The 44,283-nt window shown below is 65.6% G+C and carries 42 protein-coding genes and 1 tRNA gene (1 of these 43 only partly in view); 30 read left to right on the top strand and 13 right to left on the bottom strand.

Annotated features, from left to right (window positions below):
• Positions 1-281: hypothetical protein (locus tag LAN61_10260; protein MBZ5540890.1), on the top strand; the 281-nt coding region annotated here is incomplete at its 5' end.
• Here the strand turns inward: LAN61_10260 and LAN61_10255 are convergent.
• From LAN61_10255 to aroC, 6 genes are all read right to left on the bottom strand, one after another.
• Positions 278-1,162 (bottom strand): PASTA domain-containing protein, encoded by an 885-nt coding sequence (locus LAN61_10255; GenBank protein MBZ5540889.1) that lies wholly within the window; start codon positions 1,160-1,162, stop codon positions 278-280. The two genes, LAN61_10260 and LAN61_10255, sit on opposite strands and share 4 nt — an antisense overlap.
• Positions 1,159-2,868 (bottom strand): peptidase U62, encoded by a 1,710-nt coding sequence (locus LAN61_10250; GenBank protein ID MBZ5540888.1) that lies wholly within the window; start codon positions 2,866-2,868, stop codon positions 1,159-1,161. The genes LAN61_10255 and LAN61_10250 overlap by 4 nt, the downstream gene beginning before the upstream one ends.
• Positions 2,865-4,661: a peptidase U62 gene (locus tag LAN61_10245; protein ID MBZ5540887.1), complete on the bottom strand. Its 1,797-nt coding sequence runs from the start codon at positions 4,659-4,661 to the stop codon at positions 2,865-2,867. The genes LAN61_10250 and LAN61_10245 overlap by 4 nt, the downstream gene beginning before the upstream one ends.
• Before the next feature lie 121 nt (positions 4,662-4,782).
• Positions 4,783-5,721: a methionyl-tRNA formyltransferase gene (gene fmt / locus LAN61_10240; GenBank protein ID MBZ5540886.1), complete on the bottom strand. Its 939-nt coding sequence runs from the start codon at positions 5,719-5,721 to the stop codon at positions 4,783-4,785.
• Positions 5,722-5,747: 26 nt separating this feature from the next.
• Positions 5,748-6,311 (bottom strand): peptide deformylase, encoded by a 564-nt coding sequence (gene def, locus LAN61_10235; GenBank protein ID MBZ5540885.1) that lies wholly within the window; start codon positions 6,309-6,311, stop codon positions 5,748-5,750.
• Positions 6,286-7,455 carry a chorismate synthase gene (gene aroC, locus LAN61_10230; GenBank protein ID MBZ5540884.1) on the bottom strand — a complete coding sequence of 390 codons (1,170 nt, stop codon included), beginning with the start codon at positions 7,453-7,455 and terminating at the stop codon, positions 6,286-6,288. Before aroC ends, def begins: the two co-directional genes overlap by 26 nt.
• A gap of 360 nt (positions 7,456-7,815) precedes the next feature.
• Here aroC and LAN61_10225 point away from each other — a divergent pair, with 360 nt between their 5' ends.
• The 7 genes from LAN61_10225 (at position 7,816) to sixA (ending at position 14,571) form a co-directional block, all read left to right on the top strand.
• Positions 7,816-8,598, top strand: a complete 783-nt coding sequence (locus LAN61_10225; protein ID MBZ5540883.1) for an ABC transporter permease — start codon at positions 7,816-7,818, stop codon at positions 8,596-8,598.
• A 137-nt stretch (positions 8,599-8,735) separates the two neighbouring features.
• Positions 8,736-9,563, top strand: coding sequence for an ATP-binding cassette domain-containing protein (locus tag LAN61_10220; protein ID MBZ5540882.1), 828 nt, complete (start codon positions 8,736-8,738; stop codon positions 9,561-9,563).
• 42 nt (positions 9,564-9,605) lie between these two features.
• Positions 9,606-10,691: an MlaD family protein gene (locus tag LAN61_10215; protein MBZ5540881.1), complete on the top strand. Its 1,086-nt coding sequence runs from the start codon at positions 9,606-9,608 to the stop codon at positions 10,689-10,691.
• A gap of 195 nt (positions 10,692-10,886) precedes the next feature.
• The gene (gene tmk / locus LAN61_10210; protein MBZ5540880.1) at positions 10,887-11,651 is read left to right on the top strand and encodes a dTMP kinase; all 765 of its coding nucleotides are present in this window, start codon (positions 10,887-10,889) and stop codon (positions 11,649-11,651) included.
• Positions 11,648-12,493: a dTMP kinase gene (tmk, locus tag LAN61_10205; protein ID MBZ5540879.1), complete on the top strand. Its 846-nt coding sequence runs from the start codon at positions 11,648-11,650 to the stop codon at positions 12,491-12,493. Before tmk (LAN61_10210) ends, tmk (LAN61_10205) begins: the two co-directional genes overlap by 4 nt.
• Positions 12,494-12,500: 7 nt before the next feature.
• Complete coding sequence (locus tag LAN61_10200) at positions 12,501-14,051, top strand: Ppx/GppA family phosphatase (protein ID MBZ5540878.1); 1,551 nt, start codon at positions 12,501-12,503, stop codon at positions 14,049-14,051.
• 19 nt (positions 14,052-14,070) lie between these two features.
• Entirely contained in the window at positions 14,071-14,571 is a 501-nt protein-coding gene (gene sixA / locus LAN61_10195) for a phosphohistidine phosphatase SixA (GenBank protein ID MBZ5540877.1), read from the top strand.
• Positions 14,572-14,586: 15 nt separating this feature from the next.
• Here the strand turns inward: sixA and LAN61_10190 are convergent, their stop codons facing one another.
• A complete protein-coding gene (locus LAN61_10190) occupies positions 14,587-16,119 on the bottom strand; it encodes a CHAD domain-containing protein (protein ID MBZ5540876.1) in 1,533 nt (510 codons plus the stop codon).
• A gap of 83 nt (positions 16,120-16,202) precedes the next feature.
• On the bottom strand, positions 16,203-17,435 hold the full coding sequence (locus LAN61_10185) for an MFS transporter (GenBank protein ID MBZ5540875.1): 1,233 nt from the start codon (positions 17,433-17,435) through the stop codon (positions 16,203-16,205).
• A gap of 470 nt (positions 17,436-17,905) precedes the next feature.
• Here LAN61_10185 and LAN61_10180 point away from each other — a divergent pair, with 470 nt between their 5' ends.
• The 5 genes from LAN61_10180 to LAN61_10160 all read left to right on the top strand — a co-directional run bounded on the left by LAN61_10180 (position 17,906) and on the right by LAN61_10160 (position 21,452).
• Complete coding sequence (locus tag LAN61_10180) at positions 17,906-18,361, top strand: GNAT family N-acetyltransferase (GenBank protein MBZ5540874.1); 456 nt, start codon at positions 17,906-17,908, stop codon at positions 18,359-18,361.
• Between the two features lie 574 nt (positions 18,362-18,935).
• Positions 18,936-19,021: transfer RNA gene (locus tag LAN61_10175), tRNA-Leu, on the top strand.
• Between the two features lie 65 nt (positions 19,022-19,086).
• Positions 19,087-19,968 (top strand): class A beta-lactamase-related serine hydrolase, encoded by an 882-nt coding sequence (locus tag LAN61_10170; protein ID MBZ5540873.1) that lies wholly within the window; start codon positions 19,087-19,089, stop codon positions 19,966-19,968.
• 120 nt (positions 19,969-20,088) lie between these two features.
• Complete coding sequence (locus LAN61_10165; GenBank protein MBZ5540872.1) at positions 20,089-20,907, top strand: hypothetical protein; 819 nt, start codon at positions 20,089-20,091, stop codon at positions 20,905-20,907.
• 128 nt (positions 20,908-21,035) lie between these two features.
• Entirely contained in the window at positions 21,036-21,452 is a 417-nt protein-coding gene (locus LAN61_10160; protein MBZ5540871.1) for a helix-turn-helix domain-containing protein, read from the top strand.
• Positions 21,453-21,551: 99 nt separating this feature from the next.
• Here LAN61_10160 and LAN61_10155 read toward each other — a convergent pair whose 3' ends face one another.
• Positions 21,552-22,742: an NAD(P)/FAD-dependent oxidoreductase gene (locus LAN61_10155; protein ID MBZ5540870.1), complete on the bottom strand. Its 1,191-nt coding sequence runs from the start codon at positions 22,740-22,742 to the stop codon at positions 21,552-21,554.
• A gap of 52 nt (positions 22,743-22,794) precedes the next feature.
• Positions 22,795-24,102 (bottom strand): alpha/beta fold hydrolase, encoded by a 1,308-nt coding sequence (locus LAN61_10150; protein ID MBZ5540869.1) that lies wholly within the window; start codon positions 24,100-24,102, stop codon positions 22,795-22,797.
• A gap of 62 nt (positions 24,103-24,164) precedes the next feature.
• Between LAN61_10150 and rfaE2 the strand changes: the two genes are divergently transcribed.
• The 6 genes from rfaE2 to LAN61_10120 all read left to right on the top strand — a co-directional run bounded on the left by rfaE2 (position 24,165) and on the right by LAN61_10120 (position 31,870).
• Entirely contained in the window at positions 24,165-24,905 is a 741-nt protein-coding gene (gene rfaE2, locus LAN61_10145; protein MBZ5540868.1) for a D-glycero-beta-D-manno-heptose 1-phosphate adenylyltransferase, read from the top strand.
• A gap of 13 nt (positions 24,906-24,918) precedes the next feature.
• The gene (mfd, locus tag LAN61_10140) at positions 24,919-28,338 is read left to right on the top strand and encodes a transcription-repair coupling factor (protein MBZ5540867.1); all 3,420 of its coding nucleotides are present in this window, start codon (positions 24,919-24,921) and stop codon (positions 28,336-28,338) included.
• 19 nt (positions 28,339-28,357) lie between these two features.
• Positions 28,358-29,461 (top strand): peptidylprolyl isomerase, encoded by a 1,104-nt coding sequence (locus tag LAN61_10135; GenBank protein MBZ5540866.1) that lies wholly within the window; start codon positions 28,358-28,360, stop codon positions 29,459-29,461.
• Complete coding sequence (locus LAN61_10130; GenBank protein ID MBZ5540865.1) at positions 29,458-30,486, top strand: HD domain-containing protein; 1,029 nt, start codon at positions 29,458-29,460, stop codon at positions 30,484-30,486. The genes LAN61_10135 and LAN61_10130 overlap by 4 nt, the downstream gene beginning before the upstream one ends.
• Before the next feature lie 96 nt (positions 30,487-30,582).
• Positions 30,583-31,560, top strand: a complete 978-nt coding sequence (gene dusB / locus LAN61_10125) for a tRNA dihydrouridine synthase DusB (protein ID MBZ5540864.1) — start codon at positions 30,583-30,585, stop codon at positions 31,558-31,560.
• 7 nt (positions 31,561-31,567) lie between these two features.
• Complete coding sequence (locus LAN61_10120; GenBank protein ID MBZ5540863.1) at positions 31,568-31,870, top strand: PilZ domain-containing protein; 303 nt, start codon at positions 31,568-31,570, stop codon at positions 31,868-31,870.
• 2 nt (positions 31,871-31,872) lie between these two features.
• Here the strand turns inward: LAN61_10120 and rsmI are convergent, their stop codons facing one another.
• Positions 31,873-32,769 carry a 16S rRNA (cytidine(1402)-2'-O)-methyltransferase gene (gene rsmI, locus LAN61_10115; protein ID MBZ5540862.1) on the bottom strand — a complete coding sequence of 299 codons (897 nt, stop codon included), beginning with the start codon at positions 32,767-32,769 and terminating at the stop codon, positions 31,873-31,875.
• Between the two features lie 96 nt (positions 32,770-32,865).
• Here rsmI and LAN61_10110 point away from each other — a divergent pair, with 96 nt between their 5' ends.
• Positions 32,866-33,195, top strand: a complete 330-nt coding sequence (locus LAN61_10110; GenBank protein ID MBZ5540861.1) for a zinc ribbon domain-containing protein — start codon at positions 32,866-32,868, stop codon at positions 33,193-33,195.
• A gap of 7 nt (positions 33,196-33,202) precedes the next feature.
• On the opposite strand, the gene galU is transcribed toward LAN61_10110, so the two are convergent.
• Positions 33,203-34,084, bottom strand: a complete 882-nt coding sequence (galU, locus tag LAN61_10105) for a UTP--glucose-1-phosphate uridylyltransferase GalU (protein MBZ5540860.1) — start codon at positions 34,082-34,084, stop codon at positions 33,203-33,205.
• Between the two features lie 233 nt (positions 34,085-34,317).
• Here galU and tsaD point away from each other — a divergent pair, with 233 nt between their 5' ends.
• From tsaD to LAN61_10090, 3 genes are read left to right on the top strand one after another with little or no spacing between them, the layout of a single operon-like run.
• The gene (gene tsaD, locus LAN61_10100; protein ID MBZ5540859.1) at positions 34,318-35,451 is read left to right on the top strand and encodes a tRNA (adenosine(37)-N6)-threonylcarbamoyltransferase complex transferase subunit TsaD; all 1,134 of its coding nucleotides are present in this window, start codon (positions 34,318-34,320) and stop codon (positions 35,449-35,451) included.
• 49 nt (positions 35,452-35,500) lie between these two features.
• Positions 35,501-37,531 (top strand): hydantoinase/oxoprolinase family protein, encoded by a 2,031-nt coding sequence (locus tag LAN61_10095; protein MBZ5540858.1) that lies wholly within the window; start codon positions 35,501-35,503, stop codon positions 37,529-37,531.
• Complete coding sequence (locus tag LAN61_10090) at positions 37,518-39,182, top strand: hydantoinase B/oxoprolinase family protein (protein ID MBZ5540857.1); 1,665 nt, start codon at positions 37,518-37,520, stop codon at positions 39,180-39,182. The genes LAN61_10095 and LAN61_10090 overlap by 14 nt, the downstream gene beginning before the upstream one ends.
• Here LAN61_10090 and LAN61_10085 read toward each other — a convergent pair.
• Complete coding sequence (locus tag LAN61_10085) at positions 39,179-39,727, bottom strand: CarD family transcriptional regulator (GenBank protein ID MBZ5540856.1); 549 nt, start codon at positions 39,725-39,727, stop codon at positions 39,179-39,181. The genes LAN61_10090 and LAN61_10085 overlap by 4 nt on opposite strands.
• Positions 39,728-39,973: 246 nt before the next feature.
• Between LAN61_10085 and tsaB the strand changes: the two genes are divergently transcribed.
• The 7 genes from tsaB to LAN61_10050 form a co-directional block, all read left to right on the top strand.
• Entirely contained in the window at positions 39,974-40,696 is a 723-nt protein-coding gene (tsaB, locus tag LAN61_10080) for a tRNA (adenosine(37)-N6)-threonylcarbamoyltransferase complex dimerization subunit type 1 TsaB (protein MBZ5540855.1), read from the top strand.
• Entirely contained in the window at positions 40,686-41,162 is a 477-nt protein-coding gene (rimI, locus tag LAN61_10075; protein MBZ5540854.1) for a ribosomal protein S18-alanine N-acetyltransferase, read from the top strand. Before tsaB ends, rimI begins: the two co-directional genes overlap by 11 nt.
• Before the next feature lie 94 nt (positions 41,163-41,256).
• Positions 41,257-41,487, top strand: coding sequence for a YdcH family protein (locus tag LAN61_10070; protein ID MBZ5540853.1), 231 nt, complete (start codon positions 41,257-41,259; stop codon positions 41,485-41,487).
• Between the two features lie 89 nt (positions 41,488-41,576).
• On the top strand, positions 41,577-42,218 hold the full coding sequence (locus LAN61_10065) for a phosphatidylserine decarboxylase family protein (GenBank protein ID MBZ5540852.1): 642 nt from the start codon (positions 41,577-41,579) through the stop codon (positions 42,216-42,218).
• A 61-nt stretch (positions 42,219-42,279) separates the two neighbouring features.
• A complete protein-coding gene (gene pssA, locus LAN61_10060; protein ID MBZ5540851.1) occupies positions 42,280-43,095 on the top strand; it encodes a CDP-diacylglycerol--serine O-phosphatidyltransferase in 816 nt (271 codons plus the stop codon).
• Between the two features lie 3 nt (positions 43,096-43,098).
• Entirely contained in the window at positions 43,099-44,100 is a 1,002-nt protein-coding gene (locus LAN61_10055; protein MBZ5540850.1) for a hypothetical protein, read from the top strand.
• Positions 44,097-44,283, top strand: partial view of a hypothetical protein gene (locus tag LAN61_10050; GenBank protein MBZ5540849.1) — the 5' end (the start) only. It continues 347 nt past the right edge of the window; 187 of the gene's 534 nt are visible here — the first part of the coding sequence; the start codon lies at positions 44,097-44,099; the stop codon falls past the right edge of the window. The genes LAN61_10055 and LAN61_10050 overlap by 4 nt, the downstream gene beginning before the upstream one ends.

Below are 44,283 nucleotides of genomic sequence, written 5' to 3'. Positions count from 1 at the left end.
TCGGCGCGGCGATCTTCGCTGGCTTGTCCATGAAACTCCTCGATCCTCAGAATGGGCCGCGCCGGCCGGCACCCGCCGCCCCGGCGCACAAATGGCCTAAGAAAACGCCAAACAAAAGTGTAATCATGCGCGAAGCGCAGACGATTTGCAAATTGGAAGGGAAGCGGGGCTTCGCGCAATCAGAGCTATTCCTGAATAGCACGGCGGCAGACAGAACACCGGCATTCCGGACGAATCGAGGAATCTCTCTTCGATCTTTGCAGGTAGGAGCGGACTTCTAATTGGCCACGGTCAGCTCGACCGTGGCGGAGACCGTGATGCGCGCCCCGGCGGAGGGGGTCTGCTCGATGACCGCGCCGTGCGGCCACTGCGGGGCGGCCACGTAGTTGGCTTGGTAGTGCAGGGGCGCCTGGCTGAGGAGCCGGGCGGCTTCCGCTTCGCTCAGTCCGGTAAGCGTGGGCATGACGTATGCGGACTCCCCCGAAGGCTGCGCGACCAGCACATTCACCCGCGGCGTGGCTGCTCCGTTCCCCGGCCGTGGATCTTGGATAAGCACGGTGTCCCCGGTGGCCTCTGGCAGCGAAATGCTGGAGACTTCTCCGATCTGCAAACCGCCGCGCAGCAGCTCGATGCGTGAGGCGCGGAGCGATTTGCCTTCCAGAGCCGGGATGGAGAGCTGGCGCTGGCCCAGGCTGAGGATCACGTGGGCCTGCTGGGAAACCTTCATTTGCATGCCCGGAGGCGGTGTCTGGCGCACGACGACGTTGATCGGCAGATCGCTGTAAATGCGATCGGCGACGCGGAGAAGCAGTCCGCTCGAACGCAGGAGATGGTCGGCCTCGGCCACGTTTTTCCCGACCAGATTGGGCATGGCCACTTCACGCCCGTGGATGGCGATGCGCATGGCGGTGATGGCGCTGAGGAATGCCGCGGATGCCAGGATAAAAACGAGCAGGGCCACGCGGGTCAGCCATTCCAGGCGCTGCCGCAGGGTCATGCCCTCGGGTTCGGCCCCGGAATCGGCCCCGGAATCGGGAGGCGCTGCGGGGGCCGCTGCGAACCACGGCTTCGGCAACTCCTCGGAGTCCGGCTCGGGCGAAGTTTCCAGCTCCGAACCGGGCGGCTCGTCGGGCGGCACTCGAGGATCGTCGGCGCTGCTCATTTTTTGCTGCTGGCCGCGGCGGACGCAAAGGGCGGCGGCGGATAATCCGGGAGTTTGTCTTTGCTGGTATCGGCACGCTTCACTTCCAACTCGTCGAAGAGCACGGACGGGCTGATGATCGCCGCGGGCAGCCCGCTGGCGCGGTTGCTCACCAGCGGATCATCGCCCGCGGCGACCAGGTTGTTGCGCAGCGTGCGGATGTCCAGTTCGCTGAAGACGGCGCCGCGCACGAGTTCTTCGTGCCCGTCCTTTTCGTAGATGCGGTAGAGCAGCCGCGGCGAGTTCCCGGGCCCCAGCGTCTCCACACGATAGCCGTAGGGCTTGCCCTCTGCCCGCACCATCTCTATCACCTGCTCCCGCAGCGCTGTGGCGCCCTGCGGCTGCGACGTGCGGATGAACAGATTGCCGATGCTCGGCTGGGGGATGCCGCCGGGCCCGGTGCGCCCGTGCCCGTTGGAAGCGGGGAAGTCGCGAATGGGCATGCGCCCGAGCAGATAGCTGACCAGGATTCCCTTGTCCACCGCGGTGACCGCCTGCGCTCGCACCCCCTCGCTGTCCACTGCGTAGCTGCCCACGAGGCTCTGGCCCTGGAATTGCTGCACTGTGGGATCGTCCACAACGGTGAGAAAGGCCGGCAGCACGCGCCCCTTGTAGCTGGTGTCGAACGCGCCGGTAGTGCGCTTGGGGCTGCCGGGCTGCGGTTTGCGCCCGAGAATATTGCCACCCACGAGCCCCGCGAACATGTCATCGGCGGCGTCCGCGGCGAACAGGACCGGACCGTGGTATTCCTCTTCGGCGATGGGCGCTTCGCGCAGGGCCACCAGAGTCTCCAGGGTTTTCTTCGTATCCGCGAGAAGCGCCTCGCGCGTCGGCAGCTCTTCCGGGCGGCCCACGGTCCAGTAGGGACTGCGCGAGAGGCGCATGCCGTCGGCAGCCTGCGTGGAACCGCCGATGGTCACGGTGTAGGTGCTGCGGCCGGAGCGCGTGACCGTCCCTTCAGAATTCACGAAATACTCGTTGATGGCTGCGAAGCGCGCCGAGCCGGAGAGCGACTGCACGGCGGGATATTGGCGGTAGAGGTTGGTGGCGTCCTCCAGGGTCTTGCGCCAGGTGGGAGCATCCGCCGCCAGCGCCGCCAGGGGGCCGAGCGCCGTCACCGGCGTCGCCCGCGCAAAGTCGTCCACTGGATTGGCGTCCGTAGCGAACTGCTTCATGTACGCCTGCTTCTCGGTGAGCGATTCCCCGGCGGCCTTGTAGGCTTCGTCGGTGGCCAGCCAGATCTGGTGGCGCAGCGCGATCGGGTCGTTGTCCAGAGGCAGAAATGTCGTCTCTCCGACACCCTGGCCGAAGAAGCTGTCCTGCTTGTAATCCCCGATCCGTACCACCACCCGCAGGACCCGCCCGCGCATGTTCTGTTCCTCGCGCTCTGCTCCGAAGGCCGCCTCCACGTAAAAGTCGTGCACGTCGTGGACGCGGTATTCGATGTAATAGGGGGCCTGCACCTGCTCCATCTTCAAGTGCGCTTTGGAGCGCTCCAGTTCCGTCAGCAGCGCTTCCAGCAGGGGATCGGCGGCGGCCGCGACTCGTGCTTCTGCGGCGGCGTCCGGCGTGCCCGCGGCCGGGGTGTTCGCGGCGCGCAGCGGCGCCGCCGCGGCCAGCAGGAGAGCGAACGTCATAAGAGCCAGAGTGCGTTGCGTGATCTTCACGGCTTTACCTCCGGCTTCGGCGTTGCGTCGTGGCCCGCGGCGGGCGTCTCAAACCCGGGGGGAGGCAAGATGGGCGGCCGCGTGTGCGAATGCGCGCGCTTCTGCACTTCCATCTCCGAGAAAAGCATGGCGGGAGCGGCCGCGGACACCGGCACGTTGCCGGACTCCGCCCCGCAAACCCCGTTGAACACCTGCGGCTTGTCGCCGGTGACCAGGATGCGCGTCAGCGCTGCCAGCGGCGTGCCCACGATGTCCACGCCGCGCACCAGTTCGTCCGGCCGCCCGTCCGCATACACGCGATAGACCATCACCGGGAGAACCTGGAAAGCCTGCGGCAGAGCGCGCGAGGTCAGCGTGAAGCCCCCCTGTACGTCGTCAAAGTACAGGCCGTAGGGCTTTCCCTGTTTCTTCACTTCCTCCAAGAAGCGCTTGCGCAGCTCGGAGTCCGGCAACGTCTGCGTGGACGTGACCAGCAGATTGCCTTGCCGTCCGGTGGGCATGAGCCCGGGCTGGTTGCGCCCGTGCCCATTCGATTTTTCGAAGCCCGTGATGGGCATGCGCGACATCAGAAAATTTTTCAGCACCCCGTTCTGGATGACCTCGACCCGCTGCGCCGCTACCCCTTCGTCGTCGAAATCGTAGCTGCCGGCCAGCTTCACCCCGTTGAGTTGCCGCGTCGTCGGGTCGTCGATGACGCTGAGAAACTTCGGCAGGATTTCCTGTCCCACCTTCTTGGTGAAGGTCTGGCCTTCGTCCTCGTCGCGCTGGCGGTGGCCTTCCAGCCGGTGCCCCAGCACTTCATGGAAGAAGACCGCGGCCGCGCGCCCGGAGAGCATGGCCGGCCCGGCGAAGGGCTCGGCGACAGGCGCCTTGCGCAGCGCCTGCAGGTCCACCGCCACGCGCTCGATCTTCCCGAGCAGTTCGCCCTCGGCCGGAAGCTCCGCCGGGGTCGGCGCCTGAAACGTTTCCACCCGCAGCAGTTCCATGCCGTCGTCGGCGCGCGTCTGCGCCTGGATGATCAGCCGTGCCGAAGCGCTCGGCGAAACGATCATGCTGCCTTCGCTCGATACCAGCCGCGACGTCGAGCCTTGTACCTGCAGCACCACCACCGCCGAGTACACCTCGGGGTATTTGCGGAACGCCGCGGACAGCCGCCGCACTTCACCTTCCCAGGCGGCGTGGTCGAATCCCGGCGCCACCCCCTCGACACCGGTGCGGTACTGCGGGATGTCTTTCGAAAAGTCCGGCGATTTGTCCTCTTCCTCGGCGCGCACTGCAATGTTGGTTTTGACGTTGAGGAACGCGGGCGCGGCGCGCTTGTATTCCCGGTCGGTGAGCTCCCACAGGACGCGCGCGATGGCGTCGGGGTTGTCGCCCAGAGGCAGGGTTCCGGAAGTCATCCCCGAGGGGCGGCTTTGCCCGTGCGTATTGTCCAGCGCGGGCGAACCCACGCGCATGGACACATCGGCCTGCCGCCGCTGCACGGCGGCATTGGTCAGCAAGCTGCCGAAGGCTCCCACGAGTACGACCAGGTTCTGGTCGTACACCGTATAGCTCAGGAAGTACGGCGCGGGATCGTTCTTGCCCAGTTCCTTGGTGGCGCGCGTCAGTTCGCCCTTCATGGTCTGCAGGAGGGCATCGGGGGGAGGCAACTGTGCGCGAGAATCGTTGGCCGCGCGGCCCAGCGGTGCGCCGCAAAGCTGGAGCGTCAGCACGCCGCAGAGAAACAAGCGGCCCGCAGCCTTCAGTCGCCCGCGGCCTGCGGGTGTCATGCCGTTCCGATGAAAAATCATTCGCGTCGCTCCAGATTTACCGAAATGGCACAGAAATGCGAGTATGCCCCAGTGCCGTGTTGCGTGCAATTTCCGTGCGCCGGCGCTGTTCCTTCTCCGCCGCGCACGACCTCCAGCGGCCTCAGGCATCCGCCTCAAAGCCCTCACCCTCGCCGAGTCGCGCACCGTTGGCGAACTCCTGCGCGGAGACACGCTTGCGTCCCTCTAATTTGACGCCATCCAGCCGCAGAAGTGTCCCGGAGCCGCAGGCTACCTCCACTTCGCTTCCGCTATGCAAGATGCGTCCGGGATGCGCCAGCGTTGTCCCGTCCACGGGTTGGCCCCAGATGTGGCAGCGCTGCCCGCGAAACGTGCTGAACGCCCCCGGCCACGGAGCCAGCCCGCGGATTCGATTGTAAATCTGCCCGGCGGTCAACTCCCATGGGATGCGCCCGTCGCTGCGTTTGAGAAGGGGCGCGACGCTGGCTGCGGCGTGGTCCTGCGCGCGCGGCGTGATCCGGGCGTCGCGCAGACCGCGCAGTGTCTCGGCCATGAGCGGTGCGCCGGCCTGGGCCATGCGCGCCGCCAGTTCCGGAGCGGTTTCTTCCGCTCCGATCTCCAGCGTCTGCTGCAGCAGGATCTCCCCGGTATCCATGCCTGCGTCGATGCGCATGGTGGTCAGCCCCGTGCGCGTCTCGCCGTTCACGATGGCCCAGTTGATGGGCGCTGCGCCGCGGTATTTCGGCAACAGCGACGCGTGCAGATTGATCCAGCCCAGACGCGGGATCGCCAGCAGCGCCGCGGGAATGATCTGCCCGTAGGCGATGATCACCACGGCGTCGGGCGCAAGCCGCTTGAGCAGAGCCAGCGCATCCTCGCTGCGGATTTTCGCCGGCTGGTGCACTGGAATCCCCGCGGCCAGCGCAGCCTGCTTGACCGCCGGCGCGGAGATCTCCTGCCCGCGCCCCCGCGGGCGGTCCGGCTGCGAGAGCACCGCTGCGATTTGGAACTCTTTGCTGGCTAGAAGATGCTGCAGGGTGGGAACGGCGAAGTCCGGCGTGCCGCAGAAGACGATGCGCATGGCGCCTCCTCCGAGCCGCCCGGAGCTCACCACTCGCCTTGTTTGCGGAGCTTCTTGATTTTGCGCTTGATCAGGTCGCGCTTGAGCATGCTGAGGTGCTTCAGAAACAGGATGCCGTGCAAGTGATCGATCTCATGGCAGAAGGCCCGCGCCAGCAGGTCCTCCCCGCGCAGCTCGAACGATTCGCCCTTGGTGTTCTGCGCGCGCACGGTGACGAATTGCGGCCGCATCACGTAGCCCCGGAAGCCGGGAATGGAAAGGCATCCTTCTTCCTCGCGCTTCTCGCCCTCCCCATGAATGATCTCCGGGTTGGCCAGCACGATGCGCGCTTCCGGATTCTTCCCGCTGGTCACGTCCACCACGGCCACGCGCAGGCTCCGCCCGATCTGGGGAGCGGCCAGACCTACGCCCTGCGCCGCATACATCGTAGCGAACATGTCCTCGCACAGTTCCGCGAACTGGGCGTCGAAGCTGGTCACCGGCGCCGTCGGCGTTTCCAGAATCGGGTCGCCGTATTTCACGATCGCATAGATCGTGCGCGGCTTTTCCCCGCCTGCGGTGCGTTCAGTAGTTGTCGAGTTGTCGGCCATAGCCCTCAAAATTACGCCGCGTCTCCGCCAGCGAATCTCCTCCAAATTTTTGCAGAAAAGCGCCCGCCAGCACAAGAGCGACCATGGCTTCCCCGGCCACTCCCGCCGCCGGCACCACGCAGATGTCGGAGCGCTCGTAGGCGGCTTTCACGGGCTCCTTGGTCACCAGATCGGCCGTCTCCAGCGGGCGCCGCAGCGTGGAGATCGGCTTGATGTACCCGCGCACCACCACGTCCTCGCCGTTGCTGATCCCGCCTTCCAGTCCCCCGGCGCGATTGCTCGGCCGGCGGAAGCGCCGCGCCCCTGCGTCGTAGCCGATCTCATCCTGCACCTCCGAGCCGTAGCTCCCGGCCGCGGTGATTCCCGCGCCGATCTCCACGCCCTTCACCGATTGCAGCGACATCATCGCCTGCGCCAGCAGCCCGTCGAGTTTTTCATCCCACTGCGCGTGGCTCCCCAGGCCGGGCACCACGTTGTGCGCGATCACTTCGAAGACCCCGCCCACCGTGTCGCCCTTGCGCAGCGACTGGTCCACTTCCGCCTTCATGCGCTCCTGCGTTTCTCCGTCCACGCAGCGCAGCGGGGAATCCAGATCCCCGCAAACGGCTTTCACTTCTTCCCACGTGGCCGGACGCTCCAGCCGCACATGCCCCACGGCGACGACGTGGCTGGCCAGCTCGATCCCGAATTCCCGCAGCAGCAGCTTGGCCAGCGCTCCCGCGGCCACCCGCGCCGCGGTTTCCCGAGCCGACGCGCGCTCCAGGATGTAGCGCGCATCGTGCAGGTCGAATTTCAACCCGCCGGCAAGGTCCGCGTGGCCGGGGCGCGGCGCGGTAAGCCGGCGTTCCGCCGCCGGATCTCCCGGCCCTTCCACGGGCAGCGCTTTTTCCCAGTTGGCCCAGTCGCGGTTTTCGATGCGCAGCGCGATGGGCGCCCCGATGGTGCGCCCGTGGTGCACCCCCGCAAAAATCTCCGCGCGGTCCTTCTCGATCTTCTGGCGCCCGCCGCGCCCGAAGCCCAGCTGCCGGCGGTGCAATTCGTGGTTCACGAAGGCCACATCCACGGGCAGGGAAGCGGGCAGCCCGGAGATCCAGGCTAGCAGCGCCTGGCCGTGCGATTCACCGGCGGTATAGAAACGCAGCATGAAGAGTCGTAACCTCGGCAAGCCGCTGCTTCGCGGCTAAAAAAGAACTGGCGCCTGTCTCACAAATCGCTGACCACCTGTCGAACGCCCTCATCCGGGGCGAAGCGCGGATGCTCACTTCGATTTGAGCATTTGTGAGATACCTTCTAGTGTAGCCGGGGTGGCGTGCAGCGTCCAGCGCGCTACGCCGGAGCGCAGGCCGTCCGCCGCACCGTTCTTGCGGCGGGCGCTTGACGCCGCTGCGCACGGAAGATAGGCTTCAGGGCCAGACGTGCCAGAGATTCTGGCCGGCGAACTATCGTGGCGGATACTCCACTCCAAGCGACCAGCCGTGATGCGAAGGAAGCCGAGGCGCCTTCGCTGCTCCATATTCTGGGCGGCGCGGCCCAGAGAGCCGTCGCCGGCGTGCAGGACTATTCCATCCTTTCTCTGCGTTCCCTCACCAATCTGGCGGCTGGGCCGCGCTACATGCTGGACGCCATGGAGCAGATGGACATCATCGGCGTGGGCTCGCTGCCCATCGTGCTCCTCACCGGTTTTTTCATCGGCGCGGTGATGGTCCTGCAGACCGGCTCGCAGTTCACCCGCTTCGGCCAGACCGCCCTCACCGGCGACGTCGTGGCCATTGCCTTGGTGCGCGAACTGGGACCGACGATCACCGGGCTGCTGGTCGCCGGGCGCTGCTCTTCGGGGATCGCCTCGGAGCTGGGCTCGATGTTGGTGACCGAACAGGTGGACGCCATGCGCGCCATGGGCACGGACCCCAGCCGCAAGCTGGTGACTCCGCGCGTGCTGGCCACCCTGCTGATGCTGCCGCTGCTCACCGCGCTGGCGGACTTTATCGGTCTTTTGGGCGGTTGCGTGGTCTCGGTCTTCACCCTGCGCCTGGACGCCTATCAGTTCTGGACCCGGGCCATCGATGCCCTGGAGTTTGCCGACCTGATGCAAGGCCTGAGCAAGCCGGTATTTTTCGGTTTCATCTTGGCCACGGTGGGCTGCTACAAGGGCCTGTCGGTCCGCGGCGGCACGCAGGGCGTGGGGCGCGCCACCACCCAGGCTGTCGTCGTCTCCTCGGTGCTCATCATTGCCGCGGATTTCTTCCTCACCAAAGTCTCCCTGTTCCTCGCGGACAAGGTATTCTAGCCAGGGGCCAGGCGGACGAATTCCCCGCCGGTGCATGCCAGCCCTGTACGGCGGGCCATTTCTCACTATAATCATGGCACTTGGTTGACCGCTTCGCGGGCCCACGGAAGTTGACCGCTTTGCGGTCGCACGGAATCATGAGCAGCCACGGCACGAACGCGCCGGTGATCTCCCTCGAAGACGTGCGCATCGGCTTCGAGGAGGGAGACGTGTTGCGCGGCGTTTCCTTCGCCGTCCCGCCGCGTGAGACCCTCGTGCTGCTCGGCGAGAGCGGCACCGGCAAGACCCTCACCCTCAAGCTGGCCGCCGGCCTGCTCCGCCCGGATGCAGGACACGTGCGCGTCCTGGGCCAGGCGGTGTCGGAGATGCACGAAGAGGAGTTGCTGGAGTTCCGCCGCCACATCGGTTTCGTCTTTCAGGAAGGCGCGCTCTTCGATTCCATGACCGTGGCCGACAACGTCGCCTACCGCTTGCGCGAAGACGGCTTGCCGGAGGAGGAGATCGAGCCGCGCGTGCGTGAGACGCTGCGCTTCGTGGAGCTGGAAGACGCCTTGGAGATGCTGCCCTCGGAGCTCTCGGGAGGCATGCGGCGGCGCGTGGCCATTGCACGGGCCCTGGTGAATCGCCCCCCGGTCGTCCTCTACGATTCGCCCACCGCGGGCCTGGATCCCATGACCGCGCAGACCATCATCACTCTGATCTTGCGCCTGCGCGACGTCTACGGCGTCACCGCTTTGCTGGCCACGCACCGCCTGCAGGACGGCTTTGCGCTGGCCAATTTCCGCTTTGATCCCGAGTCGCGCCGCGTCTTTCCCCTGGCCGGCAAGAACGGCAGCGCGGCGGCGCGCGGGGAAGCAGCCGGCACGCGCTTTCTCGTCTATCGCGACGGGCTAGTATATTTCACAGGCGGTCCGGAAGAGATCGTGGCGTCGAAGGATCCCTATTTGCGGCGATTTTTGGTCTGACCTGCCGGGGCCTGAGCGCCGGGCGGGAGAGGAGAACGAAACATGGCACAGCGCAAGCAATTAACCTGGACCGAACTGCGCGTCGGTTTGTTCGTGCTCGTGGGATTGGCGACCCTCGCGGTAGGCATCTTTTATGTCACCGCTCCGGGTGTGCTCGGGCCGAAGTACCGCTTGCGCACCTATCTCCCCGAGGTCGGGGGGCTGGCCACGGGCGCGCCCGCGCGCCTGGACGGCGTCGAGGTCGGCAACGTCGAGGCCATCCGCGTCGCGCCGCGGGTGCGCGGCCAGGCCCCCGATAAGAACCGCAACATCGAGGTCGTGATCCGTGTGGACCGCCGCTACCAGGATGACATTCTCACCGATTCCACCGTCAGCCTGGTGACGGAAGGGCTGCTGGGCAACCGCTACGTGAACATTACTCGCGGCTTCACCGGCGTGCCCTTGAAAGAAGGCCAGGAAGTGAAGGGCGTGGAGGAAAAAGCCATTAAAGAGGTCGTGCAACGCAGCGCGGACCTGCTCGGCAACCTCAGCGCTCTCTCCGACGAGGTGCGCGACCTGATCGCCGGCGTCCAGGAAGGCCGCGGCACGCTTGGCAAGCTGCTCACCGATGAACAGGCTTATGCGCATCTCAACAGCATCCTGGCCAAAAGCGACCAGATAGTGAGCAACGTCCAGGCCGGCCAGGGAACCCTGGGCAAGCTGGTGGCCTCCGAGGAGATCTATCAGAAGGCCAATACCGCTGTGGGCCGCGTGGATACTCTGCTCGCGGACATCCAGGCCCAGAAGGGTACGGTGGGGAAGCTCATCTATGACCCCAGCCTGTATGACAACGCTAAACAAGTGGCCGAAAAGGGCAATCTGCTGCTCGCCGACGTGCGCGCAGGCAAGGGCACGCTGGGCAAGCTGGCCACCGACGAGTCCCTCTTCGTCAATTTGCGCGATACCAGCGGAAATCTGGCCGCCGCCACCGCCAAGCTCAACGACAACACCACCAGCGCCGGCAAACTCTTCAGCGATCCCAAGCTCTACGACAATCTCGCGGGCTTGACCGGGGACCTGCGCCTGCTCGTCGGGGACGTCCGGCAGAATCCCAAAAAGTTCCTGCGCGTCAAATTCGCGCTCTTTTAGCAGTCTGCGCAACCAGTCTGCGCAAAAACTGTGATTGTCGTGCTGAACCCACCTGGCGAAGGTGGGGGAAGGATCGCAACCGCTATTCTCTGCAACCGGGAAGGGTCATATTGGGCTGCGCGCCCTCTCGTGGTGTAATGGAGCTGTAACGTTGGCAGAGTACGCTTTTGGGATTAGGATGCGAGCCATCCGACTATGACCGAAGCACAGGACACCACGCCGAAGCCGGCCCGCCAGGAGCCGGCCAAATCCACGCTTCCCCAGCCGGGCCGCCCTGTCCCCAGCCGCGCCTATCCCGGCGCTCTTATCGTCGTCGAGGGCACGGACGGCTCGGGCAAGAGCACGCAGCTTTACTTGCTCAAGCGCTGGCTGGAGATCGGCGGTTACCGCCTGCACTTCACGGAGTGGAACTCCTCGCCCCTGGTCAAGTCCGCGACGCGCCGCGGCAAACAGCGCCGTCTCCTGACTCCGGTGACTTTCTCCCTGTTGCACGCCGCGGATTTCGCCGACCGCTGCGAGCGCCAGATCATGCCCCTGCTGCAGGCCGATTACCTGGTCCTGGCCGACCGCTACACCTACACCGGCTTCGCGCGCGATGCCGCGCGCGGCTGCCCTCCGCGCTGGCTCCGCAATCTCTATCGCTTTGCCCCGGTGCCCGACATCACCTTCTATTTCCGCGCCCCCCTGGACGTGGCCGTGAACCGCATCCTCAGCGGCCGCCCCAAGCTGAAATACTACGAAGCCGGAATGGACCTCGGCCTTTCCTACGACCGCGCGGAAAGTTTCCGTCTCTTCCAGGCGCGCATTCTCGAGGAGTATGACAAGATGGTCGAGAGCGATAATTTTGTCGTCCTCGACGGCACCCTCCCGGTCAACAAGCTCCAGAAACAGATGCGCGAGATCGTGGCCGAGCGGATCGACCTGAAGCGTTTTGCGCCGCGCCCCGAGGAAGCCCTATGAGCCCCGACGAGCCGGAAAAGCCCGAAGCCCCCGCGGAAGCCGCCCCCGCGGCCCCGCCCGCACCGCCGGCCAAACCCTCCGTTGCGCCGCAAGGCGCCGAAGAGGGCGCTGGCCCCTATTTCTTCGGCGAGCAGCTGGTGGGCTGCGACCCCAGCGACATCACCGGCAAGCTCGTGGTCATCGAGGGCATGGACGGCTCCGGCCGCTCCACGCAGATCGCCCTGCTCCAGGAGTGGCTGGAATCCGAGGGTTTCGCGGTGCAGACCAGCGGCCTGCGCCGCTCGTATCTGGTGGGCAAGGACATTGACCAGTTGCTGGCGCGCAACGCGGTCACCCGCATGACCCTGGCGCTGATGTACGCCACCGACTTTTTCGACCAGCTCGAGCATCGCGTTCTCCCTGCTCTGCGCGCCGGAACCCTCGTCCTCGCCGACCGCTACATCTACACCCTCATGGCGCGCGGCGTGGTGCGCGGCATCAACCGCGACTATCTCAGCGGCCTCTACGCCATGGCCCTGCGCCCGCACTTGACCTTCTGGCTCAACGTGCGTCCGGAGACCGCCTTCGCCCGCGAGTTCAAGAAGACCCAGGCCATCAGCTATTGGGAGGCTGGCCGCGATATGTCCCTGTCCCACGACCTCTACTGGTCCTTCATCCGCTACCAGACCATGATCAAGCGCGAATTCGAAGTCATGGCCAAACGCCATGCGTTCATCGACCTCGACGGCGAAGCCAGTGTCCAGACCGTGAACAAGCAATTGCGGCAGAAGATTGCCGAACAACTGGGCATCCGCGCCGGCAAATACACGCCCTCCGCGGCGCTCGCATATCTCTGGCGGTAAACCCAGCTTGGCTGATCCCGTCCACATCGCCGCAATCGACGCCGGCTCCAACGCCATCCGCATCTCCATCGCCCGCGCCTATTCCGCTCTGGATATCGAGCCCCTGCACACGGAACGCATCGCCCTGCGCCTGGGCGAAAGCGTCTTCCTGCGCCACCGCTTCAGCGAAGAAACCCTGGCCCGAGCCGCAATAGCCTTCCGCCACTTCCGCTCGCTCCTCGACGAATACGACGTGACCCGCTACCGCGCCGTGGCCACCAGCGCCTCGCGCGAGGCCCGCAACCGCGGCTCGCTGGTTCGCCGCATCAAGCAGAAGAGCGGCATCGCCGTGGAAGTCATCGGCGGCGCGGAAGAGTCGCGCCTCGGCCGCGAGGCCGTGCTGGCCGCGGTCAGCCCGGAAGCCCCGCCCCGCTGCATCGTGGACCTTGGTGGCGGCAGCCTGGAGATCAGCCTGCTCCGCGATCATGCTCTGCAGCAGAGCGTGCAGCTCCCCGTGGGCACGGTGCGCCTGATGACCACCCTGGACATACCCGGCGTGGTGCGCCCCTCCCAGGTTGAGCAGGTGCGCCGCTATGTTCGCGCCCTGCTCGAATCGCGCCTGCCCGCGCGCCCCAACCTCGGCGGGCAGATCGCCGTGGCCTGCGGCGGCAACGCCGAAACTCTCGCGAATATCGCGCCGGGCCCCCGCGAGTATGGCGTGGCCACCCTCGATCTCGCCCTCCTGCGCGAGCGCCTCGCCTCCATCCTCAAGCGCGACGTGCGCGAGCGCATGAAAACCTTCCGTGTGCGCCGCGACCGCGCCGACGTTATGGGCGTCGCCGCCATCATCTTTCTCACCCTCGGCCGCTACCTGAACCTGCGCACCTTCCTGGTCCCCGGCGCCGGCGTCCGCGAAGGCTTGCTGCAGGAGATCGCCCGCGAATCCTTCAGCCGCGCCGAACGCCATCGCTACGACGCCGCGGCCCGCCAGCTCCTCGCCGGCGCCCGCAGCTTTGCGCGCCGCCTCGCCCCCATGGCCTACGACCAGCAGCATGCCGAGCACGTCCGCGAACTCAGCCTGCTGCTTTTCGACCAGTTCCAGCCCGTTCATCATTTTCCGCCCCGCGCCCGCGTCCTCCTGGAAGCCGGCGCGCTCCTGCACGACCTCGGGCACGTCATCAGTCATCGCGGCCATCACAAGCACGGCGAGTACCTGGTGCAGAACGGCGACATTGCCGGCCTGGAAGGGCCCGAGCGCGCCATGGTCGCCGGCCTGGTGCGCTATCACACCCGCAAGAGCGAGCCCGCGCGCCACCACGCCGCGTATGCCTCGCTGAGCGGCAGCGAGCAGCGCGCCGTGCGCCGCCTGGCCTCCTTCCTGCGCCTCGCCGAAGCCCTCGACCATTCCCACCGCGCGCGCATCAGCAAGATCAAAGCCGCTTTCCGCCGCGGCGCCATCGGTCTGCAAATTCAGGCCCGCGGCGATGCCGGCGAGGATCTGCGCTACGCCGCGCGCAGCACCGCGCTCTTTGAAAAGGAATTTCGCGTGAAACTCTTATTCCGCCAGGCGGCGGCATAAGTCAGGACAGGGAGAAAGTATGCATCTGTATATCGTGCGCCACGGTATCGCCATCGAGCGCGGCGCTCCGAAGTGTCCGCCGGACCCGGAGCGCTTCCTCACCGAAGAGGGCATCGCGAAGACCAGACAGTCGGCCAAAGGCGTCGCGGCGCTGGGCGCCGCCGCGGACCAGATGCTTTCCAGCCCCTACGTGCGCTCCATGCAGACGGCCGAGATTTTTGCCGATGCCCTGGGCTTTCCTGCGCAGAAGATCCGCCAGTCGGAGGCTCTCCTGCCGGGCGCCGATCCGCTGCTTATCTTCCGCGAGATGGGACACGAAAAGCCGGGCGCCAACGTCTTCCTCTTCGGCCATGCCCCGCAGCTCGATGACCTGATCGCCTACGCCTTGGGTTCCAAGCGCGCGGTTACCGCACTGAAGAAAGCGGGCGTCGCGCAGGTCGACCTCCAGCGTGTCTCCCCGCCTGCGGGTATCCTCGTGTGGGTCGCTCCGCCCAAAATGCTGCGCCGTTCGGGGAAGTAAGCGCCTGCACGTTTCTTAATCCGAGGGGGCGGCAATCCCGTTGACCGCTTTGCGGTCACCTGAAACGTTGACCGCTTTGCGGTCACCTGAAACGTTGGCCGCTTTGCGGTCACCCAGAACTGCGTTCTCCGTCTCGGGAGCGAAGGGGACGGCTTTCTCGACCGGCTCGATGAGCAGGGGGCGGCCCAGCGCCTGCTCCAGAAGATGTTTTCCGGCGGCCAGGCGCGAGACGTTTTCGAGACGGTTGGCCCATCTCGGCACGCGCAGCACGAGGGTTTCCCCCGAGGATTGCGCGCGCAGACCGGGCTGGGCTTCGACGCCGCAGCGGCGCAGCGCCCGCGCCACCCGCAGCAGGCCCGCGAGCAGGCGCACCAGCCGCTGCTGCTCTTCGGATAGCGCCGCGAAACCGCGGTGTCCGGGTTTAGGCTCCGCGCCGCGATGGTAGCGCACCGTTTCCGCCAGCAATTCCCACTCCGCGTTGCTCCAGCCAGGAGGCGCGGGAAGCTTCTGCAGCAGGGCTCGGGCCGCTTTGTGCGGTGGCTTGCGGTCCTGCGCGCCACCGATGCCGTGCAGGTGTGCTGCGGCATGCAGGATGCGCCGTGCAGCGGCTTCGCCCAGCAGCGGCGTGGCGCCCGCGGCGGCCAGCGCCTCAGAAATGCGCAGCGCCAGCCGGGAAACTTTGGACGTGCGCCGCCGGCGCGGATCGAGCGCGCGTGCTGTGACCCGCAGCCGCGCCTGCGCCGCGTCTTCGATCTGCGCGCCCTGCGGCAAGCCGCTGCGCCAGGTGTGCCACAGCCCGGTGCGCCCTAGCGTGAGTTGGCGGTAGGTTTGCAGGCGCTCCTCCCGCTCGCGCTCCTGCGTGCGCCGGAAAGCCGCTGCGGATTCCGCGGGAAGATGCCCGGTTTCACCCTTCAGCAGATCGGCCAGCACATCGAGATCGTGCACATCTCCGAGCAGATCCTGAGCGCGTTTCAGGCTCTCTTCCCAGCCCGCGTACTGCTGCGGCAGCAGGTTTTCCGCGGTATAGCGGAATTTCTTCAGCCCGATGCGCAGAACGTGCCATGGCTTGGGCATCTCCGTGCGCAAAGCCCGCGCGTGCAGTTCGTGCGCCGCTTCGAAACGCTCCAACGCCAGGCACTGCGCCGCAGGCCCATCGGGAGGCACCAGCTGCACGCGGCGGCGCAGCGCGCGCTCCAGCCGCTTCCAGGAGGCCGCGTCGAAGCGTTCCGCCGCGCGCAACGCGGCAGCCTGGGCGTCGTGCTCCCGCGCTTCGAGGATTTCCAGCAGGCGCACCCGCGCCGGGTCCTCTTCGTCGGGGGCCAGGCGCCGCACCCAGTCTTCCAGCACCTGGGCATCGCGCCACGCGCCGAGTTCGCGGAAGAGTTTGACCGGCACTTTGCGCAGTTGCTTCCAGCCGGGTGTAGGATCGGCTTCCTGGAGCGCTGCGGCGAGCGAGCGGCAGCGGCGGATGGCCACGCGCAGGTCGTGGATCGCATCCGGGTCGCGGGTGCTGCACACCCGGTCCAGCTCTTTACGAACCCTCCCCATCCAATAGGAGAGTCCGAGCCGCTCGGTCGGGGGAACAGGGGCAATTGAGGTAGCGCTGGCCATAAGCACGCCTGAAGGGGAGGCTATAGGGTAGTCTTTTGCGAGAGGCGCGTCCAGAGGAGGGCCCGGGTAAGCAAATCGGGCAGCATCCAGCAGAGGATGCCGGCCACGAGCAGTGTCAGCGCAGCGGAGATGATGAAGACGTGGTTGGGATCTGGATGTCCCAGGCGCAGCATGGCGTACTGGGCCAGGGGCTGCATGGCAATCCCCACAAAAGAAAGGAGATTTGAGGCGGCTATGGTCCGCCCTTTCTCCTCCGCCTTGGGCCGGGCCTGAATCAAGGCGTTCACCGGCACGGCAAAGAACCCCGCGCAGCCCCCCAGCGCCACCAGCAACCCCAGTACCTCCGCGAAATGCAGACCGGGCCAGGCCAGGGTCACGGCAAGGGCCGCGATTCCCGCCATGGCTGGGAGGATCATGCCATACTCGATTTTGTCCCGCGAAACATACCCGGCGACGAAGCTGCCGAAGGCGATCCCCAGGCTCAGGCCCGCCAGCAGGTAGCTGCTGTGCACCTCGTCCACGCGCAGCACGTCCGTCGCATACAGCACGATATTCAGCAGCAGCAGGGAAGCCAGAAACCAGAAAAACGTGTTGGCCACCACCGCCGTCCACAGAAAGGGGTCGCGCCGCATACCCAGCAATTCGCGCACAAACCCGCCCGGCCAGTTCCAGGAGAAGCGCCGCCCCGGATCCGCCGCTGGAAGCCGCGGAATCCCCAGGCTGGTGGAGATCCCCAGCGCCGAAAGCCCCAGGAAGACCATGCCCGACCAGACTTGCCGGCTAGCAAAAACGTGCGCAAGAATCCCGCCGGCCAGCGTCCCGGTAATCGCCGCTAGAAACGTCCCCATCTCCAGGATCCCGTTGCCCCAGGAGAGCCGGTGCAGCGGCAGAAGCTCCGGCAGCAGGGAATATTTCGTAGGCCCGAAGATGGCCGCCTGCGAGCTCACCAGAAAAAGCGCCGCGCCCGCCAGCGCCAGATGCCCGCCCGCCAGCGCCCAGGCCGCAAAGACCATGACGCATAGCTCGAAGCACTTAGTCGTCAACGTCACGCCGCGCTTGCTGTAGCGGTCCGCGAAATAACCCCCGGGGACGGAAAACAGAATAAATGGCACGGAGAACAGCAGCGGCACCACGAGAACGAAGAGAAAATCTCGCCGCTCGCGCGGCAGCCCCGCCTCCAGCACCAGAAAAGCCACCAGCCAGCGCAGCGCATTGTCGCTGAACGCGCTCTGGAATTGCGTGACGATCAGCATCCAGAAGCCGAATAGCGGCCGGCGGGCGGCCGATGCGGCGGCCCTCGTGGCAGGCAGTGCACCAGTGTGGCTCATGCGGTTGGCGGAGTGTACCCGCGGAACCTCCGCCGGGGCAAGCGGCGGGGTGGGGAAGTTGACAGTCGACAGTTGACAGTTGATAGGGGCAGCACGAAGGTGACTTGTGATTCGTAACTGACGACTCCTGAAATGGATCAGAGAGCTTCCATTGCAAACAAACTGGCGTCTTCCCGGCCGGGCCGGGATCTGCGAGCGACGCTCAATCCTTGCGGGAAAGCGCAGGGGAGTGCTATCTTTCGGCTGGTTTCCGCTATTTCGCAGGTTGTCTCGCCTTTCACACCAGCGATGCGGCAGCGAAGGAACCCGAAAGCGCTCCAACGGATGCTTGTTCAAAAAAGAGCAGTGCAATTTAAATGGAAAATGCCTGAAGCGTAGGGAAGAAGGGAAAACCAATGCCAAAACCCATCTACATCCGAGACCTTCGCATGGAAGACCTGCCTGCACTGGTAAATATCGAGGAGCGGACCACGGGCGTGGCGCGGCCCGACTACTGGCGGAAGAGAATGGAGATTTCGGAAGCCATACGCCCGCACTGGACCTCTCTGGTTGCTGAGACAGACAACCGCGTTGTGGGTTTCGCGTTTGGCAGGGCGGGAGAGCTGGAGTTCGGCCTTCCTGGAACCGTCGCCTGGATCGAGATGCTCGGCGTGGATCCGGCATACAGGCACCGGGGAATTGCTGCCCAGTTGATCGAGCAGTTTACTTTGTCCGCGCATGACCACGGGATTCAAACCATTTTTACCCTCGTCGCCAAGGGCCACGCCGAAATGGAGGGATTTTTCACCAAACAGGGATTTACGCAAGGGGAGATGCTGCATTTTAAAAAAGACGTCCGCAGTAATCTTTGAGGTGTCAAGCCAGGCGCGGAACCGCTGCCCCTTCGCCCGCGTTGTTGGCGGGCGAAAACTCTCTTTTGCTCTAGTCAACGTTGAAGATCTTTTCCCGATAGGCTATACTTTCGTTTGTTTTTGGCGCGGAGGAGATAGGACGAAGCCCCTTGTCCGCGCAACCTGCCCGCCCGCAACTCTTCCTCCCCTGTAACCACTTTACAAACTTCCGGTCCGCGAAACTTCTCCTGCAATCCTTGCAGAATCAACAGTTACACACTCTTCTGCAACAATACGCAAATAAACGACTTCAACTCCCCTCATTTGATACTCTTGCGCACTCTTTTACTGATGAGGAAGTGCCAACTCTTTTGGAATCAACCACTACCGCACTCTTTGCAAAAACAACGGGGGGTGGGGGTAGGGGGTTCACTCCGAATCGTAAACCATTACTTGAAGTGTGCTCCACTTCAGACTTTGCGCCGCTCGCCGCGCTGCGCTCGCCCCGATTTTCTAGAAGTCGGCGTCTCCCCCCAGTCACTCTCTGCTGCGCCTTGAGCCCGCGTGGCGCGCATGCTATGTTGAAAGCAGCAAGGCCGGAGTGGCGGAATGGCAGACGCGGCGGACTCAAAATCCGCTGGCCGCAAGGCTGTGTGGGTTCGACTCCCTCCTCCGGTACCAGCTTTTTCCTTCGTGCAGGCTTCCCGAAAGGATTTCCAGTGAAACGAACCGTGCTGGCGCTGGGGATGACGCTGTTGCTGGCGGCGGGGGTGTGCGCGCAGGAGCGGAAAGCGCTGGCGCAGAAAGAAGACCCGAAACTGGCGGCGGCGGTGCGCGCCGTGGAGGAGCGCATCGCGGCGAGCGGGGCAGACGTGGGCATCGCGCTGCGCACGCTGGACGGGAAGACGGAGTGGTACCGGCGCGCGGACGAGGCGTTTCATGCGGCGAGCACGATGAAGCTGCCGGTGATGATCGAGCTGTACCGGCAGACAGCGATGGGGAAGTTAAGCCTGGACGAGCCGCTGCTGGTGCGCAACGAATTCCATAGCATCGTGGACGGCTCGGCCTATTCCCTGGACGTGGGCGTGGATTCCGAGGGCGAACTGTACAAGGCGCTGGGGCAGACGCGTACGCTGGAGCAGCTGTGCGAAGCGATGATTACGGTGAGCAGCAACCTGGCGGCCAACCTGCTGATCGAACGGCTGGGCATCGAGAATATCCGCGCCACCACGCAAGCGCTGCAGGCCGAGGGCATGCACGTCCTGCGCGGGGTGGAGGACGGGAAAGCCTACGACCAGGGGTTGAACAACACAACGACGGCGCGGAGCCTGCTGATCTTGCTGGAAGCGATCGCGCAGGGGCAGGCGGTGGATGAAGCTTCCAGCCGCAAGATGGTCGAAATGCTCAAGCGGCAGAAGTGGAATGAAGCGATCCCCGCGGGGCTGCCGCCGGGCACGGTGGTAGCGCACAAGACCGGGGAAATCACCAGGATTCATCACGATGCGGCCATCGTCTATGCGCCGCGGCCGTTCGTGCTGGTGATTCTGGTGCGCGGCATCGCCGATTCCAAACAGAGCGCCGCGCTCATGGCGGATATCGCACGGGACTTGTACGTTGCGACGCAGTAGAGCCATCTTCTGGGCAGGGGCGCGCATCGAAGGGCATAGAATGGCAGCAACCAGCCCAAGAACTGCTTTCTCCGGTCGCCCGGGGTGCAGGCTTCCCGGGACCGCAAACAGGAGGGGACGATGAAGGGATTCGCAAAGATTCTGGGTGCCGCGCTGCTTGTACTGGTGTTTGCAGGCGCGGCCTCCGCCGATACGCTGGAATTGAAAGACGGACGGGTGCTGCAGGGGCGTTACCTGGGCGGGACGCAGGCGGTGCTGCGCTTTGAAGTGGACAGCAGGGTCGAAACGTTTTCGGTGAATGAGATTGTGGCACTGACGTTCACGGGGGGCGCGGCCCCTGCCGCGGCGGCCGAGGCCGAACCGGAGCCTGCGCCGGCGCCGAAACAGCGCGCGGCGGCAGCGCCGGACGGAGCCGTAACGATCGCGGCAGGCACGCCGCTGCTGGTGCGCATGATTGACGGCGTGGACTCCTCAAAGAACCACGTGGGCGACATTTTCCACGCCAGCCTGGAGACCGATCTGCTGGCGAACGATGTGCTCGTGGCACGCAAGGGCACCGATGTGTACGGGCGGCTGGCGGAGGCCAAGGAAGCGGGGCGCATGTCCGGTAGCGCCGAACTGCAACTGGAGCTGACGCGGATCGTCATTGACGGGCGCGACTATCCGGTGGTGACCAGCGAATATGAATTGAAGGGCAAGGGCCGCGGCACGGGCACGGCGCAGAAAGTGGGCGGCGGGGCCGTCGTGGGAGCGATCATCGGCGCAATCGCCGGAGGCGGCAAGGGCGCGGCCATTGGCGCGGGCGCGGGTGGCGCGGCGGGCGCGGGAGTGCAAGTGTTGACGCGCGGGCAGCAGGTGAAAGTGCCCAGCGAAACGCTGCTGGAATTCCGCCTGCAGCAGCCGCTCTCCGTGCAGCCTGCGCGCGGAACGCAGCGCTAGGGCGCAGCGGGTCGCGGGTTGGTGCTGCGTGGTGGCGGCACGTTGTTGTTTACGCGCCGCCAGCGCAAGAATAGCTCTTGCGCGGCATTCTATTGGTAAGTATGCTACCCCCTTACGTGGGGGATAACATGCCGAAGGAAAAGCCCAGAGTCAATATCGGGGAAGTGATCCGGACCTACCGGGGCCAGCGGGGACTGTCGCAGGGGGATATCGAGCGGCGCACCGGGCTGCTGCGCTGCTATCTCTCCCGCGTGGAGAACGGGCACACCGTGCCGTCGCTGGAGACCCTGGCGAAAATCGCCGAAGCCATGGACATCAGCCTGGCCGATTTCTTCCCCGGGACGGAAACAAACCGGGACCGCGAAACGCAGAAGATGCTCGGCGAACTCTCCCAGGACGAAATCCGCTTTCTGGTGGAGATCAAGCGCTATACCACGACGCTTTCCGATGGGGATAAGCGGCTGGTGCTGGCGATGATCCGCAAGATGGCCAGCCTGGTGCCGCCGCCGACGCGCAAGCCGCCGACGCGCCGCCCGTCGGTCTAGAAGAAACAGCCGCCACACCTGCCTGACCTTTCGCAGCGCTGCCGCGTTGCGGATGGTCTTGTTTTTTCCGATGATAAAATGAGGGACGAAACGAAGCGCTCAGTCGGCGGTGTCGCTGCCCGCGCAGGTGACGGCGGAGGCGGGCTGCTCGAGGTTGAGGACGTTGGAGACGAATTCGCTGACGGTGATTCCCAGACGGCCCCAGAGGCGGCGCTTCAGGCTGCGGTAGTCCTGTGTGCCGCTGAAAAGATCGCTCATCAACTGGCGCAGGACAGAACTGCGGCGCATGAGCTGGACGAGATGCGTGGTGACGGCCACACCGAGAAAGGTGCCGCGGTAGAAGCGGCGCACGATGCGGGAAGCGAATTCCAAGTCGGCGGAGAATGCGGTCTTGACGCGCGCGGGATATTTTTCCGGCACGCCTTCGGCCAGGGAGCGGCCGAGGAGTTCGCCGGAGCGCATGGCGTAGAAGAGGCCTTCTCCGGTGAGAGGATCGACCCAAGCGGCGGCGTCGCCGATGAGCGCCCAGTTGCGTCCGACGACGGGGCGCTGGGAGAGAGTGTGTTCCCGGGGCGAGGGCAGGACGTGGCTGTAGAAGCGCGCGCCGTCAGTAGAGATTTTTTCGCGGGCGAGAAATTCGTGAAGATGCTCGCGCAGTTCGTTGCTGGTGTGCGCGGCCATGTTGCCGCAGATGCCGACCGAAAGATGATCGTTGCGGGGGAAGGACCAGATGTAGCCCTCAAATTCAGGGAGGAACTTGACCTGGATGGCGTCGCGGGAAATGGGAATGAAGTAGCCCTGGGTCATTTCGAGCTCGGCGGGCTGGAACGGGCGGGTTTCCGGGAACAGGCTGTTGCGGGCGCCGGCTGCGAGAACGAGGAAATCGGCGCTATGCCATTTGCCGGCGGCACAGTAGCGCGGGCGGCTGGAATCGGTGTCCACGGTGGTGACGTGGGATTGCAGGACGCGGCAGCCGCTCTGTGCGGCGCGGTCGAGCAGCAAGCCGTTCAGGACGGCGCGGGAATAGACCACGATGGGATGGGACATCTCGATCATGACGCGCTGGTCGTCGCTGCTGATGAGTTCGACGTCGCGCACGACTTTCTTGGGATGCGCGTTTTCGCGAAGGAAGGGGTAGGCTTCCAGCGCCTTGTGGGTCAGGCCGCCGCCGCAGGGTTTCTCCCACGCCAGATGCTCGTCGAGGATCAGGACCTGGTGCCCGGCGCGGGCGAGTTGCTCGCCGCACATGGACCCGGAAGGCCCGCCGCCCACGATTGCGATCTCCGCCATGTCGCTGGCCTCAATGACGTTTCGTTCCGCCCGCTGGCGGGTGCGGATCCGCTCAAGTCAGGGGGAAAAGAAGTAAACAAAACGCCGCGCCGAGTATAGCACCGAAAAGCGCGGCGCCAGCGGGGGACCGGGTTTCCACCCGGAAGAGGTCAACACCGCAGCGATGCAGGAGGCTGAAGGCGGCGAAGTAAGGCGCCATCAGCACCAGAAGGACCTGACCGTTGTGAAGAATGAAGAGCGCGGCAACGAGCGCCAGCCAGGTGACGAGGCGCGCGGCGAGAGCCAAGAGAAGTCTACGGCGGCTGCCGGCGCGATTTACCGGGACCGGGGGGCCGAGCAGGAGCTCTTCGGTGGCACAAAAGGGGAAGAGGGCCAGGACGAGAAGCGGCCAGCGCCAGAGGCGCGCGGGGTCCAGCCAAGCGGTGGTGAGCGTGACGTGGAACCAGGCGAAGAAAAGCAGAGAGAGCGCCAGGCCCAGCGCGGCGGCGCGCGCGGCGAGTTGCGGAGGCAGGCGGAGAAAAGAAGGCAACTGCGGCGCGCGGGCGAGGAGCAGGACAACTCCCACGAGAAATAGAAAACTGGCGAGGTAGCCGCCGTTGTACAGACGGAGAAAACCTAAGGGCACGCCGAACGTCAGCAGGCCAATGGCACAGAGGGATGCGGCGGCCATGGCGAGAAGGCTGTGCGCGGGGGAAGAAGCGGTGGCAGCGGCGGGATAGGCGGAGCGTGGAAGAGAGGAGAGGGTTGCCCGCAGGAAGGGACCGGAAAGAAAAACCAAGCCGGACAAGCCGAGAAGAAAAGCGAGGAAGAGGCTGCGTGTGGGCAGGGCGGGAGCGGCGGGAAGGGCGAGGAGGCGGGCGGTCCAATCGAGGGAAAGGCGCAGCGCCCGGGAATCGAGGAGGAGGCTGGCGTGGCTCGCAAGAGGGACCAGGCGTCGCTCGCTGCCCGGGCCGGGGATTTGTGCAAGAAGCTGATCGGTGGCGCGGAGGAGCGAGGCGGGTTCGAGGGCGCCGCTGACGAGGAGGGAGTTGGGGGGCAGCTTGGCAGGAGGAGTGTAGAGAAGCATCTCCGGAGAAATGCCGGGTACAGGGAGCATGGGCGCGGGGGAGAGGGCGAGGACGCCGGCCACGGGTGTGCGGGAGGCCAGGCGAAGGGCGATGGCTCCGCCCAGGGAGTGGCCGGCAAGGATGGTGCGCGCGGGCGCGATCTCGCCGCGGCGGAGGAGCTCGGTGAGGAGAGCTTCGCTGCAGGATTCCGCGCGGGCGGGGGTGAAGGGACCCGGGGAGCGGCCGTGACCCGGGAGGTCCGGGACAATCACGCGCAAACCCAGGGCGAGAAAGCCACGGGTGTAGTAGTCCATCACATCAGCATTTCCCGCGAGGCCATGCAGCAGGAGGACGCTGCCGCGGGCAGGCTGCTGGTTTGGCGAAAAGGTGTTTACGGAGAGGTGGCAGCCGTCCGAGCGGAAGTTCTCCACGCGCAGGGGGAGCGCAGCGCGGTGCAGGAGCAGTGCTGCAGCGGCAAGCAACAGCAGTGCGGCAACCATCTGCGCGAGGCGGACGGGTCTCACGGGGCGCCTCGGAAGGCAGGTTGGGCGCGTGTTACCATGAAAGAGAGAAGACCGCGAGGCGGCACGCAACGAGCGCCGGCGGTTCGGGAATCGCGGAGAAGCATTTGGACGGCGCCATCCTGACGATCGACGAAGCGATTGTGCGGTTCGGGCGGGGGAAACGCAATGGCCGGGTGGTGTTCACCAACGGCTGTTTCGACATCCTGCATCCAGGACACGTGCGCACGCTGGAGCAGGCGCGCGCGCTTGGCGACTTCCTGATCGTGGGCCTCAACAGCGACGCCAGCGTGGCGCGGCTGAAAGGCGCGGGGCGGCCGCTGATCGCGGAGCGAGAACGCGCGGAAATTCTGGCGGCGTTCGAGTGCGTGGACGCCGTGGTAATTTTTGAAGAGGACACGCCGCAGGCGGTGATTGCGCGGCTGCTGCCGGACATTCTGGCGAAGGGCGGCGACTGGGCGGGCGACCAGATCGTCGGACGGGCCGAAGTAGAAGCGGCCGGGGGACAGGTGGTGCGCATTCCGGTGGTGCCGGGCTATTCCACGACGGAGATACTGCGCAAAGCGCGCGAAGGCCCCGCCGGTTCTCCCGCTTGATGAACTTTCCGCGATGATTCATTCCTCAGTACGCGAGCGTCTCGAAGCCGTGCTTCGCCATCCCGCGCTGGAAGGCGCGCGCGGAGCGTTGCAGGGCGGGCGGGCCGTGGTCCGCGTGGCCGGGCTGCACGACGTTGCCAAGGGGCTGGTGGTGGCGCACCTGGCACACGAACTGCGGCGACCGGCGTTCCTGGTGGTCGATTCCAACGACCGCGCCGAGGCCCTGGCCGAGACCATCCGTTTTTTCAGCACCGTTTTCTCCGGAAGCGGGCAGGGTGTCGCCGTCCTGCCGGCGTTCGACGCCGATCCATGGCAGGAGAAGCCGCCGCATGCGGACATTCTGGAGCGGCGCGCGGCCACGCTGTACCGGCTGGGGGGCGGGGAAGTTTCGCTGTTGATTGTTCCAGCGAGCGCGACGTTGTGGAGGTATCAGAGTGCGGGGGCGTACCGGGGGCTGGGGCGGACGCTGGCGGCGGATCAGGAAGCGAGCCTCGAGGAGCTGCTTGCGCAGCTGGAAGCGGTGGGGTATGCGCGCACGGAGATGGTCGAACTGCCGGGGCAGTATGCCGTACGCGGAGGGATCGTGGACGTCTTCTCGCCGGAAGCGCCGCGGCCGGTGCGCATCGAACTGCTGGGCGACACGGTGGAGTCCGTGCGCGAATTCGATCCGCGGACGCAGCGCTCGACCGCCCCGGTGGTGCACACGACGCTGCTGCCGCTGACGGAATTCGCCGCGGCGGCTTCCGCGGAGGGTGCGCCGGGGCAATTCGCGGGAATTTTCGCGAGCGCTGGTTCGCAGGGAGAGACCTCGGTCTTCGAGCTTTCCGCGCAATCGCTGAGCCCGCTGGTATTTCTGGATGAACCGGAAAGCCTGCGCGAGGTGGTGCGGCAGCAGGCCCAGGACGCCGTGGAACTGTACGAAAAGCACGGACGGGCCGACGCTCCTCCGCCCAATCACTATTTCTGGAACGAGGAGGAATGGGCGGGTCTGCTCTCCGCGCTGACGCAGGTACACCTCGAGCAGCTGGCGATGGGCACGGGCGCGGCGGACCGCTTCGAGCTGGGTTCGCGGCCGTGTTCGCGGTTTCACGGTGATGTGGTGGCCTGCATGGGCGAAGTGAAATCGCAACTGGCAGCGGGCGGGTCCGTCTTTCTGACCGCCGCCAGCACGGGCGAGCGCGAGCGGCTGGCGGACATCTGCCGGGAATACGAAGCGCCGTACGCGCTGGGAGAGACGGATCCAGGCTCGTCGGAATTCGCCATCGAGAGCGCGCACGAATCCGCGGCGCTGGTGCTGGTGCGCGCGCCGTTCGCGGCCGGAGTAGCCTTCCCGGAAGCGAAGCTGACGCTGTACGGCAACGCCGACCTGTTCGACGTGGCGCCGGCGCAGGAGCGGCCGCGGCGCAAGAGCGGCACCTCCGGGTTCCGCAGCGATTTTTCGGAGCTGAAGCCGGGCGACTATGTGGTGCACGTGGACCACGGCATCGGGCAGTTCGAAGGGTTGCGGCTGATCGAGTCGGACGGGCGGCGCGGGGAGTTCATGCTGCTGCGCTATGCGGACGACGCGCGGCTGTACGTGCCGCTGGAACGCATGGACCTGGTGCAGGGCTACCGCAGCCTGGAAGGGGCGCAGCCGGCGCTGGACAAGCTCGGGGGCACGAACTGGGCGGCGCGCAAGACGCGGGTCAAGAAGTCGCTGGAGGAGCTGGCCGACCGGCTGATCGAACTCTACGCCAAGCGCAAGACGACACAGGCCTTCAAGTTTTCCGGGGACACGCCGTGGCAGAGAGAATTCGAGGACGGCTTCGAATTCCAGGAAACGCCGGACCAGGAAGCGGCCATCGCGGACATCAAACGGGACATGGAGAGCGGCAGACCCATGGACCGGCTGCTGTGCGGGGATGTGGGTTACGGGAAGACGGAAGTGGCCATGCGCGCGGCGTTCAAGGCGATAGCGGACGGCAAGCAGGTGGCGCTGCTGTCGCCCACCACGGTGCTCGCTTTCCAGCACTTCGAGACCTTCAAGAAGCGCTTCGCGGCGTTTCCCGCGAAGATCGAGATGCTCAGCCGCTTCCGCAGCGCCGCGGAGCAGAAGACGGTGCTGAGCGGGCTGGAAGCGGGGAAAGTGGATATTGTGATCGGCACGCACCGGCTGCTCTCCAAGGACGTGAAATTTCACGACCTGGGCCTGCTGATCGTGGACGAGGAACAGCGCTTCGGAGTGACGCACAAGGAGCGGCTGAAGGAACTGCGCAAGGACGTGCACGCGCTGGCGCTCTCGGCGACGCCCATCCCGCGCACGCTGCACATGTCGCTGGCCGGGCTGCGCGACATGTCCCTGATCGAGACGCCGCCGAAGGACCGCCTGGCGATCCAGACGGTGGTGGCGCCGTTTCAGGAGGACCTGGTGCGGCGGGCCATGGAGAACGAACTGGCGCGCAACGGGCAAGTCTATTTCATTCACAACCGCGTGGAGTCCATCTACTCGGTAGCGTCACTGGTGAGCAGGCTGATGCCGAAGGCGCGCGTGGTGGTGGGCCACGGGCAGATGGGCGAAAAGGAACTGGAAAGGGTGATGCTGAAGTTCATCCGGGACGAGGCGGAGATCCTGGTAGCCACGACGATTGTCGAAAACGGACTGGACATTCCGCGGGCCAACACCATCCTGATCAATCGCGCCGACCGGCTGGGGCTGGCGGAGCTGTACCAGTTGCGCGGGCGGGTAGGGCGCTCGCACCAGCGCGCCTATGCCTACCTGTTGGTGCCGCCGGAAACGACGCTGACGCCCATCGCGCGGCGGCGGCTGGCGGCGATGAAGGAGTTCAGCGAGCTGGGCGCGGGATTCCGCATCGCGGCGCTGGACCTGGAGCTGCGCGGGGCTGGGAATCTGCTGGGGCGGGAGCAGCACGGGCACGTGGGGGCCATCGGGTTCGACCTGTACTGCCAGATGCTGGAGCGCGCGGTGGCGCGGATCAAGGGGGAGGAGGCGGCGCCGGAACTGCGCACCACGCTCAGCCTGGGGCTGGATGTGCGCATCCCGCAGGAGTACATCCCGGGAGAGAACCTGCGCCTGCGCACGTACAAACGGGTGTCCTCGATCGGGTCCGAGGCGGAGAAAGAGGATGTGCGGCGGGAGCTGGCCGACCGCTTCGGGCCGGTGCCGGCTTCGGTGGACAACCTTCTGGAGTACGCGGTGCTCAAATCGCTGAGTGAGCGGCTGCGCATAGCGGCCATCGAGCGGCAGGGGAGCCGGGTGGCGGTGCGCTTCCATCCGGAGACGCCCCTGGAGCCGGCGCGGCTGGTGGCGCTGATCCGGTCGCGGACGGGGATCCGGCTGGACCCCAGCGGGGTGCTATGGATGGAAATGGGGCGTGGCGCGCCGGTGCTGGAGTCGCTGAGAAACGTATTGCTCGGGCTGCAAGGGCAAGGCTAAACTGCAAGAGAGGAAATCCATGAAAAAGCTGGCGGTTCTGCTGGTGCTGGTGGCCGCGGGTGTGGCGGCGCAGGAAAAGGGCAAGACGATCGAGGAGATCGTGGCCCGGGTAAACAACGAGATAATCACGCGCACGGAGTATGAGAAGTCGAGGGCGCAGGTGGCCGAGGACGCGCCGCAGGAGTGTCCGAAGTGCACGGCGGAACAGCTGCAGGCGATGGTCGCGGAGCGGCAGAAGCAAGTGCTGCGGGATTTGATCGACCAGTCGCTGCTGGTGCAGCGCGGCAAGGACATGGGCGTCAGCGTGGAGACCGATGTAATCAAGCGGCTGGATCAAATCCGCATCCAGAACAACCTGGCGAGCATGGAAGAGCTGGAGAAAGCGGTGAGCGCGCAGGGGCTGAACTGGGAAGATTTCAAGAACAACATCCGCAACACGCTGTTGACGCAGCGGGTGATCAGCAGCGAGGTGGGCTCGCACATCCAGATCGGGAAAGATGAGCTGAGCAAGTACTACGAAGCGCACAAAAAGGATTTCATCCGGCCGGAACAGGTGGCCTTGCGCGAGATGTTTATCAGCACGGAAAAGAAGAAAGAGCCGGAGATGGCGGAGCTGAAGAAGAAGGCCGAAGGCCTGCTGGAGCGGGTGAAAAACGGCGAGGACTTCGGAGAGCTGGCCAAGCGGTTCTCGGAGGGCAGCACGGCGAAGCAGGGAGGATACCTGGGCACGTTCAAGCGCGGGGAGCTGGCGAAAGAGCTGGAAGACAAGGTTTTCGGGCTGAAGAAGAACGGGCTGACCGAGGTGATCGAGACCAAACAAGGTTTTCTGATCCTGCAGGTTATGGAGCACTACGACGAGGGGCAGCAGTCGCTGGCCAAGGTAGAGCCGGAGATCATGGACAAGCTGTACGGGGAACGGATGGAGCCGGCGCTGCGCGACTATCTGCGGAAGCTGCGCGAGGAGAGTTACGTGATCGTGAAGCCGGGATACGTGGACAGCGCGGGGCTGGGCGGGGTGCCGATTCAGGAAATCAGCTCCGCGCCGGAAGCGAGCAAGGCTAAGAAGAGCCCGGGGCATAAGAAATTTCTGATCTTCGGCAAGCGCAAAGAGACCGGCGCATGAAGAACAAGTTTGTCGCGGACCTGAACACCGAGCAGCCCCTCACTTCGATTTTTCTGGTTTGTGCCAAGGAAGTCCGCAACACGCGCGACGGCAAGCCGTACCTGCGCATGGAACTGGGGGACCGCACGGGAACGATCGAGGCGCGGATGTGGGACCGCTTCGAAGCGGCGGCCAGCCAGATCGCGCGCGACGACATCATCCACGTGAAGGGGCGCGTGGAAATCTACAAGAACAAACCGCAACTGGCGCTGGAGTCGTTCCGGCGCGCGAGTCCCGAGGAAGTGAATCTCGCGGACTACCTGCCGCACACCGAGGCGGACGTCGAGAAGCTGTACGCGGAGATGGTGCAGACGGCGGAAGGGCTGCGGGATGCGTGGCTGCGCAAGCTGGTAGTAAAGATCGTCACCGACCCGGCAATTGCGCCGCGCCTGAAGCGCGCACCGGCGGCCAAGATGATGCACCACGCCTATCTGGGCGGGCTGCTGGAGCACGTCGTGAGCCTGTGCGGGCTGGCCCGGGCCGTGGCCGGGCACTACCCGGAACTGAACCTGGACCTCATCCTCACCGGTGTGCTGCTGCACGACGTGGGCAAGCTGGACGAGCTGAGTTACGAGCGGGCCATCAGCTACACCGCCGAAGGGCAGCTGCTGGGGCATATTGTGATGGAAGTCGAGTCGGTGGGGCGGGCGATGGACAGCATCGAGGGGTTTCCTCCGCCGCTGAAGACCGTGGTGCAGCACCTGTTGATCAGCCATCACGGCGAATACGCGTTCGGATCGCCGAAACTGCCGATGATCCGCGAGGCGCTGGTGCTGCATTTCCTCGACGATCTGGATTCGAAGATGGCCGCGATGCGCGCCGCGCTGGCGTTGAATTCCGGCGACCCGCAGTGGTCGGAATGGAGCGGGGCGCTGCAGCGGCGGTTTTTGCGGCTGGAGGAGTATCTGCAGGGGAAAGCTAGCGGGGAAGCAGGTAAATCCGGGGAAGCAGGCGCGGCGAAGGCCGCGCCGGGCACCGCGAAATAGGATTACGACCTGCGCGCACACAAACAACCGAACATAATTCCCGCGGCGCTACAAATCCGCAAACTAGCCATCCGTCCGTCGGCCATTCTGGCGCCGATGGCCGGGGTGACCGACACGCTGTTTCGGCAGGTGATCCGCGGGCTGGGCGGGTGCGGACTGCTGATGACGGAGTTCACCAGCTCCGAGGGCGTGACGCGCAGCGCGCGCAAGACCCTGCGTTATCTGCACTTCGAAAAAGACGAACACCCCATCAGCGCGCAGCTTTTCGGGGCCAACCCGCAGGTGATGGCTTCGGCCGCGGCGCTGGTGGAGGAGCTGGGCTTCGACATCGTGGACATCAACCTGGGCTGCCCGGCGAAGAAGGTGGTGAAGTGCGGGGGGTCGGGATTGCTGCGCGATCTGAAGCTGCTGGAGGAGATTTTGCGGGCGGTGCGCGCGGCGGTGCGCATCCCGCTGACCATAAAGATCCGCGCGGGGTGGGACGATAAAAATATTGTGGCCGTGGAGGTCGCCAAGATGGCTCAGGACGCGGGAGTGGAGGCCATGGCGGTGCATCCGCGGACGCGCGTGCAGGGCTTGAGCGGGCGCGCGGACTGGGGACTGATCGCCGCGGTCAAGCAGGCGGTGCGCTTCCCGGTGATCGGAAACGGCGATATCCAGAGCCCGGAAGATGCGGCGCGCATGATGCGCGAGACGGGCTGCGACGGGGTGATGATCGGGCGCGCGGCGGCCAGCAATCCGTGGATTTTTTCACAGATGGCGCAATACCAGGCTACGGGGCGCTACGAGCAGCCATCCCAGGGCGACCGCTACCGGTTACTATCCGGCTACTACCGGCAGATTCTGGATGCCGCTCCGCCCGACGCTGCAGGCAAAATGAAGCAGTTCGCTTGCTGGTTTTCGTTTGGGGTGAAGAACGGCGGCGAACTGCGGCGTGGAGTTCACCAATCGCGGACGCCCGGGGAGATTCTTGAGCGCGTCGAGCGATTTTTCGAGCATCCGCACGCCGTCACGGGGGAGGATGTCCATGGCGCTAACAGCCACTGTGGCATCGAAGCAGCGGGCGGAGCGTAGAATCTCCGTGCATCTGCCGATGACCATCCGCGGGCGGGATAGCCGCGGGTTTGCATTCGAGGAAACAACTTCCAGCGAAAACCTGTGCCGCAGCGGTGCGGCGTTTCTAGTGCAGCGCGACGTACCTCCGGGAACGGACATCGAGATCCGCATTCCCGTCTCGGTGCAGGTGCGGCGGCGTCCGGAGACGGATTTCACCACGCAGGGGCGCGTGGTGCACGTGAGCGAAGAACTGGCCTGCGGGGGACGCCTGGTGGGAGTACAGTTTATCGGGCCGCGGTTCCACCGGGTGTTCCGGCCGGAAGCTTGAAGCTAGTCTTCGGACTCTTCTGAGGACTCTTGTTCGCGCGTCTCGAGCAGCTGCTCGTAGGCCGCGCGGCGCGTGAGTCCGCGCTCGCGCGCCGCCAGCTTCAGCGCCTCTTTGCGGTCGAGATTTGCCTGCCGCATCAACTCCTCCACGCGCTGGGCCATGGTCTGGGCGGATTCCTGAAGTTTCGCGGACAGCTGGGCTCCCGGCGGGCCGAGGATCAGGGTGATCTCTCCGCGTGGGGGCTTGCTCCGCGCCTGCTCGGCGAGCTGGGCCAGCGAGCCGCGCTGAAACTCCTCGTGAATTTTGGTGATTTCGCGGGCCAGGCAGGCCGGGCGGTCGCCCAGAATCTCCAGGGCGTCCGCCAGCGATTCTGCGGCGCGGTGCGGGGCCTCGTAGAGCACGATGGTGCGCTCTTCCAGACGCAGACGCTCGAGAGCGCGGCGGCGTTCGCCGGTCCGCGAGGGGAGAAAGCCGGCAAAGACGAACTCCCCGGCGGGCAGGCCGGAAGCACAGAGGGCGGCCAGCAGCGCGGAAGGTCCGGGGACCGGCACGACCGGAATGCCGTGGCGGACGCAGAGCTGGACGAGGTGGTAACCGGGGTCGGAGACCAAGGGAGTGCCGGCGTCGGTCACCAGAACGATCTTGGCGCCGTGTTCGAGAGCGGCGAGGAGCTCGGGGGCGCGGGTGGTTTCGTTGTGCTCGTGATAGCTGATCAGAGGGCGGTGAATGTCGTAGTGCTCGAGGAGCTTGCGGGTGTGCCGGGTGTCCTCGCAGGCGATCTGGCCGGCTTCGCGGAGGACGCGCAGAGCGCGCAGGGAGATGTCCTCAAGGTTGCCGATGGGGGTGCCCACGACGAAAAGGCAGCCGTGCGGGGCGCCGGCGGTGGGTGGAGGAGACATCTGTCACGAGTCTAGCATGCAGCCGGGGGCGCGCGGGTGCGTGCTATAATCGCGCTTTTGCAAATGAGCTTTGCGGGTGATTGAGGAGGCTGTGCAGTGCCGCTCTACGAGTACCAGTGTAAGAAGTGCCGCAAGCAGACCGAACGTATCGAGAACTATTCCGGGCCGCACCTCAAGAAGTGTCCGCAATGCGGCGGGGTAGTGGAGCGCACGATCACGGCGCCGGCCATCCAGTTCAAGGGGTCGGGCTGGTACGTGACAGATTACGCGGGGAAGTCCGGGAGCCGCGCGGAATCGGGGAAGTCCGAGAAGAGCGGCGGAGGGGAAGCGGCGGGCGCGGCGGAGACGAAAGGCAAAGAGACGGCGTCCAAGGATGCGAAGGAGTCCAAAGACTCCAAGGAAAAGAAGACAGTGAAGAAGAAATAGCCGCTGCTTACAGCGGCAGAGACTTCAAGTACTTGCGGAAATCGTCACCGAGTTCGGCGTTCTGCAGGGCGATCTCCACGGTAGCTTTCAGGAAGCCAAGCTTGTTGCCGGCGTCGTAGGAAACCCCTTCATAAATGTAGGCCCACAGGCCGCGCTCCTGGGCGAGGATGCGCAGGGCGTCGGTGAGCTGGATTTCGCCGCCGGCGCCGGGCTTGGTGCGGGCGAGGCAATCGAAGATTTCCGGGGGCAGCACGTAGCGCCCGGTGATGCCCAGATTCGAGGGAGCCTTCTCTGGTCTGGGCTTTTCCACGAGCTCGCGAATGCGCTGCAGGCGCGCGCCCCAGGGCGGCTGCGGGGCGGGATCTCCGCCGACGATGCCGTAGAGATGGGTCTTCTCGCGGGGCACTTCCTCGACGGCGAGGGCGCCCACGCCGGTGGCTTCGTATACCTCGATGAGCTGCTTTGTGGCGGGGCGCTCGCCGGGAATGATCACGTCGCCGAGGAGAACGGCGAACGGTTCGTCGCCCACGAGGTCGCGCGCGACGAGGACGGCGTGACCCAGGCCCAGGGGCTCCTTTTGCCGGGTGTAGCTGACCTGCACCATGTTGGTAATCTTGCGGACCATCTCCGCCAGGTCCTTTTTGCCGTGGTCCTCGAGAAAGCGCTCCAGGGCAGGCGCGGAATCGAAGTGATCTTCGATAGAGTTCTTGCCCTTGCCGGTGACGATGATGATGTGTTCGATACCCGAGGCCACGCACTCTTCCGCGACGTACTGAATCAGCGGCTTGTCCACCACGGACAGCATCTCTTTCGGCTGGGCCTTGGTGGCCGGCAGGAAGCGTGTGCCGAGGCCGGCGGCGGGGAGAACGGCCTTGCGTACTTTATGCACAGGAGCGGGTGCGGGCGTTCTTGCGTTTGGCATGTTTTGACCCGGATCTCGTCTGGAATTGTGGCGCTTGTATCGTTCTAAGGCACACTAGCCGCCCGCGGCGGGCTTTGTCAATTGTACGTGTGACCGCGAAGCGGTCAACTTGAACCGCGCGGGCATGTGCCCTGGAAGGGAAAGGCCCCGGGAGCGTGTGCTAGCATGGGGAGGCTGGCCCGATGGGGCGTTTTCGAAAGATGAGCATCCGCATTCTGGGCATCGAATCTTCCTGCGACGAGACGGCCGCCGCCGTGGTGGCCGATGGCCGCGCAATCCTTTCCAACATAGTGGCTTCGCAGATCGATGTGCACCGTAGGTACGGCGGAGTGGTGCCGGAGCTGGCCTCGCGGGAGCATCTGCGGCGCATCGTGCCGGTGGTGCGGGAAGCCATGGAACAGGCCGGGATGCAGCTGACGGACCTAGACGCGATTGGGGTCACGCATGGCCCGGGTCTGGTGGGCGCACTGCTGGTGGGCATCACGTATGCCAAGACGCTGGCGGTGGCGCTGGGCAAGCCGCTTGTGCCGGTGAACCACCTCGAAGGCCATGTGTATGCGGTATTTCTGGAAGCGGCGCGCGCGGGGCGTCGGCCGGAGCTGCCGGCGGTCTGCCTGATCGTCTCCGGCGGGCACACCGTGCTGTACGAGGTGCAGGCGGAAGCGCCGGCGGCGGGAGACGAGGTGCCGCTGTTCCGCTACGGCAAAATCGGGCAGACGCGCGACGACGCGGCCGGGGAAGCCTACGACAAAGTATCCAAGTTGCTGGGGCTGGGCTATCCCGGGGGGCCGATCCTGGACCGCCTGGCCGCCGTGGAGAATGGCAGAGGGGGAGGCGCGGCGCCGCGGTTCACCGTGGCCAAGATGAAGGGCAACACCCTGGATTTCAGCTTCAGCGGACTGAAGACCGCGGTGCTCTATTACGTGCGCGAACACCCCGAATTTGCGCCGGAGATTGCAGTGCGGGAGGCGGCGCTGGCGGAGGGCCGGCGCAAATTCGAAGAACTGCTGCCGCTTTGCAACGCGGCAACGCTGGCGCTGGTGCGCGCGTTTCAGGATTCCGTGGTGCGCGAACTGGCCGAGCGCGCGTTTACCGCGGCGGAACAGCGAGGTGCGGCGAGCATTCTGGTTTCCGGGGGCGTGGCGGCGAACAGCCAGTTGCGCGCGGTGTTCGAAGAGCGCGCGGGGCGCTGCGGCGTGCAGGTCTATTTTCCGAGCCGCGCGCTTTCCACCGACAACGCCGCCATGATCGCCGCAGCGGCTTATCCCAAATTCCGCGCCGGCATTTTCGCCGGTGTCGAGCTCAACGCCGACCCCAGCCTGGCGCTGGCGTAGCAGGGGAACGGCGCGGCCGCAACCGTCTCTGGGGTACAATCCCACACTTATGCGCATAGCCGTGGACACCGGGGGAACGTTTACCGATTGCGTGTATCTGCGCGACGGGCGGCTGGCTATCCGCAAGGTGCCGTCGCAGCCGAAGAATCCGGCGGCGGCCATCGCGGAGGCACTGGAGCAGTGCCGGGCGGAGCGCGCACTGCCGGGGCGCGAGCCGCTGGACCTGGTCTGCGGGACGACGGTGGGCACCAACGCGCTGCTGGAGCGGCGCGGGGGCAAGGTCGCACTGGTCACCACGGCGGGGTTCGAGGATGTACTGGAGATCGGGCGGCAGGCGCGGCCCAAGCTGTACGATTTCTTCGTGGTGAAGCCGGAGCCGCTGGTGCCCGCGGCGCGGCGCATCGGGGCTAGCGAGCGGCTGGCAGCGGACGGCGCAGTGGTGGCGCCGCTCACGGCGCGCGAGCTGCGGCGCATCGTGCGCCGCGTGCAGCGGACGCGAGCCGATGCCGTGGCCGTGTGCTTCCTCTTCTCCTTCCGCAATCCGCAGCATGAGAAGCAGGTGGCGAGGGCGCTGCGCGCAGCAGGCTATCTCGTTTCCGTGTCGCACGAAATCCTGCCGGAGTTCCGCGAATTCGAACGCACCTCGACCACGGTGATCAACGCCTATCTGGCGCCGGTGATGAGCCGCTATCTGGGAGAGACGCGGCGGCGGACGCAGGAGATGTGGCGCGGCGGGCGGACGTTGGTGCGCGTGATGCAGTCGAACGGGGGGATTATCTCCGCGGAGCAGGCGGCACGCGAGCCGGTGCGCACGATTCTGTCCGGGCCGGCGGGCGGGGTGATCGGGGCGCAGTACGCGGCGTCGCTGGCGGGGCTGGCGAACGTTATCACGTTCGATATGGGCGGGACATCGACGGATGTGGCGCTGCTGGGCAGCGGACTGGGCACGACGACAGAGTCCATCGTGGCGGGGCTGCCGGTGGCCGTGCCGATGCTGGAGATTCACACGGTGGGCGCGGGCGGCGGATCGATCGCGCGGATTGACCAGGGCGGGGCCTTGCGCGTGGGGCCGGAGAGCGCGGGGGCCGATCCGGGGCCGGCGTGCTACGGGCGAGGCGAGAAGCCGACGGTGACCGACGCGCACGCCGTGCTGGGCCATTTCGGCGCGCGGGGATTGCTGGGTGGCGAATTTCCGCTGGATACGGAGCGCGCGCGGCGGCAACTGGAACGGCATCGCGGGGCATTTCGGACGGTCGAGAAGTTCGCCGAGGGCATCCTGCAGGTGACCAACGCGGTGATGGAAAAGGCTATTCGCGTGATTTCCGTGGAGCGCGGCTATGACCCGCGGGACTACGCGCTGGTGGCGTTTGGCGGCGCGGGCGGGCTGCACGCCTGCGACCTGGCAGGCGCGCTGGAGATGCGCGGCGTGCTGCTCCCGTGCTTTCCCGGCGGTCTTTCCGCGCTAGGGATTCTGCGGGCGAACGTGGTGAAGGACGTCTCGCGGACGGTGCTGCTACCGGTGGCTGGGCTGGAGAAAGCGCGGGCAGCGCTGCGCGCGAGGTTCCGGCCGCTGGAACGCGAGGGGCTTCGCGTACTGGCGGGGGAAGGGTTTCGCCGGGCGCAAATTCGCGTCGAGTCGTGGGTCGATCTGCGTTACATCGGCCAGGCATATGAATTGAGCGTGCGGGCTGCGGGCGATTTTGTGGCGGCATTTCACCGCGCGCATGAGCAGCGCTATGGGTACGCGGACCCCCTGCGGCGCGTGGAAGTGGTAAACGTGCGCTGCCGGGTGACGGGGCAGGCGGCAAAGCCGGAAATGGCGAAAATTCCGCACGCCGCGCGCCCGGGGCGCCCGCCGCTGGCGGGAGAGCTGCGCTGCGTCTTCGGCGGGCGGGCGCAGGCCACGCGATGGATCAACCGCGAGGAGCTGCGCGCAGCGCACGTCTTTGCGGGGCCCGCGGTGATCAGCGAATACAGCGCCACGACGCTGGTGCCGCCGGGCTGGACGGCGCAGGTGGACGGCTACGGGCAAATCTTCCTCGCCCGCGCGGCGAAGGGGAGGCCGAATGCGCGGCGCTAAACGAATCCCCGGAAAACATAGGGGCCAAGTGGACCCGACGCGGCTGGAGATCTTCAAGAACCTGTTCCACTCGGTGGCCGAAGAGATGGGCGCGGGGCTGCGGCGTTCAGCGTTTTCGCCGAACATCAAGGAGCGGCGGGACTATTCCTGCGCGGTGTATGACGGTGACGGGGAGGTGCTGGCCATGGGCGACCACATGCCAGTGCACCTGGGGTCGATGCCGGCTTCGGTGGCGGCGGTGCGCCGGGCCTTTGTGCTGCGCCCGGGAGACATTGCCGTGCTCAACGACCCCTTCGCGGGGGGCACGCACTTGCCGGACGTGACTTTGGTCATGCCGGTCTATCTGCGCGGAGACAGGCGGCCGCTGTTTTACGTGGCCAACCGAGCGCACCACGCGGATATCGGCGGGGCGCTGGCCGGGTCAATGGGTCCGGCACGCGAGATTTATCAGGAAGGGCTGCGCATCCCGCCGGTAAAGCTGTACGAGGAAGGGCGGCGCAACGACGGCGTGCTGGCGGTGTTCCTGGCCAACGTGCGCACGCCCGCGGAGCGCGAGGGCGATCTCTCCGCGCAGGTGGCGGCCTGCCGCATCGGCGAGCGGCGGCTGCGGGAGATGGTGGGGCGCAACGGGGCGGCGGAGATGCAGCGCTATGCAGGGCACCTGCTGGAGTATTCGGCGGAAATGATGCGCGGGGCGCTGGCGGAGCTTCCGGCGGGAACGTACAACGCGGAAGATTATCTGGATGGCGACGGGGTGAGCGGGAAGGCGCTGCGCATCGCGGTGCGGGTGCGCATCGGCAAGCGCGCGGCGGAGGTGGATTTCAGCGGGTCTGCTGCGCAGTGCCCGGGCAATGTGAACGCCGTCGAAGCGATCACGATTTCGGCAGTGTATTACGTGTTCCGCTGCCTGCTGGGAGAAGAGGTTCCGGCCACGTCGGGGCTGCTGCGTCCGATCCGGATTTACGCGCCGCCGGGAACGATTGTGAACGCGCAGCCTCCGGCGGCGGTTGCGGGCGGGAACGTGGAGACCTCGCAGCGCATTGTGGACACGCTGCTGCGCGCGCTGGCGCGGGTGGTGCCGGCGCGGATCCCTGCGGCGAGCCAAGGCACAATGAACAATCTGACGCTGGGGGGGCTTGATCCGCGCAACGCGAATGCGCCGTTCGCCTACTACGAGACGATTGCCGGGGGGATGGGCGCGCGGCCGGGGCTCGACGGCGCATCGGCCATCCACACGCACATGACCAATTCCTGGAATACGCCCATTGAGGTGCTGGAGCAGGTCTATCCGGTGCGCCTGCGCGCCTACCGGATTCGCAGGGCCTCGGGCGGCAAAGGGGAGTTCCGCGGCGGCGACGGGATCGTGCGCGAACTGGAATTATTGGCTCCTGCGCAAGCGGGGTTGCTGTGCGACCGCCGGGAGCGCGGGCCGTATGGGCTGCAGGGCGGAAAAAGCGGCGCGCCGGGAAAGAATCTGCAGATTCGAAACGGAAAAGCGCGCGGGCTTCCGGGGAAGTGCGTGCTGGACGTGCTGGCGGGCGACATCCTGCGCATCGAAACGCCGGGCGGCGGAGGCTGGGGACGCGCGAAAAGAAAGCCGGCGCGTGACCCGAGGGGGACGCGCGCCGGGAAAGATCCAGGAAGAAACTAGTCCACTTTTTCCAGCATCACCGGGAACTGCAGCTTGGCCTTCGCCAGCGATTTCACAACGAGTGTTTCCGCCGATTCCGCGGAGGTATTTCTCGATGTGGCCATTTCGCTGACCAGGAGATACTTGGCGCGCTCCAGCATTTTCTTTTCGCGGAACGAGAGCGGCTTGCTGCGGCTGAGGGAGACCAGGCTTTTCAGGACGACGGCGACTTCCAGGAGAGAACCGGTACGCATGCGCTCGGAATTCTCCTTGAAGCGGTGTTTCCAGTCGTGGTGGGAGTTCAGTTTGCCTTTTTCGAGGAAACCGAGGACCTTGCTGGTGTCCACGGGACGAATAACAGGACGCAGGCCGACGGCCGGCGCGTTCGAATGTGGCACCATCACGCGCAAGCCGCTGGAAGTTATGCGAATCATCAAATAGCGTTCGGTACGACCGTTTAAAACTCCATAACTGATCTGTTCTACGAGCCCAACGCCGTGGTTCGGATATACAACCTTATCGCCGATTTTATACTCCATAGGATCGGATGCCCCCCTGGAATGCATGTGTAGAATAAAGAATTGTGTGGAAAGAGTCAAGATATTTCCTCTGGAATCAATTAGATAGGGAATTTTGCAATGTTCTTTGGCAGCTGAATTGCTCTTATCTTACGGTAATATTACATGCTGTTTTGCTTTCCCTGAAAGAGCTGCTTCTGCATCCCCAGCTCCACTGGTTTCATGTTCAAGACTGGCGCTGGAGAATGTTAGTGTCCTGCATCCGCCTCAGCCGGCATGGGTTAGAATAGGTCCGTGATTCTGCTTAGCGTGGATACGTGCGACTCGCGAGGGAGCGTCTGTCTGCTCCGTGACGGGGTAGCAGAAGCCGTGGCCGTCCATGACACCGTTGAGGACTATTCCTCCTGGCTGATTCCAGCCATTCAGAGGGTTTTGGCGCAGAGAGAAGCTGTACTCGGCGAGGTGGAGGTATACGTGGTGACGGCGGGGCCGGGGTCGTTCACTGGTCTGCGGGTGGGCCTGACCACGGTTAAGGCACTGGCGGAGATTTATGGACGGGGAATTGGCGCGGTCTCGCGTTTGGAAGCAATTGCCAGTGAGGGGAGCGGGGGAGAGTGGATTGCCGCGCTGGTGAATGGCAGCCGGGGCGAGGTGTACGCGGGACTGTATCACCGAGAAGGGGGGAGAGTGGTGTTGCAGGGGGAGGAAAGCGTCTCTCCGCTCAAGGAGTTTGTGGAGACCGTGCGGCGGGCGATTCCCGGGGAGCGAGTCTGCTGGGCCACGCCGGACAAGGATCTGGTCCTGGGTGCGCCGTGGTGGGCGGAACGGGAGCAGGCTGGAGATCGAGTGCAGGTGGTAACGACAGTTCTGGCGCCACGGATCGGGCAGATTGGCTACCTGCAGGCGCAGGCGGGAAAGCTGGTGGATGCGCTGGTGCTGGATGCGAACTACATCCGGCGATCGGACGCAAAGCGTTCCTGGAAAGACACCACGGGTGCAGCCGGGCATGCGCGGTGAATCGCAAGCGGAGCCGCTGCCGGAACTGAGGTTGCGTGCGCTGGAACCGGGGGATGCGGCGGAGGCGGTGCGCATTGCACGGCGGTGCGCGGAAGCCGCGGCGTGGAGCGAAGAGGCCTACGCCCGGCTGCGCGAGGCCGGTTGCCGCGGCTGGGTTGCCCAGGCGGGCGCGGCAACGGTGGGTTTCCTGGTAGCCCGTTGCGCGGCGGACGAAGCGGAGATCCTGAACTTGGCCATGGCTCCGGAATCGCGGCGCCGGGGATACGCGACGGCGCTGGCCCAGGAGGCGTTGCGGGAATTCCGGGGGCAGGGAGTGCGCCGGGTCTTTCTGGAGGTGCGCGCGTCGAACCGGGGCGCGATCGCGTTCTACGAAGGGCTGGGCTTCCGCGGGGCGGGGCGGCGCGCGGCCTATTACGAGGAGCCGCGGGAAGACGCCGTCTGCATGGCCCTGGAATTTTCTGGATAGTTGCCCGAGAAAAGACAAAGAGATGCTTGGCTCCCCGCCGCCTCTGTGCTAGGTTACGCCTATGTAGCCACCACCGCACACAATAGGAGGACGCATGTCCAGTCTGCAGCGGAATCCCGGTGAACAGTACCTGGATGCGGATGCCGAATATCAGAAGCTGGCCGAGCAGCACACGCAGTACGAAGCAGAACTGCACCGCTTGACTCTCTCCCCTTACCTCAGTGCGGAAGACCTCCTCGAAGAAGTCCGGCTAAAAAAACTAAAACTTCGCGTGAAAGACGAGATGCAGCAGTTGCTGAAACGCCAAGGGCACGCGTGCGCGTGACGATAAGCGCGTCTGGCGGGAGCATTTCTGTCGTAGAATGACGATGCCGGGGGCGACGCGGAGTGGCGCGGCGTGGCTGCGGCACACGTATGGTCCGCGAAGGGTACACGTTCGGTCTGCCGGTGCTGGCGCTGGGCGCGGGGGCGCTGCTCCTGCACTGGACGGCGGCCGGCGTGGTGCTGGTGGCGCTGGCGTTGTTTGTTTTTTCGTTTTTCCGCGACCCGGAACGGCTGATCCCGGGGGAACCGGGGGCAGTGGTATCGCCGGCGGACGGACGCGTGGTGGTGGTGACCGAAGAAGAGTTTGCGGGAAAGCCTGGCAAGCGCATCAGCATTTTCCTGGCGGTGTGGAATGTCCATGTGAACCGCGCACCGATCGCGGGCACGATTGCCAACGTGGAATACCGCCCGGGCAAGTTCTATGGAGCGATGCGCGCGCGGGCCTCTTTCGAAAACGAACAGAACATCATTCACCTCAAGACGGAGACGGGGGAGATGGTGTTCAAGCAGATCGCGGGCTGGATTGCGCGGCGCGTGATCTGCTGGAAGAAGCCGGGTGACAAGGTGGGGCGCGGGGACCGCATCGGGCTGGTGCGTTTCGGATCGCGCGTGGACGTGTGGCTGCCCAGCGAGGCGGAAATTGTGGTCCAGCCGGGGCAGACGGTGCGCGGAGGCTCCAGTGTGGTGGCGCGGTGGATGGCGGGGAAGGCTGCCGGGGATGAAAGCCGGTAAGAGGCGGTAAGAGCTGGCAACAGGGACGGGTGCGAGGATGGCAGAGTTCGCGGGAAAAGGCGTGGCGGAACAGACAGGTTTGCCATTTGATCCGCGGCACAAGCGCGGAGAGCGCTTGCGGCGCGGGATCTATCTTCTGCCGAGCGTCTTCACGGTGGCCAATCTTCTCTGCGGCTACTACGCCGTGGTGGCCGCGCTGGGGGGTGCGACGCACGACTTCGACCATGCGGCGAAGGCCATCGGGTACGCGATTCTCTTCGATTCACTGGATGGGCGCGTGGCGCGCATGACCGGGACGAACACGGAATTCGGGAAGCAGTTCGATTCGCTGGCGGACGTGGTGAGTTTCGGGATTGCGCCCGCCGTGCTGGCGTATGCGTGGGGGGTGCGCAGCCTGCCGGCGCAGGAATCCATTTCCGTGCAACAGCTTGCGCAACTCGGATGGCTGAGCTGCCTGATCTTTCTGATCTGCTGCGCCTGGCGGCTGGCGCGCTTCAATGTGCAGGGCATGGCTCCGGGTGGCCTGGGCTATTTCGTGGGGATGCCCACACCGGCGGGGGCCGGGGTGATTGCGGCGATTGTGCACGCCTTCAAGGTGCCGCTGCAGGACTGGCGCTGGTCGGCGGGCTGGCTGTTGCTGGCGGCGGTACTGGGAGCGTTGATGACCAGCACCGTGCGCTACTACAGCTTCAAGGACGTGGCGTGGACGAAGCGGCAGCCCTCGCTGGCGATCGTCATTATTGCCCTGATTGTGGCCGCCGTATGGCTGTATTCGGAGATAACGCTCTTCTTTTTTGCCGTGGGCTACGCCAGCATTGGCATGGTGCTGCACGTGGTGCGCTGGGTGCGGCACCATGCGGTCACTCGGACCGCCTGATCCATGTCCCCCAGCTTCAGTTCTCCCCGAATAGTCATCGCCGGCGCCTCCTCGCTGCTGGGCGCGGAACTGCGCCAGTTGCTCGAAGAAGGGCGTTTTGCCGCGGCGGATTTCCGGCTGGTGGATGAGGAGCTAGCCGCGGGGATACTCACCGAAGCGGGAGGCGAGCCGGCGGTGATCCAGCCGGTCGAGGAGGACAGTTTTTCCCGCGCCCAATGCGTGTTCTTTGCAGGGTCGGCGGCCTTTGCGCGGCGTAACGCCGGAGCCGCGCAGCGTTCCGGCGCGAAGGTGATCGATCTCTCCGGGGGCCTGCTGGAAGAAAAGGGAACGACGGTGTGGTTTCCCCAGTTGGAAACGCCGCGCGGAGCGGCGGCGCGGCCGGAGGGCAGCGTGTTTTGCGTGCCGTCGGCGCCCGGCACGATTGCCGCGCTGCTCTCGCTGGCGCTGCAGCGCGCCGGATTGCGGCGGCTGATGCTGCTCTTCTTCCGGCCCGTTTCCGAGGCCGGGCGACCGGGCATCGAAGAGCTGGAAAGTCAGACGACGCAGCTTCTCGGCTTTCAGCCCGCGGGGCATCCGGTCTTCGGAACGCAGGTGGCTTTCAACCTGCTGGAACACTACGGGGAAGAAAGCGCGCAGAATCTGGCGGAGGAGCGAGCGCGGGTGCGCCGGGAAACGGCCGCCTGCCTGGGCGGGGCGGGGATCGCTCCGTCGCTGCAGGTGTTGCATGCGCCGGTGTTTTACGGATATACCTTTGCTGCGTGCGCGGATCTGGCGCCGGAGGCGACGGCGGAGGGAATCGCAGGGGCGTGCCGCGAGGCCGGTTTCGTGCTGGCGGGGCCGGGTGAAGCGGGGCCGAGCAATCTGACCGCAGGGGATACGGGCATCCACGTTGCGCAGCCGGAAGCGGATCCGGCGCTGCGCGGAGCGTGGTGGCTGTGGGGCGCCGCGGATAACGTGAAGCTGCCGGCATCGAACGCCGTGCGGCTGGCGGAGAGGCTGCTGTGAGAAATGGACGAATGTGGGGGCTGCTGAGCGCTGCGGCGCTGGCCGCGGCGCTGGCGGGGGGATGCGGCTATCGCGTGGCGGGGCGGACGAATGCGCTGCCCGCCGGCATCCAGAGCATCGCGGTGCCGGCGTTCGAGAACCGCACCACACGCTACCGCATCGAGCAGCGGCTGACCGAGGCCA

Source organism: Terriglobia bacterium (assembly GCA_020072785.1).
Taxonomy (GTDB): domain Bacteria; phylum Acidobacteriota; class Terriglobia; order Acidiferrales; family UBA7541; genus Acidiferrum.
This window is presented reverse-complemented; position numbering and strand designations above follow the sequence as displayed.

What these genes read in the sequence shown, in the direction of transcription:
- LAN61_10255 (MBZ5540889.1), bottom strand. Translation starts at nt 1,162, where the DNA reads ATGAGCAGCGCCGACGATCCTCGAGTGCCGCCCGACGAGCCGCCCGGT.
- LAN61_10245 (MBZ5540887.1), bottom strand. Translation starts at nt 4,661, where the DNA reads ATGATTTTTCATCGGAACGGCATGACACCCGCAGGCCGCGGGCGACTG.
- fmt (MBZ5540886.1), bottom strand. Translation starts at nt 5,721, where the DNA reads ATGCGCATCGTCTTCTGCGGCACGCCGGACTTCGCCGTTCCCACCCTG.
- def (MBZ5540885.1), bottom strand. Translation starts at nt 6,311, where the DNA reads ATGGCCGACAACTCGACAACTACTGAACGCACCGCAGGCGGGGAAAAG.
- aroC (MBZ5540884.1), bottom strand. Translation starts at nt 7,455, where the DNA reads ATGCTGCGTTTCTATACCGCCGGTGAATCGCACGGCCAGGCGCTGCTA.
- LAN61_10220 (MBZ5540882.1), top strand. Translation starts at nt 8,736, where the DNA reads ATGAGCAGCCACGGCACGAACGCGCCGGTGATCTCCCTCGAAGACGTG.
- LAN61_10215 (MBZ5540881.1), top strand. Translation starts at nt 9,606, where the DNA reads ATGGCACAGCGCAAGCAATTAACCTGGACCGAACTGCGCGTCGGTTTG.
- tmk (MBZ5540880.1), top strand. Translation starts at nt 10,887, where the DNA reads ATGACCGAAGCACAGGACACCACGCCGAAGCCGGCCCGCCAGGAGCCG.
- tmk (MBZ5540879.1), top strand. Translation starts at nt 11,648, where the DNA reads ATGAGCCCCGACGAGCCGGAAAAGCCCGAAGCCCCCGCGGAAGCCGCC.
- sixA (MBZ5540877.1), top strand. Translation starts at nt 14,071, where the DNA reads ATGCATCTGTATATCGTGCGCCACGGTATCGCCATCGAGCGCGGCGCT.
- LAN61_10190 (MBZ5540876.1), bottom strand. Translation starts at nt 16,119, where the DNA reads ATGGGGAGGGTTCGTAAAGAGCTGGACCGGGTGTGCAGCACCCGCGAC.
- LAN61_10185 (MBZ5540875.1), bottom strand. Translation starts at nt 17,435, where the DNA reads ATGCTGATCGTCACGCAATTCCAGAGCGCGTTCAGCGACAATGCGCTG.
- LAN61_10180 (MBZ5540874.1), top strand. Translation starts at nt 17,906, where the DNA reads ATGCCAAAACCCATCTACATCCGAGACCTTCGCATGGAAGACCTGCCT.
- LAN61_10170 (MBZ5540873.1), top strand. Translation starts at nt 19,087, where the DNA reads ATGACGCTGTTGCTGGCGGCGGGGGTGTGCGCGCAGGAGCGGAAAGCG.
- LAN61_10165 (MBZ5540872.1), top strand. Translation starts at nt 20,089, where the DNA reads ATGAAGGGATTCGCAAAGATTCTGGGTGCCGCGCTGCTTGTACTGGTG.
- LAN61_10160 (MBZ5540871.1), top strand. Translation starts at nt 21,036, where the DNA reads ATGCCGAAGGAAAAGCCCAGAGTCAATATCGGGGAAGTGATCCGGACC.
- LAN61_10155 (MBZ5540870.1), bottom strand. Translation starts at nt 22,742, where the DNA reads ATGGCGGAGATCGCAATCGTGGGCGGCGGGCCTTCCGGGTCCATGTGC.
- LAN61_10150 (MBZ5540869.1), bottom strand. Translation starts at nt 24,102, where the DNA reads ATGGACTACTACACCCGTGGCTTTCTCGCCCTGGGTTTGCGCGTGATT.
- mfd (MBZ5540867.1), top strand. Translation starts at nt 24,919, where the DNA reads ATGATTCATTCCTCAGTACGCGAGCGTCTCGAAGCCGTGCTTCGCCAT.
- LAN61_10135 (MBZ5540866.1), top strand. Translation starts at nt 28,358, where the DNA reads ATGAAAAAGCTGGCGGTTCTGCTGGTGCTGGTGGCCGCGGGTGTGGCG.
- LAN61_10130 (MBZ5540865.1), top strand. Translation starts at nt 29,458, where the DNA reads ATGAAGAACAAGTTTGTCGCGGACCTGAACACCGAGCAGCCCCTCACT.
- dusB (MBZ5540864.1), top strand. Translation starts at nt 30,583, where the DNA reads ATGGCCGGGGTGACCGACACGCTGTTTCGGCAGGTGATCCGCGGGCTG.
- rsmI (MBZ5540862.1), bottom strand. Translation starts at nt 32,769, where the DNA reads ATGTCTCCTCCACCCACCGCCGGCGCCCCGCACGGCTGCCTTTTCGTC.
- tsaD (MBZ5540859.1), top strand. Translation starts at nt 34,318, where the DNA reads ATGAGCATCCGCATTCTGGGCATCGAATCTTCCTGCGACGAGACGGCC.
- LAN61_10095 (MBZ5540858.1), top strand. Translation starts at nt 35,501, where the DNA reads ATGCGCATAGCCGTGGACACCGGGGGAACGTTTACCGATTGCGTGTAT.
- LAN61_10090 (MBZ5540857.1), top strand. Translation starts at nt 37,518, where the DNA reads ATGCGCGGCGCTAAACGAATCCCCGGAAAACATAGGGGCCAAGTGGAC.
- LAN61_10085 (MBZ5540856.1), bottom strand. Translation starts at nt 39,727, where the DNA reads ATGCATTCCAGGGGGGCATCCGATCCTATGGAGTATAAAATCGGCGAT.
- rimI (MBZ5540854.1), top strand. Translation starts at nt 40,686, where the DNA reads ATGCGCGGTGAATCGCAAGCGGAGCCGCTGCCGGAACTGAGGTTGCGT.
- LAN61_10070 (MBZ5540853.1), top strand. Translation starts at nt 41,257, where the DNA reads ATGTCCAGTCTGCAGCGGAATCCCGGTGAACAGTACCTGGATGCGGAT.
- LAN61_10065 (MBZ5540852.1), top strand. Translation starts at nt 41,577, where the DNA reads ATGGTCCGCGAAGGGTACACGTTCGGTCTGCCGGTGCTGGCGCTGGGC.
- LAN61_10055 (MBZ5540850.1), top strand. Translation starts at nt 43,099, where the DNA reads ATGTCCCCCAGCTTCAGTTCTCCCCGAATAGTCATCGCCGGCGCCTCC.